At 71.8% G+C, this 41,050-nt stretch carries 37 protein-coding genes and 1 pseudogene (1 of these 38 running past the window's edge); 26 read left to right on the top strand and 12 right to left on the bottom strand.

Annotation, left to right across the window (positions count from 1 at the left end; translation table 11 throughout):
• Nucleotides 1-137 precede the first annotated feature (137 nt).
• The 5 genes from ACIGXO_RS26155 to mdo all read right to left on the bottom strand — a co-directional run bounded on the left by ACIGXO_RS26155 (nt 138) and on the right by mdo (nt 5,936).
• A complete protein-coding gene (locus tag ACIGXO_RS26155; protein ID WP_399791543.1) occupies nt 138-779 on the bottom strand; it encodes a GPR1/FUN34/YaaH family transporter in 642 nt (213 codons plus the stop codon).
• A 43-nt stretch (nt 780-822) separates the two neighbouring features.
• A complete protein-coding gene (gene mftM, locus ACIGXO_RS26150; RefSeq protein ID WP_399791541.1) occupies nt 823-1,764 on the bottom strand; it encodes a mycofactocin oligosaccharide methyltransferase MftM in 942 nt (313 codons plus the stop codon).
• Entirely contained in the window at nt 1,761-3,302 is a 1,542-nt protein-coding gene (locus ACIGXO_RS26145) for a VWA domain-containing protein (protein ID WP_399791539.1), read from the bottom strand. Before ACIGXO_RS26145 ends, mftM begins: the two co-directional genes overlap by 4 nt.
• Before the next feature lie 15 nt (nt 3,303-3,317).
• Nucleotides 3,318-4,550, bottom strand: a complete 1,233-nt coding sequence (locus tag ACIGXO_RS26140; protein ID WP_399791537.1) for an AAA family ATPase — start codon at nt 4,548-4,550, stop codon at nt 3,318-3,320.
• 93 nt (nt 4,551-4,643) lie between these two features.
• On the bottom strand, nt 4,644-5,936 hold the full coding sequence (mdo, locus tag ACIGXO_RS26135) for an NDMA-dependent methanol dehydrogenase (RefSeq protein WP_399791535.1): 1,293 nt from the start codon (nt 5,934-5,936) through the stop codon (nt 4,644-4,646).
• Between the two features lie 252 nt (nt 5,937-6,188).
• On the opposite strand from mdo, the gene mftA reads away from it, so the two are divergent.
• The 10 genes from mftA to ACIGXO_RS26085 all read left to right on the top strand — a co-directional run bounded on the left by mftA (nt 6,189) and on the right by ACIGXO_RS26085 (nt 15,463).
• Nucleotides 6,189-6,311: a mycofactocin precursor MftA gene (mftA, locus tag ACIGXO_RS26130; protein WP_399791533.1), complete on the top strand. Its 123-nt coding sequence runs from the start codon at nt 6,189-6,191 to the stop codon at nt 6,309-6,311.
• Between the two features lie 10 nt (nt 6,312-6,321).
• On the top strand, nt 6,322-6,615 hold the full coding sequence (gene mftB, locus ACIGXO_RS26125; RefSeq protein WP_399791531.1) for a mycofactocin biosynthesis chaperone MftB: 294 nt from the start codon (nt 6,322-6,324) through the stop codon (nt 6,613-6,615).
• A 33-nt stretch (nt 6,616-6,648) separates the two neighbouring features.
• Entirely contained in the window at nt 6,649-7,845 is a 1,197-nt protein-coding gene (gene mftC / locus ACIGXO_RS26120; RefSeq protein ID WP_399791529.1) for a mycofactocin radical SAM maturase, read from the top strand.
• The gene (mftD, locus tag ACIGXO_RS26115) at nt 7,842-9,014 is read left to right on the top strand and encodes a pre-mycofactocin synthase MftD (RefSeq protein WP_399791527.1); all 1,173 of its coding nucleotides are present in this window, start codon (nt 7,842-7,844) and stop codon (nt 9,012-9,014) included. Before mftC ends, mftD begins: the two co-directional genes overlap by 4 nt.
• Nucleotides 9,015-9,067: 53 nt before the next feature.
• The gene (gene mftE / locus ACIGXO_RS26110; RefSeq protein WP_399791525.1) at nt 9,068-9,805 is read left to right on the top strand and encodes a mycofactocin biosynthesis peptidyl-dipeptidase MftE; all 738 of its coding nucleotides are present in this window, start codon (nt 9,068-9,070) and stop codon (nt 9,803-9,805) included.
• Nucleotides 9,802-10,635 carry a mycofactocin-coupled SDR family oxidoreductase gene (locus ACIGXO_RS26105; RefSeq protein ID WP_399791523.1) on the top strand — a complete coding sequence of 278 codons (834 nt, stop codon included), beginning with the start codon at nt 9,802-9,804 and terminating at the stop codon, nt 10,633-10,635. The genes mftE and ACIGXO_RS26105 overlap by 4 nt, the downstream gene beginning before the upstream one ends.
• Entirely contained in the window at nt 10,632-12,149 is a 1,518-nt protein-coding gene (mftF, locus tag ACIGXO_RS26100) for a mycofactocin biosynthesis glycosyltransferase MftF (protein WP_399791521.1), read from the top strand. The genes ACIGXO_RS26105 and mftF overlap by 4 nt, the downstream gene beginning before the upstream one ends.
• Nucleotides 12,150-12,255: 106 nt before the next feature.
• On the top strand, nt 12,256-14,187 hold the full coding sequence (gene acs / locus ACIGXO_RS26095; protein ID WP_399791520.1) for an acetate--CoA ligase: 1,932 nt from the start codon (nt 12,256-12,258) through the stop codon (nt 14,185-14,187).
• Nucleotides 14,188-14,235: 48 nt separating this feature from the next.
• Entirely contained in the window at nt 14,236-14,826 is a 591-nt protein-coding gene (locus ACIGXO_RS26090; protein WP_399791518.1) for an adenylate kinase, read from the top strand.
• A gap of 169 nt (nt 14,827-14,995) precedes the next feature.
• Nucleotides 14,996-15,463 (top strand): ATP-binding protein, encoded by a 468-nt coding sequence (locus ACIGXO_RS26085; protein WP_399791516.1) that lies wholly within the window; start codon nt 14,996-14,998, stop codon nt 15,461-15,463.
• Between the two features lie 75 nt (nt 15,464-15,538).
• Here ACIGXO_RS26085 and ACIGXO_RS26080 read toward each other — a convergent pair whose 3' ends face one another.
• Nucleotides 15,539-16,213, bottom strand: coding sequence for a UdgX family uracil-DNA binding protein (locus ACIGXO_RS26080; protein ID WP_399791514.1), 675 nt, complete (start codon nt 16,211-16,213; stop codon nt 15,539-15,541).
• Between the two features lie 137 nt (nt 16,214-16,350).
• Entirely contained in the window at nt 16,351-17,559 is a 1,209-nt protein-coding gene (locus ACIGXO_RS26075; protein WP_399791512.1) for a cytochrome P450, read from the bottom strand.
• 193 nt (nt 17,560-17,752) lie between these two features.
• Between ACIGXO_RS26075 and ACIGXO_RS26070 the strand changes: the two genes are divergently transcribed.
• Nucleotides 17,753-18,433: a helix-turn-helix domain-containing protein gene (locus ACIGXO_RS26070; protein ID WP_399791510.1), complete on the top strand. Its 681-nt coding sequence runs from the start codon at nt 17,753-17,755 to the stop codon at nt 18,431-18,433.
• Nucleotides 18,434-18,477: 44 nt separating this feature from the next.
• Here ACIGXO_RS26070 and ACIGXO_RS26065 read toward each other — a convergent pair whose 3' ends face one another.
• Nucleotides 18,478-19,476 (bottom strand): AraC family transcriptional regulator, encoded by a 999-nt coding sequence (locus tag ACIGXO_RS26065; protein WP_399791508.1) that lies wholly within the window; start codon nt 19,474-19,476, stop codon nt 18,478-18,480.
• Nucleotides 19,477-19,829: 353 nt separating this feature from the next.
• On the opposite strand from ACIGXO_RS26065, the gene ACIGXO_RS26060 reads away from it, so the two are divergent.
• Complete coding sequence (locus ACIGXO_RS26060) at nt 19,830-22,085, top strand: ATP-binding protein (RefSeq protein ID WP_399791506.1); 2,256 nt, start codon at nt 19,830-19,832, stop codon at nt 22,083-22,085.
• Nucleotides 22,086-22,201: 116 nt separating this feature from the next.
• On the opposite strand, the gene ACIGXO_RS26055 is transcribed toward ACIGXO_RS26060, so the two are convergent.
• Entirely contained in the window at nt 22,202-22,771 is a 570-nt protein-coding gene (locus ACIGXO_RS26055; protein WP_399791504.1) for an EF-hand domain-containing protein, read from the bottom strand.
• A 187-nt stretch (nt 22,772-22,958) separates the two neighbouring features.
• Between ACIGXO_RS26055 and cqsA the strand changes: the two genes are divergently transcribed.
• Nucleotides 22,959-24,122 carry an alpha-hydroxyketone-type quorum-sensing autoinducer synthase gene (cqsA, locus tag ACIGXO_RS26050; protein WP_399791502.1) on the top strand — a complete coding sequence of 388 codons (1,164 nt, stop codon included), beginning with the start codon at nt 22,959-22,961 and terminating at the stop codon, nt 24,120-24,122.
• A 249-nt stretch (nt 24,123-24,371) separates the two neighbouring features.
• Nucleotides 24,372-25,064 carry a TetR/AcrR family transcriptional regulator gene (locus tag ACIGXO_RS26045; protein ID WP_399791500.1) on the top strand — a complete coding sequence of 231 codons (693 nt, stop codon included), beginning with the start codon at nt 24,372-24,374 and terminating at the stop codon, nt 25,062-25,064.
• A gap of 29 nt (nt 25,065-25,093) precedes the next feature.
• Here ACIGXO_RS26045 and ACIGXO_RS26040 read toward each other — a convergent pair whose 3' ends face one another.
• Entirely contained in the window at nt 25,094-26,512 is a 1,419-nt protein-coding gene (locus tag ACIGXO_RS26040) for an LVIVD repeat-containing protein (protein WP_399791580.1), read from the bottom strand.
• A 241-nt stretch (nt 26,513-26,753) separates the two neighbouring features.
• Here ACIGXO_RS26040 and ACIGXO_RS26035 point away from each other — a divergent pair, with 241 nt between their 5' ends.
• Nucleotides 26,754-27,488 carry a DUF305 domain-containing protein gene (locus ACIGXO_RS26035; protein WP_399791498.1) on the top strand — a complete coding sequence of 245 codons (735 nt, stop codon included), beginning with the start codon at nt 26,754-26,756 and terminating at the stop codon, nt 27,486-27,488.
• Nucleotides 27,489-27,659: 171 nt separating this feature from the next.
• A complete protein-coding gene (locus ACIGXO_RS26030; RefSeq protein ID WP_399791496.1) occupies nt 27,660-29,027 on the top strand; it encodes an FAD-dependent oxidoreductase in 1,368 nt (455 codons plus the stop codon).
• 149 nt (nt 29,028-29,176) lie between these two features.
• Here ACIGXO_RS26030 and ACIGXO_RS26025 read toward each other — a convergent pair whose 3' ends face one another.
• Together ACIGXO_RS26025 and ACIGXO_RS26020 are read right to left on the bottom strand one after the other, a co-directional pair.
• A complete protein-coding gene (locus ACIGXO_RS26025) occupies nt 29,177-29,848 on the bottom strand; it encodes a response regulator (RefSeq protein WP_399791494.1) in 672 nt (223 codons plus the stop codon).
• A gap of 166 nt (nt 29,849-30,014) precedes the next feature.
• Nucleotides 30,015-30,419, bottom strand: coding sequence for an ArsR/SmtB family transcription factor (locus tag ACIGXO_RS26020; RefSeq protein WP_399791491.1), 405 nt, complete (start codon nt 30,417-30,419; stop codon nt 30,015-30,017).
• Between the two features lie 397 nt (nt 30,420-30,816).
• On the opposite strand from ACIGXO_RS26020, the gene ACIGXO_RS26015 reads away from it, so the two are divergent.
• The 10 genes and pseudogenes from ACIGXO_RS26015 to ACIGXO_RS25970 all read left to right on the top strand — a co-directional run.
• On the top strand, nt 30,817-31,869 hold the full coding sequence (locus ACIGXO_RS26015) for a hypothetical protein (protein WP_399791488.1): 1,053 nt from the start codon (nt 30,817-30,819) through the stop codon (nt 31,867-31,869).
• Between the two features lie 52 nt (nt 31,870-31,921).
• Nucleotides 31,922-33,190: an FAD-dependent monooxygenase gene (locus ACIGXO_RS26010; protein WP_399791485.1), complete on the top strand. Its 1,269-nt coding sequence runs from the start codon at nt 31,922-31,924 to the stop codon at nt 33,188-33,190.
• Between the two features lie 49 nt (nt 33,191-33,239).
• On the top strand, nt 33,240-34,616 hold the full coding sequence (locus ACIGXO_RS26005) for an MFS transporter (RefSeq protein ID WP_399791482.1): 1,377 nt from the start codon (nt 33,240-33,242) through the stop codon (nt 34,614-34,616).
• Between the two features lie 55 nt (nt 34,617-34,671).
• Nucleotides 34,672-35,520, top strand: a complete 849-nt coding sequence (locus ACIGXO_RS26000; protein WP_399791479.1) for an FAD binding domain-containing protein — start codon at nt 34,672-34,674, stop codon at nt 35,518-35,520.
• Complete coding sequence (locus ACIGXO_RS25995) at nt 35,517-37,895, top strand: xanthine dehydrogenase family protein molybdopterin-binding subunit (protein WP_399791476.1); 2,379 nt, start codon at nt 35,517-35,519, stop codon at nt 37,893-37,895. Before ACIGXO_RS26000 ends, ACIGXO_RS25995 begins: the two co-directional genes overlap by 4 nt.
• Entirely contained in the window at nt 37,892-38,416 is a 525-nt protein-coding gene (locus ACIGXO_RS25990) for a (2Fe-2S)-binding protein (RefSeq protein WP_399791474.1), read from the top strand. The genes ACIGXO_RS25995 and ACIGXO_RS25990 overlap by 4 nt, the downstream gene beginning before the upstream one ends.
• A 4-nt stretch (nt 38,417-38,420) precedes the next feature.
• Nucleotides 38,421-39,110, top strand: coding sequence for an SRPBCC family protein (locus tag ACIGXO_RS25985; RefSeq protein WP_399791471.1), 690 nt, complete (start codon nt 38,421-38,423; stop codon nt 39,108-39,110).
• Nucleotides 39,107-39,754 (top strand): annotated as a pseudogene (locus tag ACIGXO_RS25980) (isochorismatase family protein); the annotation flags it as partial. The gene ACIGXO_RS25985 and the pseudogene ACIGXO_RS25980, both read left to right, overlap by 4 nt.
• Nucleotides 39,755-39,820: 66 nt before the next feature.
• Nucleotides 39,821-40,648, top strand: a complete 828-nt coding sequence (locus tag ACIGXO_RS25975) for an alpha/beta fold hydrolase (protein ID WP_399791578.1) — start codon at nt 39,821-39,823, stop codon at nt 40,646-40,648.
• A 49-nt stretch (nt 40,649-40,697) separates the two neighbouring features.
• Nucleotides 40,698-41,050 carry the 5' portion of a MarR family winged helix-turn-helix transcriptional regulator gene (locus ACIGXO_RS25970; RefSeq protein ID WP_399791468.1) on the top strand. 142 nt of this gene lie beyond the right edge of the window, so only the first 353 of its 495 coding nucleotides appear in the window; its start codon is at nt 40,698-40,700; its stop codon lies beyond the right edge, outside the window.

The following is a 41,050-nucleotide window of genomic DNA, read 5'->3' as shown; positions in this document are numbered from 1 at the left end:
CCCCACCCCGCGGGGGGGTGGGGTTTAACGCGGCATCAATTTGGGGTTTCCTTTCGGGCACTGCCACCAAACGGGGGGGGGGGGGGCGGGGGGGCCCCGGCCCCGCCCCGTCGTTGGGACAGCGATCCTGCGCCCGGTCAGCCGCCCACGGCCGAGCGCCCGAGCGGGAGTCCGCGTCCGCCGGTGGCCACCGACGTGACGTGGAAGAAGAGATACGCGCCGACCGCCGCGAAGGAGAAGACGGTGTAGCCGCCCGCGGTCTGCAGGGTCGCGGAACCGCTCAGGGTGGCGAGCAGTACCAGCGTGAGTGCCGCGTCGATCAGCACGAACAGCAGGGTGAAGGCGGCCGGCAGCCGCAGGGTGCCGAGCGTGAGCAGGACGACGGTGGCCAGCCAGGAGATCAGGAAGAGTGCCTGGGCCCCGGTCGCGGCCTTGGGGGCGATGCCGAACCAGTTGTGCAGCAGCCCGAGGACGAGGACCGCGTAACTGAGCCAGAAGCCGGTGAAGATGCCGAAGATCGCGGCGACCGCGCTCTGCCCGAGCGCGGCCGCCCAGAGCGCGGCGATCAGCTGACCGATGCCGGTGGCCGCGAGGATGATCGTGACCGGTGCGCCGACGGCGTCCGCCGGTACGTACCCGATCAGGGTCAGGCCGAGGGCGATCGAGCCCACGATGAAGGTGGGCACGCCGATCAGTGCCGGATCTCCGTCCAGCGGTCCGGGTGTTGCCTGTGCCGCCGCGGTGGGTGTTCCGCCGGGGGCCTGTTCCGATACAGCCATGGGACGCTCCTTTGCATCTCGTTGCTTGTCTTCGAGAGGTGGCTCAGGTGTGTGCTGTGGCGGGCGGGTCCAGGACCAGCCAGCCGCCGTGGTACGACGAGGCGGTGTACGGACGGCCCGTGCGGCGGCCCATGCGGTCCAGCTGGTCCTGGTCGAAGCACCGGACGTGGCCGTACGCGGCGGTCGCCTCGTCCTCGTACGGCACCGCGACCACGACCCGCCGCCGGGCGAGCCGGAGCGCCTCGTCCAGTACCGCGTCGCCCTGCCGCGCGTCGAGGTGTTCGAGTACGTGGATGACGGTGACCGTGTCCACCGACGCGTCCGGCAGCGGCACCCGCGCGGCGTCGCAGGCCAGAGTGCCGAGGCGCGGGCCGAGCGATTCGGCCACGGCCCCGAGCAGCCGCATGGTGCCGCGCGAGAGGTCGGAGGCGATCACGGTGTGTCCGGGGCGGCGGGCGAGCATCAGCGGCAGGAACCCGAAGCAGGAGCCCATGTCGAGGATCGTGCCCGCCTCTACCAGGTCCAGCGTGCGGCGGTAGACGGGCGCGAACCCGGCGATCGAGGAGTGGTCGCAGTCCCCCGCGGGGTCCTGCCAGCACTCCCGGATCCGGGCCAGCGTGTTCTCGTAGAACGTGGTCCAGGCGGCCAGCGGCCCGTCCACGCAGGAGCGCACCACGCCGGTGAAGACCCGCTCGAAGATGTCGGGCCCGGACAGCCAGCCGGGCGCGAACAGCTCCTCCGCCAGCAGCCCCGCCAGGTCGTTGTCCAGTTGGCCGGGGCGCAGCCAGTGGCCCACCTCCACCCGGCGGCCGCGCCGGCGCAGGCGGAAGTGCTCGGTCCGTACGATCGGCTCGGGCCCCGGGCCCCGGTCCTCGGCCGGGCTCTCCCGGACCACGACGACCACGTCGTCGGCGTACCGGCCGGGCGGATTCGGCGCCAGCGGATCGATGCGCTGGGCCGCGCGGCGGAGATCGGGAACGCTCATCGTCCGGTCGCCTCCGCCGCCATCCGGTGGGCCGTGCGCTGCAGCCCGGCGAGGTCCGCGACGACTTGTACGCGGTCGCAGAACTCCGCGTAACGCGGCAGGTCGCAGGCGCCCAGCCGCCAGGAGTACCGGGGTTCCGGGGTCAGCCAGATCGTCTGCCGGACCCGGCGGGTGATCTCCTCGAAGGCTCCGGTCCGCGGGTCGTTGCCGTTGCCGCGGCCGTCGCCCAGGACGATCAGGGTGGTGCGCCGGCCCAGGGCCGCCGCGTGGTCGGCCAGCAGCAGGTCGAAGGTCCTGCCGTAATCCGAGTTGGCGTCGGTGTCGAGCAGGCCGCCGCCCTGCAGCCCGTCGAAGACCAGGCCGAGTGCCCGCTCCAACGGATGCTCGGTGAACAGCTCGGTGATCTCGGTGGGTTCGTCGACGAAGGCGAAGGAGCGGACCTGCCCGAAGAGCGACTGCAGACCGTGGACGAAGTGCAGGGTGAACCGTGCGGTGGCCCGTACCGAGAGCGAGACGTCGGCGAGTACCATCACCCGCGGCTTGTCCTCGGCACGGACCGTGGTGACCGGGCGGAACGGGATGCCGTCGTAGCGCATGTTCCGGCGCATGGTGCGTCCCGCGTCCACGCGGCCGCGCGGGCTGACGCGGCGGCGGCTGGTCAGCGCGCCGCGCACGGAGCGCCCCACCCGGCGCAGCGCCTCCTCCAGTTGAGCCCGCTCGTCCTCGTCGACCGTTTCGAGGCGGGCGCGCTCGGCGGGCTGTGCGGCCTCCTGTGCCACCGTCTCCATGCTCGCCAGCCGCTCCAGGTGCCGTTTCAGCAGCTCGGGCAGGTTCTCGATGACCCCGGTGAGCTGCCGGCGGAGCGCGGCGAGGGCTTCCTCGTCGGCGTCGTCGTCATCGGCTTCCCGGTCGAGCCAACCGAAGAGGGCGTCCTGCTGGGCGACGGTCAGTTCGGTGTCGATGCGCTGCCCGGTCGCCGTGGCGAGCTGTCCGGGGATGCCGGCGCCGTGCAGCCGTTCGGTCTCCAGCTGGACGGACGGGACCGCGTCAGCGCCCGCGGCCGCCCCGTCCTTGGACAGCACGATCTCGTCGGTCATCGAGGCCATGTCGATCTTGTTGGCCTCCTGGTGCAGGTTGTACTGCTGGGCCAGGTCCCGCTGGTCGAAGTAGTCGCGGATGTCGGCGGGCTTGTCGTGGCTGTGGCCCTGCTGCGGCAGCTCCGAGGGTTCCTCGGAGACGGTGAAGGACTCCAGTGCGCCGGTGTCGGAGAGGTCGGCGTGCTCATGGCTGTGGCCGTGCCCGGCGTCCCCGCCGCCCACCGGGAACAGCGAGAAGTACGCCGTGAACAGCTCGTCGAAGACCTCGTCGTCGCGCCGGTCCTTGACCAAGGTCATCCGCAGCGCCTCGCGCAGCGTCTCCCGCTGCTCGAGCACCCCGGGCTGGGCGGCCCCGCGCATGGCGTCCATCGCCTCCGACACCGACACCCGCAGCCCGAAGAGGCGCAGCAGGCGGACGAACCGGTGCACGCTGCTTTGCATGCCCTCGCCCCCGGCTCAGTCGGTCCGCCGCCGGGAGACGGCGGCGAAGGCGCGGGCGCCCTGGCCGCCGCCCGGCTTGGGACGGCTGATCGGGCCCGCTCCCGGCGCGCCGTAGTAGCCCTCGTCGTGGCGGCCCTGCTGGTCCTTGGCGGTCCGCACGGCGCTGCCGTCGGGCTCGCCGTCATGGGCGTCGTGGCCGTCGTGGGGACCGTGATCGTGGCCGTGCCCCGGGCCGTGGTGGTGCCCGTGGTGGTGCCCGTGCCCGTCGTGCTGATGCCCCGGTGCGGGCAGCTCGCGGTTGGGGTCGACGAGCCGGGGCAGCGCGCCCAGCGCGCGGTGCATGTCGCGCTCGTACTTGAGGACCACATTGGCGGTCTCGGCGAGGATCTCCGGGTCCAGTTCGTCCACGCCGAGTACGGCGAGGGTGCGGGCCCAGTCGATGGTCTCGGAGATGCTGGGGCTCTTGCGCAGATCCAGCTCGCGCAGCCCGCGCACGACCTCCACCAGCAGCTGTGCGGCGGCCTCCGGCAGCCCGGTGTCCTTCGAGCGCAGAATCTCCAGCTCGCGCTCCGCGTCCGGGTAGTCCAGGAACAGATGCAGACAGCGCCGCTTGAGCGCGGCGGACAGGTCGCGGGTGTTGTTGGAGGTGAGCACGATGTACGGCGGGACCTTCGCGGTGTACGTGCCGATCTCGGGCACCGAGACCTGGTACTCGGCCAGGCACTCCAGCAGCACCGCCTCCAGGGCCTCGTCCGCGCGGTCGACCTCGTCGATCAGCAGGACGGCCGGCTGCTCGCCGCGGATCGCGTCCAGCAGCGGGCGCGGTGCGAGGAAGCGGTCGGAGAAGAACACACTGTCCTGTTCGCCGATCCGGTGCACGGCGGTGGCCAGGTCGGGGGCGTCGGCGGTGAGTTCGCCGATCTTGTCCCGCAGCATCTGCGTGTACAGCAACTGCTTGCCGTAGTCCCACTCGTAGAGCGCCTTGCTCTCGTCCTGGCCCTCGTAGCACTGCAGGCGCAGCAGCCGGCGTCCCGAGGCCGCGGCCAGCGCCTTGGCCAGTTCGGTCTTGCCGACCCCGGCCGGGCCTTCCAGCAGCACCGGCTTCTCCAGCCTGGCGAGCAGGAACACCGTCGTGGCGAGCCGGCGGTCGGCGATGTAGCCGTGGGCCGCGAAGCGCTGGACGACGTCATCGACCGAGTCGAACTCCTGGTCCTGAAACGGCTCCTGAGAATGATCTGTGCCGTGCACGATTCCTCCGTAACTCCGTCCGGGGGCGGAGCGGGGGCGGGGGGAGGTACCGCCCCCGCTCCTGCCGATGTCGCTCGCTGGTCGCGGAACGACTCAGCTGAGCAGGTCGTCCAGGTCGCCGTTCATGCAGTGCTCGACGACCGGGCGGACGGTGTCGAACGTGCACTCCTTGGCGTTGCCCGGGGTGCAGGCGTCACCGAGGACGTGGTGGGTGATCCGGTCGACGTCCGCGTCGTCGCCCTTGATGACCGACGCCTGCTCGTAGAACTTCGTCGGGCCGGTGCCCAGCCGGTTCTTGGAGTAGGAGTCCTGGGTGACGTCGGTGAACTTCTCCGGGATGCCGACGTCCCGCAGCAGCCGGATGCCGGCCGCCAGCGCCGCCTCGGCGGCCTTGACCTTGGTCATGCCGTGCGTGTCGACGCCCATCGCCTCGGCGATGTCCGCGAACCGCTCGTACAGCGCGGGCATGTTGAACGCCCAGACCCGGGGCAGCGCGATGGCGTTGTTGAGCCCGTGGTGGGTGTCGTAGAAGGCGCTGACCGCGTGCGAGATGGAGTGGATGATGCCCAGGCCACCGGAGTTGAACGCCTGTGCGGCGATGTACTGCGCGTACATCATCCCCTCGCGGCCGGCCAGGTCCTGGCCGTTCCACACCGCCTGCCGCAGGTGCTGTGCGGTCAGCTTGATCGCGTGCAGTGAATTGCCCAGCGAAGGCTGGAAGTTGAGCCGCGAGACATACGGCTCGGAGGCGTGCGCGAGCACGTCGAAGCCGCACTGCGCGGTGTAGTCCAGCGGGCAGTCGTAGTACAGCGTCGGGTCGTCGATGGCGAGGGTGGCCACCGAGGCGTCATCGAACGCAACGTACTTGTGCGGGTTGTCGGGGTCGGTCGTGGTGTCCGTGATGACGTACGCCCACGAGGTCTCCGAGCCGGTGCCGGCGGTGGTGGACACCGCGATGTGCGGCGGGTTCTTGGGGTTCTCGGACTTGTTGAAGCCCTCGAACTCATTGACGCTGCGGCCGTCGTGCGCGACCGAGATGCGGGCGCCCTTGCAGGCGTCGTGCGAGGATCCGCCGCCGATGGAGACGAACGAGTCGCACTTGTTCTCCTGGTACATCGCCACGGCGTCCATGACGTTGTAGTCCTTGGGGTTCGACTCGACCTTGTCGTACACGACGACCTCGAGGCCGTGGTACTTCATCGACTCGACGATCTTGTGCACGGTGTCGCTGCCCCGCAGACCCGTGGTCATCACGAGCGTGCGGCGGAAACCGAGCTTCTTGGCCTCGGGGCCGATCAGCTCGTGTGCGCCCGGGCCCAGCATCGCCCGCGGGAAGGGGTGGAATTCCTTGATCGGAAACGGCTTGAGAAGTTCATCGACCTGCATGATCTCCGGTTCCTCTCTGCTCGACGAGTGGCGTGATTCACCTTCCGGGAGCGGGCCGCGACGGGGGTACCGGCCAGGCGGACGGCAGCGGGGCGCGAACGGACGGGAGGGTGCCCGTCCGATCGGACGGGGCGCGCGGACGCCCCTCCGATCGGACAGGTCGAGGGGGCCCGGTCGCATGGTGGGGCGGTCCCGGGGCCGCGCCTAACGTCGAATCCGTTCCCACCAACCCCCCTCTCCAGGAGGTTCGCCATGCAGGACGAATTCAGCACGATCGAGCAGGACACCGACGCGACCGCCTACACCGCCGAGGACCTGACCGAGGAGCTCCTCGTCGAAGAGGTCTCCATCGACGGCATGTGCGGCGTGTACTAGGCCGGCCGCGATGTCCTCCCCCTCGGATGCGCCCGCGCCCGCCGCCTCCTTCAGCCCGGACCGGGGCTACCGGCTCAATCCGAACGTCGCGCTGCGCCCCGAGCCCTTCGGGGCGCTCGCGTACCACTTCGGCAACCGCCGGCTGTCGTTCCTGAAGGACCCGGCGCTGGTGGCGCTCGTCGAGCAGCTCGGCGAGCACCCCAGCGCCCGGGCGGCGCTGGCCACGCTGCCGGCGGCGCAGCACGCGCCGACGCTGCGCGCGCTGGCCGCGCTCGCCGCCACCGACATGATCATCCCCCTGTAGAGAGCCGCAGAGCCTCAGAGAGCTGGAGCCACCATGCTCGTCGAGCAGTTCAAGCACGGACTGAACGCCCCGATCTGTCTGACGTGGGAGTGGACGTACGCGTGCAACCTCTCCTGCGCGCACTGCCTGTCCTCCTCCGGGCGGCGCGACCCGATGGAGCTGTCCACCGACGAGATCAAGTCGGTGATCGACGAGCTTCAGCGGATGCAGGTGTTCTACATCAACGTCGGCGGCGGCGAACCGACCGTACGCGCCGACTTCTGGGAGTTGCTGGATTACGCGATCGACCACCAGGTGGGCGTGAAGTTCTCCACCAACGGGCTGCGGATCACGCCCGAGCGCGCCCGGCGGCTGGCCGCGACCGACTACGTCGACGTGCAGATCTCGCTGGACGGCGCGACCCGCGAGGTCAACGACGCGGTGCGCGGTCCCGGTTCGTACGACATGGCGATCCGGGCCATGGAGAATCTCGCCGCGGCCGGCTTCGAGAACTTCAAGATCTCGGTGGTCATGACCCGGCAGAACGTCTCGCAGCTGGACGACTTCGCCGCCATCGCCGACCGGTACGGCGCCCAGCTGCGCATCACCCGGCTGCGGCCGTCCGGCCGCGGCGCGGACGTCTGGGACGAGCTGCACCCGACCGCCGAGCAGCAGCTCGAGCTGTACGACTGGCTCGTCGGGCACGGCGAGCGGGTGCTCACCGGTGACTCGTTCTTCCACCTCAACGCGCTGGGCTCGGAACCGATCCCGGGGCTGAACCTGTGCGGGGCGGGGCGCGTGGTGTGTCTGATCGACCCGGTCGGGGACGTGTACGCCTGCCCGTTCGCCATCCATGACGCGTTCAAGGCGGGCAACGTCCGCTCCCCCGGCGGCTTCGACGAGGTGTGGCGCTCCTCGTCGCTCTTCAACGAGCTGCGCGGCGAGCAGACCGGCGGTGCCTGCAACAGCTGCTCGGCGTACGACGTGTGCCAGGGCGGCTGCATGGCCGCGAAGTTCTTCACCGGGCTGCCGCTGGACGGCCCGGACCCCGAGTGCGTCAAGGGCCACGGCGCCACCGCCCTGGCCGCCGTCGACCGCGCGGCGCTGCCCCCGCAGGGCACCGACCACTCGCACCGCAAGGTCGCGCTGGGCATGCCGGCGGTCAGGACGGGCAGCCGCCCGGACCGCTTCTGTGACGAGAGCCCGCTGGCCGGTCAGACATACGGATCCATGGAAGGAGCACACTCATGAGCGGTGGATGGTTCGAGACGGTGGTGGAGGCCCAGCGGCGGGCCAAGAAGCGGCTGCCGAAATCCGTCTACAGCGCGTTGCTCGCCGGCTCCGAGAAGGGCGTCTCCTACGACGACAACACCACGGCCTTCGCGCAGCTCGGCTTCGCCCCGCACGTCGCCGGGCTGTCGGCCAAGCGCGAGATGGCCACGACGGTCATGGGGCAGGAGATATCGCTGCCGGTGATCATCTCGCCGACGGGCGTACAGGCCGTGCACCCCGACGGGGAGGTGGCCGTGGCCCGCGCGGCGGCGGCCCGCGGCACGGCGATGGGCCTGAGCTCCTTCGCCAGCAAGCCGCTGGCGGACGTCGTCGCGGCCAACCCGCAGACGTTCTTCCAGGTGTACTGGATGGGCACCCGCGACGTCATGCTCCAGCGGATGGAGCGGGCCCGCGCGGCCGGGGCCAAGGGGCTGATCGTCACCCTCGACTGGTCCTTCTCGCACGGCCGGGACTGGGGCAGCCCCAAGATCCCCGAGCGGCTGGACCTCAAGGCGATGCTCCGCTTCGCCCCCGAGACGCTGTCCCGCCCGCGCTGGCTGCTCGACTTCCTCAAGAGCGGCAAAATTCCGGACCTGACGGCGCCGAACATCGCCGAGCCCGGCAGCCCGGCACCGACGTTCTTCGGGGCCTACGGCGAGTGGATGCAGACGCCGCCCCCGTCCTGGGAGGACGTCGCCTGGCTGCGCGAGCAGTGGGGCGGCCCGTTCCTGCTCAAGGGGATCTGCCGGGTGGATGACGCCAGGCGGGCGGTGGACGCGGGCGTGACCGCGATCTCGGTGTCCAACCACGGCGGCAACAACCTGGACGCCACCCCGGCGCCGATCCGCGTCCTGCCGTCCATCGCCGAGGCCGTGGGCGACCAGGTCGAGATCCTGCTCGACGGCGGCATCCGCCGCGGCAGCGACGTCGTCAAGGCGGTCGCGCTCGGCGCGCGGGCGGTCATGATCGGACGCGCGTACCTGTGGGGTCTGGCCGCGGGCGGCCAGGCCGGGGTGGAGAACGTACTCGACGTCCTGCGCGGCGGCATCGACTCGGCGCTGCTCGGGCTGGGCCGGTCCGGCATCCATGAGCTGAGCGCCGACGACGTGGTGATCCCGCGGGGGTTCACCCGCGCGCTGGGCGTCTGAGATGCGACCGCGGCACCGGGAGAACACGCCGTTCGGTACCGGGAGAACACGCCATGAGTAACCACCTCGCGGACCTGGCCTGGCCGAATCTGACGGGCCGTCGCCCGCTCGTGCTGCTGCCGCTCGGCTCCTGCGAGCAGCACGGTCCGCACCTCCCGCTGGACACCGATGCCGCGGTGGCCTCGGCGGTCGCCGAGCGGGCCGCCGCCCGGCTGCGCGGCGAGCTGGACCTCGTGATCGCACCGGTACAGCCCTACGGGGCCAGCGGCGAGCACGAGGGCTTCGCCGGCACGGTGTCCATCGGCCATGTCGCGCTGCGGATGCTGGTCACCGAGATCGGCCGCTCGATGCTGCGCTGGGCGGGCCGCCTGCTGGTGGTCAACGGCCACGGCGGCAATCTGACGAGCCTGGCCGACGCGGTGACCGGGCTGCGCGGCGAGAGCCGGGACGTGGCCTGGTGGCCGTGCGTCCCGCGCGGCTCCGACGCGCACGCGGGCCGCACCGAGACGTCCATGATGCTGCGGCTGCGGCCCGAGGGCGTACGCCGGGAGCGGGCCGTCGCCGGGCCGACCGAGCCGATCCACCTGCTGATGGAGCGGCTGGTGCGCGACTCCGTGCGCGGCGTGAGCCCCTCCGGCGTCCTCGGCGACCCGGAAGGGGCCGGTGCGAGCGAAGGGGAGCGGCTGCTGGAGCGGATGGCGGCGGGCCTCGCCGACGCCATCCGGGGCTGGCAGGTGTCCGACCGGGGCCGGCTGGGCGGCGCGGACCTCGCACAGGGAGCCTCCCGATGACCGGCCCGGTGACCGGCTCGATCACCGGCCAGGCGACCGGCTCGATGACCGGCCGCCGGGTCGCCGTCGTGACCGGCGCCGCCCGGGGCATCGGGGCCGCGACCGTGACGCGGCTGGCGGAGGACGGCTGGGCGGTGGTCGCGGTGGACCGCTGCGCGGACGATCCCGACGTCCCGTACCCACTGGCCGGGCCCGGCCAACTGGACGCGCTGGCGCAGGAGTTCCCGCTGGTGCGGGCCGTGCACGCGGACGTGCGGGACGCGGCCGCGGTGCGGGACGCCGTGGAGCTCGCCGAGACGGAGTTCGGCGGGCTGGACGCGGCCGTGGCCGGCGCGGCCGTGCTGCTCGGTGGCGGCCCGGTGTGGGAGCACTCCGACGCCCACTGGCGGACCCTGCTGGACGTGGACGTGCTGGGCGTCGTCCATCTCGCCCGGGCCGCCGTTCCCGCCCTGCTGCGCCGGCCGCGGCCGCGCACCGGCCGGTTCGTCGCGCTCGCCTCGGCCGCCGCGCACCGCGGGCTGTGGGGACTGGGCTCGTACTGCGCGGCCAAACACGCCGTGCTCGGGCTGGTCCGCTCCCTCGCCTGCGACCTGCGGGGCACCGGCGTGAACGCGGTCGCCGTATCGCCGGGATCCACCCGGACGGACATGCTGCGGGCCACCGCCGACCTGTACGGCCTGACAGATGAGCAGGAGTTGGCCGAACACCAGCTGCTGCAACGGCTGTTGGAGCCCGAAGAGGTCGCCTCCGTCATCGCCTTCGCGTGCTCGGAAGCGGCCGCGTCGGTCACCGGAACCGTGCTGCACGCCGATGGGGGGTTCGCCGGATGACCACCGCACCCGGCCTTCCGCCGCCCCCTGGTACCGGACTGCCGTACGGCTTCGGTGTCGCGCTCGACGGGCAGGTGCACCGGTCGCGCGACGGCCGGCTGCTGCTCGGCGGCTCGCCGCCGCGGCTGCTGCGGATCAGTGCCGCGGCGGCCCGGCTGCTGGCCGACGGCCGGTTCACGGTCACCGACCGGGCGACCGCTGCCCTCGCCCGGCGGCTGCTGGACGCCGGAGCGGCCCATCCGCGCCCGCCCGCGCACGCGCCGGGCCGGGCCACGGTCGTCATCCCCGTACGGGACCGGGCCGACCTGCTGGACCGGCTGCTGGCCGACCTGCGCGCCGACCCGCAGACGGCGGACCTGCCGGTACTGGTGGTGGACGACGGCTCCCGGAACCCGGCCCCCGTGGCCGATGCGGCCCGCAAGCACGGCGCCCGGCTGCTCGTCCACCCGCACAACCGCGGCCCGGCGGCCGCCCGCAACACCGGACTGCGGCACGCCCGTACCCCCTATGTGGCGTTCTGCGACTCCGACGTGCGGCCCGAGGCGGGCTGGCTCGCACCGCTGCTGGCCCAGTTCGCGGACCCGGCGGTGGCGCTCGCCGCGCCCAGGATCGTCGCGGTTCCGGTGCCCCGCCCTGGCCGCCTGGACCGGTACGAGGAGGTCCGCTCCCCTCTGGACATGGGCGCACGGGAGGGCCCGGTCGTCCCGCTGTCCGCGCTCGCCTACGTGCCCAGCGCCACCATCGTGGTCCGCAGGTCCGCCATCGGTACGGGCTTCGCCCCCACGATGCGGGTCGCCGAGGACGTGGACCTGTGCCACCGGCTGCACGCCGCCGGCTGGCGGCTGCGCTATGTACCGCAGTCCCGGGTGGGCCACCAGCACCGCACCGACCTGCGCAGCTGGCTCGCCCAGCGCGCCGGGTACGGCACCGGCGCGGCGGACCTGGCGCTGCGCCACCCGGGCCAGGTGCCACCGCTCTACAGCGCTCCCTGGTCGCTGGCCGCCTGTGCGCTGCTGCTGCGCGGCGGGCCGGTCCCGGTCACCGCGGCGGCGGCGCTGACCGCGGCATCCGCCGTACGCCTCACACGCCGGATGCCCGATGCCGACGCCCCCGTCCGCGCGGGGACGCTCCTCTCGCTCGCCGCGCTGCGCGGCACCGCGGAACAGCTGCTGCGCTGTGCCACCCGGCACCACTGGCCGCTCGCCGCGGCCGCCGCGGCGGGCAGCACCCGCGTCCGGTACGTACTGCTCGTGGCCGCCGTCGCCGAGGGGCTCGTCGACCACCGGCGGTCCGGCGCGGCGCTGGACCCGCTCACCTACACGGCGATCCGGCGGCTGGACGACCTCGCGTACGGGTGGGGGGTATGGCAGGGCGCCTGGCGCCGCCGCACCACGGCGCCACTGGTACCGCGCCTCGCCCGGTCCCGGCCGCCGAAGGGCCGCCGCGGCACCGCCCCGCCACCGGCCGCCGACCCCGCGCGCCAACCTCGCACCAACCTTGCCCGGCAACAGTGAGCCCGTCGCGGGCGGGCGCAGCCGCACGGCAGCACCGCTCGCACCGCACCCGTTGCCTCACCCTCAATCCGTACCCATCACCACGCTTATCCCCGGAGGCCCCCGCATGACCCGGCGAACGGACCGACACACTGCTGCCGAGGACCAGATCCCGGCCCCCGCCCCGGCAGACGACCGGGACGGGTTCTGGGCGGAGCAGGCCGCCCGGCTGCACTGGGAAACGCCGTGGACACGGGTGCTGGACTGGTCGGACGCACCGTTCGCGCGGTGGTTCGCCGATGGCCGGCTGAACGTGGCGTACAACTGCGTGGACCGGCACGTCGAGGCGGGCCACGGCGAGCAGGTCGCCATCCACTGGGAGGGCGAGCCGGGCGACACCCGGACCATCACCTACGCCGACCTGCAGCGCGAGGTGTCCAGGACCGCCAATGCCCTGCTCTCCCTCGGCCTGACCACCGGCGACCGGGTCGCGATTCAGCTGCCGATGATCCCCGAAGCGGTGTTCGCGATGCTGGCCTGCGCCCGGCTCGGGCTGCCGCACAGCGTCGTCTTCGGCGGTTTCTCCCCCGCCGCGCTGCAGTCCCGGATCGAGGACGCCGAGGCGAAGCTGCTGATCACCGCGGACGGCCAGTACCGCAGGGGCCAGGCGGTGGCCATGAAGGACGGCGCGGACGAGGCGGTGGCGCAGGCACCGAGCATCGAGCACGTCCTGGTCGTCCGCCGTACGGGCTCGGCGGTGGCCTGGACCGAGGGCCGGGACCTGTGGTGGCACGAGCTGGTCGACGCCCAGGCCGACACGCACCGCCCCGAGGCATTCGACGCCGAGCACCCGCTCTTCATCCTCTACACCTCCGGCACCACCGGAAAGCCCAAGGGCATTCTGCACACCTCCGGCGGCTACCTCACCCAGGCCGCCTACTCCCACCGCGCGGCCTTCGATCACCGGGCCGGGCAGGACGTGTACTGGTGCACCGCCGACATCGGCTGGATCACCGGGCACTCGTACATCGTGTACGGGCCGCTGGCCAACCGCGCCACCTCGGTCATGTACGAGGGCACCCCCAACACCCCGCACGAGGGTCGGCACTTCGAGATCATCCAGAAGTACGGCGTCTCGATCTACTACACCGCGCCCACCCTCATCCGCACCTTCATGAAGTGGGGCGAGGACATCCCGGCGCGCTACGACCTCAGCTCGCTGCGGGTGCTGGGCAGCGTCGGTGAGCCGATCAATCCGCAGGCGTGGCTGTGGTACCGGGAGCACCTCGGCGGCAACCGCACGCCGGTCGTCGACACCTGGTGGCAGACCGAGACCGGCGCGATCATGATCGCGCCGCTGCCCGGGAACGGCGCAGCGCCCAAGCCCGGTTCGGCACAGACCCCGCTGCCCGGCATCTCCGCCAAGGTCGTCGACGACCAGGGCGTCGAGGTCGGCAAGGGCGAGTCCGGCTATCTGGTGCTGGACCGCCCCTGGCCGGCGATGCTGCGCGGCGTCTGGGGCGACGCGGAGCGGTACCGGGAGACGTACTGGTCCCGCTTCGCCCAGCAGGGTTACTACTTCGCCGGGGACGGCGCGCGGTACGACGAGGACGGCGACATCTGGCTGCTGGGCCGGGTGGACGACGTCATGAACGTCTCCGGGCACCGGATCTCCACCGCCGAGGTGGAGTCGGCGCTGGTCTCCCACCCGAGCGTCGCGGAGGCCGCGGTGGTCGGCGCGACGGATGCCACCACCGGGCAGGCCATCGTCGCGTTCGTCATCCTGCGCGGAAGCGCGACGGACGGCTCGGCGGAGGGCTCGGATGTGATCACCGCGCTGCGGAACCACGTGGCGCAGGAGATCGGCCCGATCGCCAAGCCCCGGCAGGTCATGGTCGTGCCGGAGCTCCCCAAGACCCGCTCGGGCAAGATCATGCGCCGGCTGCTGCGGGACGTGGCGGAGCAGCGGGAGATCGGGGACGTCACCACGCTCGCCGACGCGTCCGTCATGAACCTGATCAACAACGGCGTCGGCGACCGCGCCGCGCAGAGCGACTGACTCCCCCTCGCGCTCTCCTCTCCCACTCCAGAAAGGCACCCTCCCCAGATGCGACTCGTCCTCATCGGCCCGCCGGGCGCGGGCAAGGGCACCCAGGCAGCCATCCTCGGCACCGCCCTGGGCGTCCCCCACATCTCGACCGGCGATCTGTTCCGGGAACACGTCGGCGGCCGGACCCCGCTGGGCCGCCGGGCCGCGGAGTATCTGGACGCGGGCGCCCTGGTCCCCGACGGCGTGACCAACGCGATGGTCCGGGAGCGGCTGGCGGCCCCCGACACCGCCAGGGGTTTCCTGCTCGACGGCTTCCCGCGGACGACGGCGCAGGCCGATGTCCTGGCGGAGGTGCTCGCGGCCCAGGGGCAGCAGCTCGACGCCGTGGTGGAGTTCGACGTACCGGAGGACGTGGTGGTCCAGCGGCTGCTGAGCCGCGGCCGCACGGACGACACCGAGCAGGTCATCCGGCACCGCCTGGAGGTCTACCGCAGCCAGACCGCACCGCTGCTCGGCTACTACGAGGGCCTCCTCCTGACCGTCCCCGCCACCGGTTCCGTGGAGGACATCGCCGAGCAGGTCCTCGACGCCCTCGACGCCGTACGGGAGCGCCGCGAGGCGTGGTCCGCCTCGCGGCGGGCCTCCTGAGTGGCAGCAGCCCCCGCCTCCGCCCCCTCCGAAAGGAGGGGGCGTTTTCACCCCCTCGCTCAGCTACGGAGCGCGACGCCGATGCGTAGCGTCAGTAGTGAAGCAGTGACCAGGCGATGCGCAAACGCTACGCCGCCCCGTCCCCCTCCCGCACACTCCGGGGTCGATCATGAGCATCACAACCCTCAGCCCCGCCCGAACGGCGCCGCCCGTGGCTCCCCTCGGCCACCGGACCGGCCCCGATCACCAGGCCGTCCTGTCGCTGCCGGCCGAGGTCCGCTGGGTTCCGGTGGCACGCCGCTGCGTCGGGGCCGTCCTGGCCCAGTGGCGGTTCCCGTCCGAAGGCCGCGAGTCCGCCGAGCTCATCGTCGACGAACTCACCGCGAACGCCGCTCAGTACGGCCGCCGCGACATGACCGTCCGGCTGTCCCTGACCGCCGGGACCCTGCGGATCTCGGTGACGGACTCCGGCGTCCCGGTCGTGCCCCGGCCGCCCCGGGACGCCGACCCCGACGAACACGGCCGGGGCCTGGCCATCGTCGAACTCCTCGCCCACGAGGTGCGGATGAGCCAGGGCCCGCTGGGCCGACGGGTCAGCGTCGTCCTCCGCGCGGCCACCACGACCACGGGAACGTGAGCGGGACGAACGGGAACGTGAGTGGGACAAGCGGAGTGGGACAAGCGGAGTGGGACAAGTGGAGTGGGAAAAGCGCTAGGACTTGCCGTCCAGCGCGCCCGCCACGACACGCAGGTCCGACACCAGTCCCGCGAACGCCGCCTCGCGGTCATCGGACCGCAGAATCGCCGACGGGTGGAGTGTGGCGACGACGAACCGCCCGCCATCCCTCTCTCCCTCTTGCGGGAAGGGAATGAGCGTGCCCCGGTCCTTCGTCACCCGGAACGACGACCCCAGCAGTGCCTTGCCGGCCGTCGCCCCGAGTGCCACCACCACCTCCGGGTCGACCAGGTGCAGCTCGGCGTTGAGCCAGGGACGGCAGGCCGTCATCTCCCGCAGGCTCGGTGCCTTGTGGATGCGGCGCTTGCCCCGCGTCGCGGTGGTGAACTTGAAGTGCTTCACCGCGTTGGTGACGTACGCCTGATCCACGTCGATGGCGGCCTCCTGCAACGCCTTCCGCAGGAGGCCGCCGGCCGGCCCGACGAACGGCTCTCCCTGGCGGTCCTCCTGGTCCCCCGGTTGCTCGCCGACGAGCATGACGCGCGCCGAGGTACTGCCCGCTCCGAAGACGGTCTGGGTGGCGTCCTGGAACAGCGGACAGCCCTGACACTCCGCGGCGGACCGCCGAAGCGCCGCAAGCCCTCCGCGCCGGGGCAGGAACGGTGTGGCGTCGTACTGCTGCCCTGCGGAGTCGCTACCGCTTCCGGTCATCGGTGTCATCTCCCGAGTCGTTCTGCCAGTGGCTCTGCCGCGCTGCCTACCCCAGTACCCCCGAACTCCGGACCATCTTCGCCGCGCTCCCCCGCCATCGCAGCCGGACACGCCCACACCCATTGGACGGCTCGCGGTCACACGTCCCAGGTCACCGGAAGGCTCTTCACCCCGTAGATGTCCGCGCTCTCCGGACGCAGGGCGACCTCTTCGGCCGGTACGGCCAGGCGCAGCGTGGGGAAGCGGGCGAACAGGGCGGAGAACGCGACCCGCATCTCGACGCGGGCCAGCTGCTGGCCCAGGCACTGGTGGATGCCGTGGCCGAAGGCCAGGTGCCCGCCGTCCTGCCGCCGGAGGTCGAGCACGTGCGGGTCGGCGAAGCGCTCGGGGTCACGGTTGGCGGTGTGGTACGAGAGGATCACGGGCGTGCCGGCCTCGATGACCTGGCCGCCCAGCTCGACGTCCTCCAGCGCGGTCCGCATGAACGTCTTGGCGACGCTCAGATACCGCAGCAGCTCCTCCACGCCCTGATCGGCGAGCGCGGGATCGGCCCGCAGCGCGGCCAGTTGCGCCGGATTCTCCAGCAGCGCGAAAGTGCCCAGCGCGAGCATATTGGCGGTGGTGTCGAACCCGGCCGCCAGCAGAATCAGACCGATGCCCTTCAATTCCTCATCGGTCAGATCGCTGTCGGTGAGATCGCTGAGCACATCGTCGGTGGGGTGCGCACGCTTGGCGGCCACCAGCTCCGCGAGGTAGTTCTGGACCGCGGTGTAGGCCGCTATCAGGTCCTCGTCACTGGTCTCCCCGTTCATGAACGAGTCGACGTGCCCCTGGAAGGACCCCCGGTCCTCGTACGGGACTCCCAGCAGCTCGCAGATGACGATGGCGGGGATGGGCTTGGCGAACGCGGTCACCAGGTCGGCCGGCGGTCCGGTCTTCGCCATGGCGTCCAGGCAGTCGGCGGTGACCTGCTCGACGCGCTCGGTGAGCAGCCGCATCCGCCGTACGGTGAACTTGCCCATCAGCGGCTTGCGGTAGCGCCGGTGCTCCGGGTCGTCCATGAGGAGGAACTCGCCGGGCGACGCCGGCGGGACCTCGATGTCGCCGTAGTCGATGGTCGGGTGATAGCGCATGAGCTCCTTGCGCGAGCTGAACCGCGGGTCGGCCAGCACCGATCTGACCAGGTCGTACCCGGTGATCAGCCAGCCTTCCTTCCCGCCGGGGAAGACGTAGCGGCTGAGGGGACCGTGCCGGCGGGCGTCGGTCAGCTCGGCCGGCGGGTCGAAGGGGCAGCCGGACCGACGCGCCGTCGGCAGCGTCGTAACGGTGTGGACGGATTCACCCATGACCATTCCTCATCTCGCGACAGTACGTGTTTTGCATATCTCGAAAGCTACGTTGCATTCACAACTCCGTCAATCAACATAAAAGCAACTCCCCCTGTTTTCCCAGGTACATGGCGGCAAATTGATGCAATGACCCTGCGCTCGAATGCAACGCCACGTTGCAATGATTGATACCGAAGGCAATACTGGCGGCATGCCAGGAGGACGACTGACCCAGCAGGACCGCCAGCGCATCGCCGCCGGACTCGCCGACGGGCTCTCGTACGCCGAGATCGCCAGACGCCTCGACCGGACGACCTCGACGATCAGCCGGGAGGTCGCACGCAACGGCGGCCCCAGCGGCTACCGGCCGCAGCAGGCGCACCAGGCGACGGTCCAGCGGGCGCGGCGTGGCACACGCACACCGGCACCCCCGCGCGCGGCCGGTGTGCCGAGCGGCGCGGTGGAAGAGGAGATCATCGAGCTGGCGGTCAGGTCGGGGATGCCGAGGATGACCGCGCGCGTACACGTCGACCTGCTGCTGTCCGAGGACGGCAGACGCACCGCGGCCGAACTGACCCGCAGACTCAACGTCAGCCCGGCCTCCGTCTCCGTGGCCGTCAACTTCCTGGTCGAGCACGGCTATGTCCGGCGCGAGCGCGATCCACAGCGGCGCCGCGACATCTACGTGATCGACGACGACGCCTGGTACCACTCGATCGTCGTCAGCTCACAACAGACACTCGCTTCGGCGCAGGCCGCGCTGGCAGCGGCGGAGACCATCGGCCTCGACAGCCCCGTGGGACAACGGCTGTCCAGAGCCGGCACGTTCCTGGAACGAGTCATCCAGGACATGCGGGAATCCGCCGACCGCTGGCGCTCCCTCCTGACGTGACGGGTCCGACGCTCCGCTGAACGGGCCAGCCCCGGCCGCCCGGTTCATTCTCGGTGCGTCTGCGTCTGCGTCTGCGTCTGCGTCTGCGAGGGCAGGACCCCATACCTGGCCCGGTAGACGGAGGCGAAGCGGCCCAGATGGGTGAAGCCCCAGCGAGTGGCGACCTCGGTGACCGTGACGGGGGAATCGGGGCGGGACAGGTCGCGGTGCGCGCCCTCCAGGCGCAGCTCGCGCAGGTACGCCATCGGCGTGGTCTCCAGATGCTGCCGGAACCCGGCCTGCAGGGACCGCGGGGCGACGCCGGCGATCCTGGCCAGTTCGCGCACCGTGAAGGGGTGCGCGGGATCGGCCCGCATGGCGTCGATCGCCCGCTTGACCGGACGCGGGCAGGTGCGGGCCGCCGGTTCGGCGAGCTCCTCCTGGTACTGGTGCGGGGTGGCGTAGAGCAGTGTGGTGAGAACGGCCTCGGCGAGCGAGGCGGCCGGGATCCGCTGCGTCAGCAGGCCCGTCGGAGTCCGTATCTCCCGCTCCAGGACCCGCGCCAGCCCGGCCAGCTGCCCACCGGCGCCGCCCGTCGGATCGAAGCCGCGCGCGAAACGCAACGGTCGCACCGAGTGGTCGAGGTACTCCTCCAGGGCGCCCTCCACCGCATGCCGGTCGAAGCCCAGGGACAGCACCTCGGCGCTGTCGAGCAGCTCCGCGGTGGCCAGTCCCATCGGCTCGATGACGGGTACCTCTCCCTCCGTGGCCGTGCAGGTGAACTCCTCACCGCGCTGGGTCTGCACCAGGCCGCCGGTGGCGACGAGGTTGACGTGGTAGGCGCCGAGACCTCCGGTCTCGATCAGGACATGGGGGCCGTACGACACGATGTTGGCGTTGACCGGCCCCAACTGCGCCCCGCAGATGTCCATGGCGAAACGCGACGCGCCGGCCAGCGGGTTCAGTGTCACGGGGTAGTGCATGACTTCGGCGACCAGGGCCCGAGCCCGGTCGACGTCACAGGTGCGGCGCAACAGCAGGCCGCCGTTCTGCTTCCCCGTCACAGCCGCCTCCAGCACGTCAAGCGCCGCCCCACCACGCAGCGACGAAACAACTACGCTGGGTACGCCCATACTAACGACCACGGCACTCGCCGTACGTCCTGTACCGGCGACCGGCAGCCACCGCCCAGCCGCCCCCACCGCCTCCGCCCTCAGCCACTCACCCCGGCTTCTCCACTTGGTCCACCCCGTCCACCTATCGGTCCGTCGCGGTCCGCAAGCGTCACTCACGCTCATTTCTTCCCTTGCCGGTGACGCCGAGCGGGAGGAGCCGAGAGGCTGCCGAAGACGGGTCCTGCGGTGTGCCCTGCGGGGCGCCGAGAGGACGACGAACGGACGGCGAAAGACGGACGATCGTGACCGGTGACGAACGGCGAGCGAGGAACGTACCCGGCGACCGGCCGGAGAACCAGCCTGCACACCTCCCCGGAAGCCTCCCCGTATTCAGGACGCGGCTGGTCGGGCGCCAGGCGGAACTGGCGGAGATCCAGCGGCTGTACGAGCGGGACGCGGGGGCACGGCTGGTGACCCTCACCGGGGTCGGCGGGGTCGGCAAGACCCGGCTGGCGCAGGCGGCCGCGGCCGACCTGCGGCCGTACTTCCGCGACGGGGCCTGGTGGGTGGAGTTGTCGCCCCTTCAAGAAGGCATGCTGCTGCCGCACGCGATCGGCCAGGCGCTCTCGGTGGCCAACGAGATCACCCGCCCGATGATCGAGGTGGTGGGCCATTACCTGGCCGGCCGGGAGCTGCTGCTCGTACTGGACACCTGCGAGCACCTCGTCGACGCCTGCGCGGCGGCTGCCCAGACCCTGCTGGCGGCCGCCCCCGGGCTGCGCATACTCGTCACCAGCCGCCGTCCGCTGGGCATGGCGGACGAACAGCTGGTCATGATCGACCCGCTGCCGGTGCCGGAGACCGACGACTGCGCGACGGCCGGGGCGGACGCAGCGGTACTGCTGGCCGAGCGGGCCGCCCAGGCCGTACCGGGCTTCGAGATCACCGATGCCAACAGGGCCGACGTACTGAGGCTCTGCCGACGTCTTGAGGGACTGCCGCTCGCCCTGGAGCTGGCCGCGGCCCGACTGCACGAGCTGTCCGTGCGGGAGTTGACCGAGAAGCTGGACGACCGGTTCGCCGTACTCGGCGCCGCACCCGACAGCGCCACAGCCGACGCCGAACCTCCCCCCAGTACGCCGCTTCCGTCCCGCGCTGGGCTGCGTCCGAGCATGGGGGTCCCCACGAGCAGCGAGGCCCCCACACCCCCCTGGCACCAGGCGCTGCGTACCGCCATCGGCTGGAGCCACGAACTGTGCACCCCGGCCGAGCGGCTGTTGTGGGCCCGGCTGTCCGTCTTCGCCGGCAGCTTCGACTCCGGGGCGGCCGGCCGGGTCTGCGCCGGTGTGCACCTTCCGTGCGAGGACGTCCCCGGCCTGCTGAGCGCGCTGGCAGAAAAATCGATTCTGATCTGGGTGCCGACCGCGGGCGAGGACCGCTACCGCATGCTCGACACCATCCGCGAGTACGGTGCGGCCTGGCTGCGCCGCCTCGGCGAGGAGGACCGGCTGCGCCGGCGCCACCGGCGCCTCTACCTGGCACTGGCCCGCCGCGGCGACGCCCTCTGGATCGGGCCGGGCCAGTACGCCTGGTACGACCGGGCGAACAGTGAGCACGCCAACTTCCGTACCGCGCTGGAATACACCCTGGCCCAGCGGGACGGGGCCACCGCACTGGAACTGGCCGGGGCGCTGTGGTTCTTCTGGTACCCCTGCGGACACCTCAAGGAAGGACAGCACTACCTGGAACGGGCCCTCGCCCTCGGCACCGATCCCAGCCCCGCCCGTAACAAGGCCCTGTGGGTCTGCAGCATGGTCCTGTTGTGCCAGGGCGATGCCGAGGCCGGTGCCGCCTGGGCCGGCCAGTGCGTCGCCGAGGCCGAACGGCTCGGTGACAACGGCGCGGCCACCACCGCCCGGGCGTGCTTGCTGGTTGCGGCGACCATGCGCGGCGACCGGCCGCGGGTGTTCTCCCTGTCGGGACAACTGCTCGCCATCACCTCACCGGAGGACGGTGAGCTCCTCGGACCGCTCCCCCTCGCCAGGCTGCTGGCCCGGGTGCTGGCGGGCATCGCGCTCACCGTCGACGGCCGTCCCGAGGAGGCCATCGCCATGCTGGAGGAAATGCGCACCGAGTGCGGACGGCACGGCGAGCAGTGGATGCGTGCCTACGGCGACGTCATGCGCGCCCACGCCGAACTGGCCTGCGGCCGACCCGAGACCGCGCTGCGCTACGCGCGGGCGGCCCTACGGGTCAAGCGGCGGCTGCACGACAGCCTGGGCTGCGCCCTGGCCCTGGACGTGCTCGCGGTGGCCACGGGCGCCCACGGCCAGAGCGGACGTGCCGCCTGGCTGCTCGGGCTGGCCCAGCACATCTGGCACACCATCGGCCTGCCCCAGGCAGGCATCCCGGAATTCGTCGCCGCCCGCCAGTCCTGCGAGCACCAGGCCCACAGCACCCTCGGCGACCACGCCTACAAGACCGCGTTCCACACCGGCTACGAAACCGCCCTCGACACCGGCATCGCGTACGCCCTCGATCCCGCGCAGCCTCAGTGAGTATCGGCCGCCCGGCTCACCTTGAAGAGCCGACACAAGGCCCGGACGCATCGGCAGACCTCTGGGGACCGCCTTCCGAGACGTACCGGACGGGGACCCAGGCCCCGAGCAGGGGCTCAGAGGGGCCCGAAGAGCCAGTTTCCGGGTGAGTCGGGGTCGCTGCTCGTGTAGTACTCCTCGGTGGCCTGCCGCAGCTCCTGCTCGTCCAGCTCTCCGCTGTCGTCCTGGTCCAGCTGCCGGAAGCCGTACTCCAGGTCCTCGGGCGTGATCCCGAAGGCCGACTCGTACATGAGCCGGTACTCGTCCACGTCGATCCGTCCGTTGCCGTTGACGTCGACGAGATCCATCCAAGCGGCGACGACCTCGCCGAGGTCGGCAAGGAACTTCTCCCGGTTGTCACTCGCGGCCGCCCGGAAGCCGCGGGTGAACTCGGCGACGTCCACATAGCCGTTGCCGTCGTCGTCCATCCCTGCGAGATGGTCCTGCCAGATCCGGCGCAAGGCGTTGCGCAGCCGCTCCTTGCGGGCGGGGTCGTCCCCCCTCTCGAAGGCCGCCGCCAGCCGGTCGGCGAGGACCAGCAGATCGCCCTCGACCAGCTCGCCGTTGGCGTCCGAATCCATCAGCTCGAAGGCCCGTTCCAGCTTGCGGTCGAGGATGTCGGTGGTCTTCGTGGTTGCTTCCGTCATGCGCCCTCCTCAGAACCCGGGACGGGTCGATTCCCGCCCGGCCGGGGGGAGGCATGCCCGTGCGCAAGCGACCGAACGCGCCCCGCGCGGGTGGTTTGCGGGGCGCGCGGTAGACCTGTGTGCACCCCATCGGGGTGACCTGTTCCCGGCCCGGAATGCCTGCCGCCGGGATGGGCACGCCCTCGGCATGGTCATCCCCATTCCGCCCCAGTCGCGCCACCGCGTAGACCGTTTCATCCGTTACCGGGTCCCCAAGGACTGGGGCGGAGACCACTTCTTCCGGGGGCGTCCCCCCGGACCGGACGCCGTGATCGTCGACAACAACGACTACCTGCACCTTGCTCGCGACCGCCGCATCATCGAGGCCATGACCGGACGGCTCGACGCCGCGGGCACCAGCACCCTGATGTCCGGCATCCTCCTCTTCGGCGACCATCCGCAGCTGTCCCTGGAGCGGGAGCTGGCCGCGCACATGGGTGCCCCGGCCGGCATCCTCTGCCAGTCCGGCTGGGCCGCCAACACCGGCCTGCTGCAGGCCATCGCCGATCCGTCGACACCGGTCTACATCGATGTCATCGCGCACATGTCCCTGTGGGAGGGGGCCCACGCGGCCCGGGCCAAGACCCGGCTGTTCCGCCACAACGACCTCGCCCACCTGCGCCGGCGCATCGCCGACCACGGCCCCGGCATCATCGCCGTCGACGGGGTGTACTCGTCGGACGGCAGCCTCGCCCCACTGGCGGAACTCGCCGCCATCGCCGCGGAGAGCAACTGCGTGCTGCTCGTCGACGAGTCGCACTCGCTGGGCGTGCACGGGGAGCGGGGCGAGGGCCTCGTCGCGGCGCTCGGCCTGCAGGACGCGGTGCACTTCCGCACCGTCAGCCTGTCGAAGGCGTTCGCCGGCCGGGCCGGACTGATCACCTGCTGCGACCCCGACTTCGTCGACTACTTCAAGCACGAGTCGTATCCAGCGGTATTCAGCTCCACTCTGCTGCCACACGATCTGGCCGGCCTGCAGGCCGCGCTCGCCGCCGTACGGGAGGACGGGTGGCGGCGCGACCGACTGAACCATGTCACCGAGTGGGTACGGCAGGAGCTGACGGCCGGCGGGATCGATCTGCACGGCTCGCAGACACAGATCCTCCCGCTGGAGGCCGGCACGGAGCTGCAGGCCATCAAACTGCGCGACGCGATGATGTCCCGCGGAGTGTTCCCGTCACCCTTCGGCCCGCCGGCCACCTCACGGCGCCGAGCGACGATGCGTGTGTCACTGCACGCCGGCCTCACCGACGCGGAGACGGAACGCTTGGTCGAGGTCTGCCTGGCCGTACGCCCGCTCCTCAGAGCCTGAGCTCGCCGCCCTCCATGTCGATCTTCCTCAGGTCGACGCGGTCGATGCGGTGGCGCTCCAAGATGGCGGCCTGACCAGCAAAAACACCGGCCAGAGGCCGTCGGAGCGGAAACGCGAAAACCTGCTTCGGGCGATCCCCCGCGTCGCCCGAAGCAGGCTGTTTGACCGGATACCGTCCCGGGGTGGGGCCGGTGGCCGGTTACTCGCTGAGTATATTGGCTGAGAGCCAGTCAACGCAGGAGTTACAGCATGTCCCCCCGCAGCGCATCGGTCAACGAAGAATTGCGGCGGCGTTCCCGGGAACGGCTGCTGCAGGCGACGGTCGAGCTGGTGGACGAGCGGGGGTATGAAGCGACGACGCTGGGGGACATCGCGGAGCGGGCCGGGTCGGCGCGTGGCCTGATTTCCTATTACTTTCCCGGTAAGCGGCAGTTGCTGCAGTCTGCCGTGCATCGGCTGATGCATCTGTCGCTGGAGGCCGGGCTGAGCCGGGAGCCGTATCCGGACGGGGCGGACGCCGGGCGGGAGTTGCTGGCCCGGGCGATCGACGCGATCCTCGGGCTGGCCCGGGACCGGCCGACGCTGATGCGGACGCACATGGCGGGGATTCTGACCGCCGAGGGGTTCATTCAGTGTCCGGAGCAGCAGCGGCTCGCGCAGTTGCTGCGGGACACGGTCGTGGCGTACGGCTCGGCCGATCCGGATACCGATTATCCGCTGCTGCGTGCGCTGCTCATGGGGGCCGTGGTCGCCGTGCTGTTGCCGGGCGCGCCGATGCCGGTCACCCGGCTGCGGGGTGAGCTGTTCCAGCGGTACGGGCTGGACTGGGAGCTCGGCGCCCCGCCGGACGGTGAGCGAGATGAGCAAGATGAGCAAGTACCGTCCGGCGGGATGGCGCCGAGCCGGGCGAGCCAGGCGCTGGTGATGCCCGGTCAGCAGTAGGCGGGGCCGTCAGTCGTAGCCGGGCCCCGTCAGCGGTAGTCGGGCTGGGTCTGGACGTTCAGTTCCGAGAGGTGGACCGAGCGGGCGTTGTCCGTGCGGCGGTCGTTGATCTTCAGGACGTCGAAGCCCTTGGCGATGTCGTTGGAGTAGATGTGGCCGTTGTAGTAGTACGCGGACCAGGCGCCGCCGGTGTTGAGGGTGTCGGCGGAGAGCGGGCCGCGTTCGAAGTAGCCGATCTCCTTGGGGGCGGTGGAGTCGGTGAAGTCCCAGATGGAGACGCCGCCCTGGTACCACGCCTGCACCATGATGTCGCGGCCCTTGACCGGGATCAGCGAGCCGTTGTGCGCGACGCAGTTCTCGGTGTCGGCCTGGTGGCGGGGGATCTTGTAGTAGCCGCGGAAGACCAGCTTGCGGTCGTCGCCCCTGCCGGTGATGTCGTAGATGCCGTCCGCGCCGCGGGTCGGGCCGGTCTTCTCGTTGCAGGTCGCGGCCACGCCGCCGCCCAACTCATCGGTGAAGACGACCTTCTTGCCGCTTTCGTTGAAGGTGGCGGAGTGCCAGAAGGCGAAGTTGACGTTGTCCTGGACGCGGTCGATGACCTTGGGTGCGGCCGGGTTCTTGATGTCGAGCAGGATGCCGTCGCCCATGCACGCGCCGGCCGCCAGCTTCAGCTCCGGGAAGGTGGTGAGGTCGTGGCAGCCCGTGGTCCTGGAGACGCCCGGGTTGGTGGGGCCGCCCGGGTTGCCGCCGTCGGGGAAGAGCACGGGGAAGTCGACGACCGCGGCCTTCTCGGGCGCCGAGCGCGGCACCTTGATCACGGAGATGCCGTCGTGCGGCGGCCGGCAGTCGGGGAACGTCTCGCTGGGTGAGTAGGAGGAGACGTAGATGTAGACGTTCTTGCCGTCGGGGGCCAGCGTGTGGGTGTGGGAGCCGCAGGCGGTCTCGACGGCGGCGACGTACTCGGGGTTCTCCTTGTCGCTGATGTCGAAGATCTTCATGCCCTCCCAGGAGGACTTCTCGGTCGCGGGCTGCGTGGTGCTGCTGCAGGAGTCGTCGCTGCGCGAGGAGTCGGTGGAGAGGAACAGCAGGTCCCCGGAGACCGAGACGTCGTTCTGGGAACCGGGGCAGAGGACCTGGCTGACGGTACGGGGTGCGCTGGGCCGGGAGATGTCGTAGATCGCGAAGCCGTCGTAGTTGCCCGCGAACGCGTACTTGCCCTGGAAGGCGAGGTCCGAATTGGTGCCCTTCAGCGCCGTCTTGGGGAGGTTGGCGAGGTGCTGGACGTTGTCGCTGTGGACGATCTCGTCCACGCCGGGGAGCTCGCCGTTCTCGATGGCCGCCTTGGTGTCGGCGCGCTGACTACTGCTCACTTCCCGTTGTACGGACGGGGAGTCGCCCGGGTCCGGAGTGGCGGCGGCCGGTCCGGCCGCGAACAGCGAGGCGACCAGGCCGCATGCGGCAACGGCCGCGCGGAGGTGCCCGCGGCGCGTGAGGGACCGGCGTGCGAGCGACCAGCCTGCGAGTGGTCTTCGTACCGTTGGTGCCGTGGATCTGTGCGTCGATGACGTCACAGCGTCCTCCCTTGAATCCGTCCGGGGTGGGGAACGGTTGTTCTGGGCCTGGGTTTGACCCTGGGTAGTATCGCGCTGCTCATGTACATCTCAATAGGGGGCAATGAAGATGTCATGCGTGAGCAACGAACGAGCCGTACGGAGACGGGAGTTGCGTGTGAAGCGTGCCAGGCGTTCCAGGAGACCCGCCGCCGGGATCGTCGCGGCCGTCGCCGTCGCGGTCCTCGGACTGAGCGGTTGCGAGGCGGGCGGCGGGCGGGACGACGCGGCCGCCGGTGACGCCGGGCAGCAGGTCATCGCGCCCGGGAAGCCCGGCGAACCGGCCCGTACGCTCTCCCCCGGCGAGGCACGCAAGGAAGTCGGCGACGACTCGCCGAACTCCGCCGACTTCTCGTACGTCCGGATGATGATCGAGCACCACGGGCAGGCCCTGGTGATGACCGGACTCGCGGACAAGCACGCCGAGTCGGCGACGGTGCGGCGGATCGCCGACCGGATCGACGCCGCCCAGCGGCCCGAGATCGACGCGATGAAGGGCTGGCTGACGACGCACGGCGGGCCGCGCGAGCAGCACGGGAAGCACGGGCACGAGGACCACGGTGATCAAGGTGTGGACCACGCGGCGATGCCCGGCATGGCCACCGACGCCCAGCTCGACCGGCTGCGCGCGGCCCGCGGCGAGCGCTTCGACGCGCTCTTCCTGAAGCTGATGATCACCCACCACCAGGGCGCGGTGACCATGGCGACGGATGTGCTCTCCGACGGCAACAACGTCAGCGTGGAGGAGATGGCGACCGACGTCATCGCCCAGCAGACGGCCGAGATCGACCGGATGCGGAAGGCGGCGCCGTAGGGATGTCGTAGGACCTGTCGTCCCGTGCGGCGGGCGGGGCCGGTGCGGGCGCACGTTTCGGATCATTCCCGTGGCGTTTTGCGCCACCCCAGGCGGCACATCCGCGCGGCACACTCCCCTCTACCGCACAGTGGTGCGATCCTGGAGACATCCCGCGGAAGGGGCCTCCCAGTGCTTCGTGTCGCAGTGATCGGATCGGGACCGAGCGGGGTCTACACCGCTCAGGCTCTCGTCCAGCAACAGGCCGTCCCGGACGTCGAGGTGTACGTCCTGGACCGGCTGCCATGCCCGTACGGCCTCGTGCGGTACGGCGTGGCGCCCGACCACGAGAAGATCAAGAGTCTGCAGCACACGCTCCGCACCGTGCTGGAACATCCACGGGTCCATTTCCTGGGCCACGTGGACGTCGGCACGGGCGGGCTCGACCACGCCGAGCTGCGCCGCATCTTCCACGCGGTGGTGTACTGCGTGGGCGCCGCCACCGACCGGCGGCTCGGCATCCCCGGCGAGGAGCTGCCGGGCAGCCGTTCCGCCACCGAGTTCGTGTCCTGGTACAGCGCGCATCCGGACGCGGCGGCGGCCGGCGGCTTCGCGCTCGGCAGGTCGTCCGCCGTGGTCATCGGCGTGGGCAATGTCGCCGTGGACGTGGCGCGCATCCTCGCCCGCGCGGCCGGTGATCTGGTGCCGACGGACGTACCGCAGCCCGCCCTGGAGGCGCTCGCCGGCAGCGGCGTGCGCGACGTCTGGATGGTGGGGCGGCGCGGCCCCACGCAGGCGAAGTTCACCACGAAGGAGCTGCGGGAGCTGGGCGCGCTGCCCGGCGCCGATGTGGTGGTACGCCCCGACGAGCTGGCGATGGACCCGGCGTGCGGCGCGGACCCGGGGGCGCTGCCGGCCGTGGTGCGCCGCAACGTCGACGTGCTGCGCGAGTGGTCGCAGCGGCCCGTGTCACCGCCCGACGGCCCGCGGCGCCGCATCCACCTGCGGTTCTACCTGCGTCCCGCCGAGCTGATCGGCGACCCGCGGGACGGCGTGCGGGCCGTGCGGTTCGAGCGGACGGCGCCGGACGGGCAGGGCGGGGTGCGCGGCACCGGTCAGTACGAGGACATCGAGGCGGGGCTGGTGCTGCGCTCGGTGGGGTACCGGGGTGTCGCGCAGCCGGGGCTGCCGTTCGACACGGAGACGGGGACGGTGCCGAACGCGGAGGGGCGGGTGCTGCGGGACGGCACGCCGTGTCCGGGCGAGTACGTCGCCGGGTGGATCAAGCGCGGGCCGACCGGGGTGATCGGTACGAACCGGCCGTGCGCGAAGCAGACCGTCGGCTCGCTGCTGGAGGACGCGCCGGGGCTGGCCGGGCGTGAGCTGCCGGAGGATCCGGTGGCGGCGCTGCGGCGGGCCGGGCAGCGGCCGGTGCCGTGGCCGGGCTGGCTGGGCATCGAGGCGGCGGAGGCGGCGCTGGGCCAGGAGCTGGGGCGTACGACCGTCAAGATCCCGGACTGGGACGGGCTGCTGGAGGCGGCGGCGCGGGCAGGACGGTGAGCGGGCGGGCCGGTGAGCGCGCGCCGGGACGGAGCCCGGACGGGGCGATGAGCGGGCGCGCGGCAGGGACCTGACGGTGGGGCGGCGACCGGGCGGCTCACCTCAGCTCGGTGACCGGGCGGCTCACCTCAGCTCGGTGACTGGGCGGCTCACCGCCGCTCGGCGCCGTGCAAGGGGGCCGGCGCGACCAGTCCGGCCCGGTCCGCGATCACCGCCGCCTGTACCCGGTTGAGCCCGCCCAGCTTCGCGAGCACCGCGCTGACGTGGTCCTTTATCGTGCCGTGCGCCAGGTGCAGGCGCAGCGCGATCTCGCCGTTCGAGAGGCCCTCGCCGACCAGCGCGAGCACCTGGCGTTCGCGGTCGGTGAGGCCGCTGACCCTGCGCGCCGCGGCCGCGTCCGGCTTGCCGCCGAGGTAGCCGCCGATCACGGCCGGGGTGACGCCGGGCGCGAGCACGCGGCCGCCGTCGGCCAGTACCCGTACGGCGTGCACCAGTTGCTCGGGGGCCGTGTCCTTCAGGAGGAAGCCCGCCGCCCCCTCCTGGAGTGCCGCGCCGAGGTACTCCTCGCCGTCGAAGGTGGTCAGCATCGCGGTCTTCGGGGGCCGCGGCAGGTCGCGCAGCCCGCGCAGGATGGTCAGCCCGTCCACGTCCGGCATCCGGATGTCCAGCAGCAGCACGTCCGGGCGGTGGGCCAGCAGCGTGGCCCGCGCCTCGGCTCCCCCGCAGGCCGCGACCACCTCGATGTCGGGTGCCGAGCCGAGGATCAGCCGCAGCCCGGAACGCACCAGTTCCTCGTCGTCCACGACCACGACCCGAATCACCCGAGCTCCTCGTCCCCGCTGCCGGCCGCACGCCTCAAAGCTCCCCGCGGCGCTTCCCGCGCTCGAGGTTACGGCAGGTAAGGGCCGCCCGAACGGGACCTGAAGACGAGATCGCGGGCCGCCCGCCCCCGCCGGTCGGCGGGGGCCAGGGAGGAGCGCAAGGACCTCAGGCCCGGCCGGCCGCTCCTGTCGCGGCCGCGCCCGCGCCGGTGCCGACACCGGCCGCCGCCTGCCGCCGGGCCGCGGTGAGGACGGTGTCCAGCAGGCCCGGGAAGAGGCCCTCCAGGTCGTCCCTGCGCAGCGCGTTCATCTTGGCCGTGCCGCGGTACGCCTGGGTGATCACGCCGTGTTCGCGCAGCACCCGGAAGTGGTGGGTGAGCGTCGACTTGCTGACGGGCGCGTCGAAGACCGAGCAGGAGCACTCCCCTTCGGCCTCGTCCAGCACCAGCACGATCCCGAGGCGGACGGGGTCGGCGAGCGCGTGCAGCACGTCCTCCAGCCGGATGGCGTCGCGGCTCGGGTGCGCCAGCACGCGCGGGGCGCCCCCGGACGGCGTCGAGGTGGCGGGCATGACGGCTCCTGTCGGTCGGCGCACGAGGGCCGGGCGGAACGAATGTACGAGACCCATCGTACTTCGCGGCCGCCCACCCCGCCAAGGGCTGCCGCCAACGTCGCACGCTCCTCCGCGCGCGGCGTGTTTCCGTCGTGTTCCGAGACGGCAGATCCGGGTGAACTCGCGCCGCACCCCTTGCCAAGGCGAGATCGTACGTGTTCGGATTATCTCCATCGGGACGCGCCGACCGGCGCTTCACCGCAGATCAGAGCATGATCAGAGCATGTTCGGCGGGCTCCTCACGCATGCCTGCGCACGCCTTGCGCAAGCCTCCGCCCGCTCCGCACGACGCACTCCACGGGCTCCCGAGCGAGCCCATGTCCCGTACGTTCCCCCGTACGTCCTTGGAGGACCCGTGTTCGATCTTTCCTCCGTCGACCTGCTCGACGCCTTCACCCGCGAACTGCGCCTGTGCAAGCTCCGCAGCGACGAGCACGTCGTCGTCCTCGCCGAGCCGGGCAGCCGCGGCGACTACGTGGCGGCCGCCTTCGGCGCCGCCAAGGCGTGCGGCGCCCACGTCATCGCCGCCACCGTGCCCGGCGGCACCCCGGCCCCCATGCCCAGCACGCACACCGGCGCGGGCCCGGGCCTGACTTCCGTACTCAACGACACCACGGCCCAGGACCTGCTGAAATCCGCCGACCTGGTCGTCGACCTGACTCGCGAGGGGTTCATCCACGCGCCCGTGCAGCAGGAGATCCTCAAGGCCGGCACGCGCATCATCTTCGTCTGCGACGCGCCCGACGTCCTCATCCGCAACCTCCCCGAGGAGGCGGACAAGGCGGCCGTACTGGAAGGTGTCGAGCTGCTGAAGCGGTCGTCCGTCATGCGGGTCACCTCCGACGCGGGCACCGACCTGACGGTGCGGCTCAGCGGCTCGAAGCCGGAGTTCCAGTGCGGCTTCGCGGACGATCCGGGGCGGTGGGACCACTGGCCCAGCACGATGGTGCTGTGCTGGCCGGAGATCTCCGACGGGCGGATCGTGCTCGGCGAGGGCGACATCCTGCTGCCGTTCAAGGAGTACGTGCGGGAGCCGGTCACGCTGGAGATCGCCGCGGGGCACATCGAGAAGGTGACCGGCGGCGCCGAGGCGAAGCTGCTGAACACCTTCTTCGAGGACGCGGACGACAAGTGGGGGCGCAGCCTCTCCCACATGGGGTGGGGCCTGATGCGTACGGCGGACTGGTTCGCCACCGCGATGTACGGCAAGGACGAGCTGATGGGCATGGACGCCCGGGCGTTCGCGGGGAACTTCCTGTGGTCCACCGGACCGCACCCGGTGCTGGGCCGCGAGTCGTACGCCCACCTCGACATCGCCATGCGCGGCTGCACCGTGTCGGTCGACGGCACCGATGTGGTGGTCGACGGCAGGCTCGCCGGCGACAGCAGGCTCACCGACGACGGCTGACGGGTCAGAATCCGCGTACCCCCGACATCGCCCCGATCGTCCTGGAGGAGAAGTGGTGCCCAGTCAGTCCTACGAAGTCACCGTCGTCGGCGGCGGTCTCGGCGGCATGACCGCCGCCCTGGCCCTGCGCCACCGGGGCCTGCGGGTCACGGTCCTGGAGCAGGCGCCGCAGCTGGGCGAGGTCGGCGCGGGCATCCAGACCGCGCCCAACGCCAGCCGGGTCCTCCTCGGGCTCGGCCTGCGCCGGCAGCTGGAGGCCATCCACACCGAGCCGCTGGACCAGGTCAGGCGGCGCTGGCAGGACGGCAGCGTCATCGGCCTCACGTCGCTGGGGCAGCACTGCAAGGACCGGTACAACGCCCCGTACTGGCACTACCACCGGGCCGACCTGCACCGCGTCCTCATGGAAGCCTGCCTCGACCCGGCGGGTCCAGGGCCTGCCGTGCAGGTCCACACCTCCAGCCGGGTCGCGGAGCTGGACCGGACCGACCCCGCGCGCCCGGTGGCCGTCACCGACGACGGCCGCCGGTACGCCGGGGACGTACTGATCGGCGCGGACGGCATCCGCAGCCGGGTGCGCGACCTGATGGGCGCGGCCGACACGCTGGAGTTCTCCGGCGAGATGGCGTTCCGGGCGCTGATCCCCGGCGATCTGATCGCGGCCGACCCCGCCACCCGCTGGCTGGTCGACCGGTACCAGAGCACCATCTGGTACGGCCCGGACCGGCATCTGGTCCACTACATGATCCGGCGCGGGGAGTTCCTCAACGTCGTCGCGTGCGTGCCCTGCACGGACGAGGTCGCCGAGAAGTGGACCGTCGCCGCGACCACGCAGGAACTCGTGGACGCGTTCCCCGGGTGGGACGACCGGGTGCCCGCGATGCTCTCCAAGGCCAAGGAGGACGTCAGCTGCTTCGCGCTGTACCACCGGCGGCGGGACCCGGTCTGGATGGACGGCCGTGTCGCGCTGCTGGGCGATGCCTGCCACGCGATGCTGCCGTATCAGGCGCAGGGCGCCTCGCAGGCGATGGAGGACGCGGCGGTGCTGGCCGAGGAGCTGGGCGGGGTGAACACCGGCGACATCGAGGCGGCGCTGCGCCGCTACGTCGGCCGGCGGGCCAAGCACGCCGGGATGGTGCAGGACGCCTCGCTGCAGAACAAGACCTTCTACCACTTCCCCGACGGGCCGGAGCAGCGCGCCCGGGACGAGCGGCTCCGGCGCTTCGAGGGCGAGTCCGACCTGCCCTACGAGTGGCTGTGGGGCGGCACCCCGCTCCACGACCCCGACGCCGTCGCCTTCTCCTACCCGTTCGCCCGCTGACCGCCATCAGTTCGCGCGCTGACCCATTGGGCCATCCCTTGGAGCGACCATGAAGACAGGCGATCAGATCGTCCAGGACCTGCCGTGGAGATGGGGGGTCCAGGGCCGGATCTTCCTCATCGGCGGCCTCGGCTACCTCTTCGACGCGTACGACATCGCGCTCAACGGCTTTCTGATGCCGCTGGTCGGCGCGCACTTCGACCTCTCGCTCGGCGCCCGCGGCCTGGTGGCCACCGCCAACCTGGTCGGCATGGCCGTCGGCGCGGTGGCCTGGGGCGCGGTCGCCGACCGCATCGGCCGCAAGAAGGCGTTCAGCGTCACCCTGCTGATCTTCGCGGTGTTCTCGGTGCTCGGCGCGCTCGCCCCGGCCTACCCGGTCTTCCTGGCGCTGCGCTTCCTGGCCGGCGTCGGGCTCGGCGGCTGCATCCCCGTGGACTACGCGCTGGTCGGTGAGTTCTCACCGCGGAAGTACCGGGGGCGGGTGCTCACCGCGCTGGACGCGTGGTGGCCGGTGGGCGTGACGCTGTGCGGCCTGGTGTCGACCGCGATGCTGCCGCTGGACGGCAACTGGCGGTGGATGCTCACCACGATGAGCCTGCCCGCGCTGCTGCTCTTCTGGGTGCGCCGCGGCGTGCCCGAGTCGCCGGTCTACCTCTCGCGGAAGGGCCGCGAGGCGGAGGCCCGGGCCGTCATCGACGACCTGGTGGCCCGCACCGGCGCGCCCGTCGAGCCGTATGTGATCCCGGCGCCGGTGGACGGGGAGCGGACGCGGGGCCCGCGGGCCGCGCTCGAACAGCTCGTCGGCCTCTGGCGGTTCAGCCCGCGGATCACCTCCGCCGCCTGGCTGCTCTTCGCGACCGTCATGCTCGTCTACTACGCGGCGCTGAGCTGGCTGCCGTCCATCCTCAAGGAGGAGGGGCTCGGCGACACGGCGGCGTTCATGAACACCACGCTGATGAGCGGCGTCGGCATCGTGGGCGTGCTGGTCTCCACCGCGCTGGTGGACCTGGTCGGCCGCAAGTGGCTGATCGGCGTCTCGGCGCCGGTCGCGTCCCTGGCGCTGGTGGTCTTCGCACTGGTGCTGAAGATGCCGACCGGCTCGGTCGTGGCCATCGGCGCCTTCGGCTTCCTGATGCAGCTGACCATCCCCGCGATGTACGCGTACGTCGCCGAGCTGTACCCGACGCGGCTGCGGGCGAGCGGCTTCGGCTGGGCCTCGTCCGTCAGCCGGGTGCTCACGGGATTCGCGCCGATGCTGTTCGGTTCGGTGCTGTGGCCGGTGCTCGGGCTGCCGCTGACGTTCGCGGTGCTCGCCCTGGCGGTACTGCTCGCGGTCGGCTGGATGGCCGTCGCGGCGCCCGAGACGAAGGGGCAGGCGCTGGACGCCCCGGTCGAGGAACAGCCGATACCGGAGCCGACGAACTAGCCCGCCGGCCGGCTGAGAGACGCACCGGCCCACCCGTCCCGCTGAGAGGAGGACCATGAAACCCGCCCCCTTCCGCTACCACCGGGCGCGCAGCCCCGAGGACGCCACCCGGCTGCTGGCCGAGCTCGGTGCCGACGCGAAGGTCATCGCCGGGGGCCAGAGCCTGGTCGCGATGATGAACTACCGGCTGGCCCGCCCGGCCCACCTGGTCGACATCGGCGGCCTGCACACCCTCGACCACCTGCGCACGGATGCCGACGGCGGCCTGCACATCGGGGCGCTGACCACGCACCACACCGTGGAGACCGCCCCGCCGGAGGTCCTGGAGCCGGGGTTCGGCGTGCTGCGCCGGGCCATGCGCTGGATCGGCCATCTGCCGATCCGGACCCGCGGCACGGTCGGCGGCAGCCTCGCGCACGCCGACGCCACCGCCGAGTGGTGCCTGCTGGCCGTCGCGCTCGGCGCCGAGCTGGTGGCCGAGGGGCCGCACGGCCGCCGCCGGATCCGGGCCGAGGACTTCTTCTTCGGGTACTACACGACCGCGCTGGACCCCGGCGAACTCCTCGTCGAGGTCGTCTTCCCACGGCCCGCGCCGCACGCCGCGCTCACCGAATTCGCCGAGCGCCACGGAGACTTCGCGACCGTGGCGGCCGCCGTCGACCTCGACGCCGAGGACGGCACCGTGCGCGGCGGGCGGGTGGCGCTGGGCGGCGTGGCACCGGCGCCGGTACGGGTTCCCGAGGCGGAGGCCGTACTGGCCGGCGGGGGCACGTTCGCCGAGTGCGCGGCCGCCGCGGCCGACGCGAGCGATCCGCCGGGCGACGCCAACGGCAGTCCGGAGTACCGCCGCCATCTCATCCGCACCCTTGTCCAGCGCGCCTGCGAGGAGGCGATGGCATCGTGACACCCCGTAGTACGGAGGACCGGCTGGTCGGCCGGTCGGTCGCCCGCCGCGAGGACCCGCGGCTGCTCACCGGCCGCGGCCGGTTCGTCGACGACATCGCGCTGCCGGGCATGCTGCACGCGCAGTTCGTCCGCAGCACCGTCGCCCACGCCGAGGTCACCGCCGTCGACCTGAGCGCGGTACGCCAAGTGCCGGGCGTCGTCGCGGTGTTCACCGCCGAGGACCTGGGACTCGGCGACATCACGGCCCGGCTGGACCGCCCGCTCACCGAGTTCGTGCCCACGGCAATGCCGGTCCTCGCCCGGGACCGGGTCCGGTACGTCGGCGAGCCCCTCGCCCTCGTCATCGCACGGGACGCGTACGCCGCCGAGGACGGCCTGGAGGCGGCGCGCGTCAGCTACGCACCTCTCCCCCCGGTGACCTGCGAGGACCAGGCGCTCGCCGAAGACGCCCCGCTGCTCCACGACAACGCGCCGCGCAACACCCTCGTCGACGTCTCCCTCTTCGCCTCGGAAGGCATCGACGGGATCTTCGCGGCCGCGCCGTGCGTGGTCCACGTGGAGAGCAGGACCGGGCGGCAGAACGCACTGCCGCTGGAGACCCGCGGCACCGTGGCGCACTGGGACGACCGCGAGGAACAGCTCGTACTGGAGACCTGTACGCAGGTCCCGCACCAGGTGCGCACGGTCGCCGCGCGCTGCCTGGGCCTGGACGAACGGGCCGTACGGGTGCGGGTGCCGGACATGGGCGGCGGCTTCGGCCTGAAGTGCGTCGTCGGCCGGGAGGAGATCGCGGCCGCCGCGGCAGCGTTGCGGCTGCGCCGTCCGGTCAAGTGGATCGAGGACCGCAAGGACGCGCTGACCGCCTCCTTCCTCGCCCGCGAGCAGCACTACGACGTACGGGCCGCGTTCGACGCCGAGGGCCGCATCCTCGGGCTGGACGCCGACGTGGTGTGCGACATGGGCGCGTACTCCTGTTACCCCTTCACCGCGGGCATCGAGCCGCTGATGGCGTCGGCCGAGATGCCCGGCGTGTACAAGGTGCCCGCCTACCGGGTGCGCGGCCGCGCGATCACCACCAACAAGGCACCCACCGCCCCGTACCGCGGGGTCAGCCGCCCGCAGTACGTGATGGTCGTCGAGCGGCTCTTCGAGCGCGCGGCCCGCGAACTGGGCCTGGACCCCGTCGAGATCCGCCGCCGCAACGTCATCACCGACTTCCCGTACACGGGCGTCAACGGCATCACCTACGACCCGGGCTCCTACCGCGAGGCACTGGACCTGTGCGAGCGGACCGTACGGGAGGAGGGCTGGTACGAGAAGCAGGCGGCGGCCGCGGCCGAGGGGCGCCACCTGGGCATCGGCTACTCCTGCTTCAGCGAGCGCACCGGCTACGGCTCCACCGCCTTCGCGCAGCGAAAGATGGAGGTGGTCCCCGGATTCGATCTCTCCGAGGTCCGGATGGACACCAGCGGCGCGGTCACGGTGACCACCGGCACGATGAGCCACGGCCAGAGCCACGAGACGACCATGGCGCAGATCGTCGCCGACGAGCTGGGCCTGCCGCTGGCGAAGGTGAAGCTGCACCAGGGCGACACCGACCGGATCACCTACGGCTGGGGCACCTTCGCGAGCCGGTCCATCACGGTCGGCGGCAGCGCGGTCCGGCTGGCCGCCGCCGAGCTGGGCAAGAAGCTCCGCCGGATCGCCGCGGCCCGGTGGGGTGTCGCGCCGGAGGAGACGGAGTGCGGCGAGGGGCGGGTCCGACGGTGCGACGACCCTTCCGTGTCCCTCACGTACGAGCAGCTCGCCGAGATCGCCTACCTCAAGGCGCATCTGCTGCCCAAAGACCTCGCGCCCGGGCTGACCGGCACCGCCGCGTTCGACGTCTTCAACGACGGCACGTTCTCCAACGCCACGCACGCCTGCGTGGTGGAGCTGCACGAAGGCACCGGGCAGGTGGAGATCCTGCGGTACATCTGCGTCGAGGACTGCGGTGTGGCCATCAATCCGCAGGTGGTGGAGGGGCAGTGCCGGGGCGGCATCGCGCAGGGCATTGCGGGCGCGCTGTTCGAGCAGGTGACGTACGACGCGCAGGGCGAGCCGTCCGCGACCGGCTTCATGGACTACAAGGTGCCCACCGCGCACGAGATCCCGGAGGTGGCCATCCACCATCTGGAGACGCCGTGCGCGTTCACCGAGACCGGTGCGAAGGGCGCCGGCGAGGGCGGCACGATCGGCGCCCCGGCCGCCGTACTGAACGCCGTCAACGACGCCCTGCGCACCACCGGCGTCGAGCTGGACCACACCCCGATCACGCCGGAGGCGGTGCACGACGCACTGCGGCGGCAGCGGACCCTGGAGCACGCCCGATGACCGATGCGACGACCGACCCGACAGCCGATCTGCAATTGCTGACGCTTGATGTCAACGGTGAAGAGCACGAAGTGATCACCGAATCGCGGCGCACCCTGGTGGACGTACTCCGGCACGATCTGCGGCTGACCGGCACGCATGTCGGGTGCGAACACGGGATCTGCGGCGCCTGCACGGTACTGGTCGACGACCGGCCGGTGCGCGCGTGCCTGATGTTCGCGGCACAGGCGGAGGGGGCCCGTATTCGTACCGTCGAGTCGCTGTCCGACGGCACGGACGGGCGTCAACTGAGCGACCTGCAAAAGGCGTTCAGCGCGCACCACGGATTGCAGTGCGGCTTCTGCACGCCCGGTTTCCTGATGCTCGCCGAGGGGTTCCTCGCCGAGCGGCCGGACGCGTCCAAGGAGGAGATCCGCGAGGTGGTCGCGGCCAACCTGTGCCGGTGCACCGGCTACCAGACCATCGTCGAGGCCATCGACAGCTGTGCGGCGGCCCGCCGGCGCGCCGGGAAGGAGAAGTGAACCGATGCAGCTGACCAACACGGTCCCCGTGAAGGCCCCGCCGGACCGGGTGTTCGCGCTGCTCAACGATGTGGAGCGGGTTGCTTCCTGCATGCCGGGCGGCACGCTCACGGGGCAGGACGGGGACGCCTGGCAGGGCCGGGTGACGGTCCGGGTCGGACCGGTCACGGCGGCGTACGCGGGGACCGTACGGTTCCTGGAGGCCGATGCCGGGGAGCGGCGGCTGCGGGTGCAGGCGCGCGGTGCCGACACGCACGGCAGCGGCGACGCCGAGGCCGAGGTCACGCTCGTGGTGGCGGAGGCGCCGGAGGGCGCGCTGCTGCGGCTGGACACGGACCTGGTCATCCGCGGAAAGATCGCGCAGTTCGGAAAGGGGGCGATCGGTGCGGTCTCGGACCGGATCCTGCAGCAGTTCGCGCAGAATCTGGGGAGCCTGCTGGATCAGGAGCGGGTGCCTGCTGCCGCGGGTGTGCCTGCTGCCGCGGGGGTCCGGGCCGCACCGGTACAAGCGGCTCCGGTGGCTCCGGTGGCACCGGCAGCCCCCGAGCTGGACGGCCTCTCGATGATCGCGGGTCCGGCCCTGGCCAAGTACGGTCCGGTGGCCGCCGCCTTCGCCTTCGGGCTGTTCGAGGGCTGGCTGCTCGGCCGGCTGGCCGGGCTGCGCCGCGAGCTGAAGGCGGTGCGGCGGGCATGAGCGCGAGCCGGTACGGAACGGCCACCGACGCCACGTACGACCGGGCCGGCTTCGGCGCGCCCGTGCGCCGCGGCAGCCGCCCCGCGATCGTGGTCGTCGACCTCACCCGCGGCTTCACGGAGGACACCTTCCCGTCCGGAGCGGACCTGAGTGAAGTGGTCGCCGCTACACGTGAGTTGATCGAGGCAGGGCGGGCGGCCGGGGTCCCGGTCATCTTCACCGCCATCGCGTACTCCCCCGCCGAGGCGGCCGGGGACGGCGTCACCTGGCTGCAGAAGGCGCAGGGGATGCGCGCCCTGCGCGAAGGGAGCGAGGCGGTCGCCCTCGACCCCCGGCTGCCGCGCCGCGCGGAGGACCACCTGATCGTGAAGAAGGGCGCTTCCGCGTTCTTCGGCACCTCGCTCGCCGCGACGCTGACCGGTCTGGGCTGCGACACGGTCCTGGTGTGCGGCGCGACCACCAGCGGCTGTGTGCGGGCGACCGCGGTGGACGCGGTCCAGTCCGGCTTCCCGGTCCTGGTGCCGCGGGAGTGCGTGGGCGACCGCGCGCCCGGGCCGCACGAGGCGAACCTCTTCGACATCCAGGCGAAGTACGGCGACGTCATCGGGCTCGCGGAAGCGCTCGACTACCTCAAGGAGCTCCCCGTGCCGCAGCACGAACAAGCCCACGAACAGGTCTACGAACGGGTCCGGGACCAGGACCGGCGGTCAATCAGCCAGGCCGCGGCGGCGGACCTCGCCGACGTCCCCGCCACCAGCCGCTGGGTTCGTTCCGGCGACACCTGGCTGCACGTACTCGACTACGGCGGCCCCGGCGTCCCGCTGGTGGTGCTCCCCGGCATCACCAGCCCGGCCATCACGATGGACTTCGTCGCCCGCGAACTCACCGATCTGGTACGGCCGTTGGTGGTCGACGTGCGCGGGCGCGGGCTGTCGGACGGCGGCGGGCGGTACACCCTGGAGGAGTACGCCGAGGACACCGAGGCCGTGGTCACCGGGCTCGGGCTGGAGCGTCCTCTGCTCTTCGGGCATTCGATGGGCGCCCGGATCGCGGCGGTCACCGCGGTACGCGGCAAGGTGCCGCTCGGCGGTACGGTGCTCGCCGATCCGCCGATGAGCGGGCCGGACCGGGGTCCGTATCCAACGCCCCTGGACGCGTTCCTCGGGCAGCTCGCGCAGGCCGTGCGCGGTACGGACGCAGACGAGGTGGCCGCCTCTTGGCCGCGCTGGCCGCGCCGGGAGCAGGAGTTGCGAGCGCGCTGGCTGAGCAGCTGCGAGCGGGCGGCCATCGTGGCGACGCACCGCGGCTTCGAGGCGGAGGACTTCTTCGACTGGTGGCCTTCGGTGCCGGGGCCGACGGCGCTGCTGTACGGGGCCGACAGCCCGGTGGTCACGGCCGAAGGGGCCGCCGAGGCCGCCGCCGCACTGCCGTCCGCCGCCTTCGCCGAGATCCCGGACGCCGGCCACATGATCTTCTGGGACAACCCGCCGGCGGCGCTGGCGGCGCTCCGCTCGGCGCTCACCGCCATGCTGCCGTGACCTGCTCGCCCGCCGCCGTCCCCGCGGTCCACCGTGGTTGAGTTGGCCCATGGCTGACAACACCGAATCCGAATCCGTAGCACTTTCGTCCGAACCGCCGAAGGTCCCCACGGCCCTCACCGCAGCGCCCGGCTACCAAGTGCGCCGCCTCTATCAGGCGTATCTCGCGGTCTGGGTGCGGGCCGTGGACCCCACGCTCACCGGACCGCAGTTCGCGGTGCTGACCGCCGTGGGCGCGGCGCCGGGCCGCGACCAGAGATCGATGGCCTCGGCCGTGGCCCTGGACACCTCGACGATGGCGGACGTGGCCCGGCGGCTGGAGAACCGCGGGCTGCTCGACCGCCGTACCGCCGCCGAGGACGGCCGCCGCAAGCTGCTCTATCTGACCGAGGAGGGCGAGCG

Origin of the sequence: Streptomyces sp. NPDC053542 (assembly GCF_044544685.1) — a bacterium.
In the GTDB taxonomy this organism is placed as follows: Bacteria; Actinomycetota; Actinomycetes; order Streptomycetales; family Streptomycetaceae; genus Streptomyces.
This window is presented reverse-complemented; position numbering and strand designations above follow the sequence as displayed.

Excerpts from the sequence above, each read along its gene's own strand:
- mftC (WP_399791529.1), top strand. The coding sequence starts at position 6,649 with ATGCTCGTCGAGCAGTTCAAGCACGGACTGAACGCCCCGATCTGTCTG.
- ACIGXO_RS26005 (WP_399791482.1), top strand. The coding sequence starts at position 33,240 with ATGAAGACAGGCGATCAGATCGTCCAGGACCTGCCGTGGAGATGGGGG.
- mftD (WP_399791527.1), top strand. The coding sequence starts at position 7,842 with ATGAGCGGTGGATGGTTCGAGACGGTGGTGGAGGCCCAGCGGCGGGCC.
- cqsA (WP_399791502.1), top strand. The coding sequence starts at position 22,959 with ATGGTCATCCCCATTCCGCCCCAGTCGCGCCACCGCGTAGACCGTTTC.
- ACIGXO_RS26145 (WP_399791539.1), bottom strand. The coding sequence starts at position 3,302 with ATGCAAAGCAGCGTGCACCGGTTCGTCCGCCTGCTGCGCCTCTTCGGG.
- mftE (WP_399791525.1), top strand. The coding sequence starts at position 9,068 with ATGAGTAACCACCTCGCGGACCTGGCCTGGCCGAATCTGACGGGCCGT.
- mftF (WP_399791521.1), top strand. The coding sequence starts at position 10,632 with ATGACCACCGCACCCGGCCTTCCGCCGCCCCCTGGTACCGGACTGCCG.
- ACIGXO_RS26070 (WP_399791510.1), top strand. The coding sequence starts at position 17,753 with ATGCCAGGAGGACGACTGACCCAGCAGGACCGCCAGCGCATCGCCGCC.
- ACIGXO_RS26020 (WP_399791491.1), bottom strand. The coding sequence starts at position 30,419 with ATGCCCGCCACCTCGACGCCGTCCGGGGGCGCCCCGCGCGTGCTGGCG.
- acs (WP_399791520.1), top strand. The coding sequence starts at position 12,256 with ATGACCCGGCGAACGGACCGACACACTGCTGCCGAGGACCAGATCCCG.
- ACIGXO_RS26075 (WP_399791512.1), bottom strand. The coding sequence starts at position 17,559 with ATGGGTGAATCCGTCCACACCGTTACGACGCTGCCGACGGCGCGTCGG.
- ACIGXO_RS25990 (WP_399791474.1), top strand. The coding sequence starts at position 37,892 with ATGACCGATGCGACGACCGACCCGACAGCCGATCTGCAATTGCTGACG.
- ACIGXO_RS26085 (WP_399791516.1), top strand. The coding sequence starts at position 14,996 with ATGAGCATCACAACCCTCAGCCCCGCCCGAACGGCGCCGCCCGTGGCT.
- mdo (WP_399791535.1), bottom strand. The coding sequence starts at position 5,936 with ATGCAGGTCGATGAACTTCTCAAGCCGTTTCCGATCAAGGAATTCCAC.
- mftB (WP_399791531.1), top strand. The coding sequence starts at position 6,322 with ATGTCCTCCCCCTCGGATGCGCCCGCGCCCGCCGCCTCCTTCAGCCCG.
- mftM (WP_399791541.1), bottom strand. The coding sequence starts at position 1,764 with ATGAGCGTTCCCGATCTCCGCCGCGCGGCCCAGCGCATCGATCCGCTG.
- ACIGXO_RS26080 (WP_399791514.1), bottom strand. The coding sequence starts at position 16,213 with ATGACCGGAAGCGGTAGCGACTCCGCAGGGCAGCAGTACGACGCCACA.
- ACIGXO_RS26055 (WP_399791504.1), bottom strand. The coding sequence starts at position 22,771 with ATGACGGAAGCAACCACGAAGACCACCGACATCCTCGACCGCAAGCTG.
- ACIGXO_RS26090 (WP_399791518.1), top strand. The coding sequence starts at position 14,236 with ATGCGACTCGTCCTCATCGGCCCGCCGGGCGCGGGCAAGGGCACCCAG.
- ACIGXO_RS26105 (WP_399791523.1), top strand. The coding sequence starts at position 9,802 with ATGACCGGCCCGGTGACCGGCTCGATCACCGGCCAGGCGACCGGCTCG.
- ACIGXO_RS25985 (WP_399791471.1), top strand. The coding sequence starts at position 38,421 with ATGCAGCTGACCAACACGGTCCCCGTGAAGGCCCCGCCGGACCGGGTG.
- ACIGXO_RS26045 (WP_399791500.1), top strand. The coding sequence starts at position 24,372 with ATGTCCCCCCGCAGCGCATCGGTCAACGAAGAATTGCGGCGGCGTTCC.
- mftA (WP_399791533.1), top strand. The coding sequence starts at position 6,189 with ATGCAGGACGAATTCAGCACGATCGAGCAGGACACCGACGCGACCGCC.
- ACIGXO_RS26000 (WP_399791479.1), top strand. The coding sequence starts at position 34,672 with ATGAAACCCGCCCCCTTCCGCTACCACCGGGCGCGCAGCCCCGAGGAC.
- ACIGXO_RS26155 (WP_399791543.1), bottom strand. The coding sequence starts at position 779 with ATGGCTGTATCGGAACAGGCCCCCGGCGGAACACCCACCGCGGCGGCA.